Genomic DNA, 57,671 nt, shown 5'->3' on the forward strand with positions numbered 1-57,671 from the left:
CAAGACGGTGAATCAGCTGGAAGAAGCGGATATACAAGCCATGCTTACTGTAAATTATTTATCTGCATTCAGCCTGACCAAAGAAATTTATCAGGAGATGCAAGAGAAGCAGCAGGGGAATATCGTCAACGTGGCGTCTTTATCCGGTTTGCGGGGGACATATGGAAATAGTGCTTATGCTTCTTCTAAATTTGCGATGATCGGCTGGACACAGTCTATGGCTTTGGAAGCAATTGCATATAATATTCGTGTCAACGCAGTTTGTCCCGGTTTTGTTGATACAGAAATGGTACAAGGTTTATTTGAAGCAAAAGCGGAAAATACGAATCAATCCTATGAACAGGTAAGAAAAGCAGCAGAGGATTCGTTGCCTTCTCAAAAAATAACAGCTCCGGATGAGGTGGGCAATACGATTGCGTACCTGCTGACGGATGCTGCGCGAAATATTGTAGGGGAGTCGGTGAAAATTTCGGGCGGGGCTGTGATGCGTTAATGCACTAACCTTTTTCATTGGAAAAAGCTAATGGTTCAAATTGCACCATTAGCTTTTTTATACTTATTTTAAATTAAACTCTACTTCATGTCCTTTGGAAATATCTTCAGCATCCATATTTCTCATCGGGCCAATTTCAATTTCCATACTTTTATCTTTCCAAATTTTTTCATACATTTCTTTGTCTAACAGGAAAGTTTGCAGCAATTCTCCTTCTTCACCAGATGCGATACTACTACTATTGTCATAAGGATGAAACATTCCTTCACTTAAAAGATATTGAGATCCATCATTTACTGTGAGCCTTGAAGAAAGAGAGCTTAAGCCAATTTCTTCATCACCCTGGTTATCAATTTCAAATCTTATCGTAGCAACTACGATGTTATCAGGATCCTCATAACGAGCTGCTTCTTCGGCATTTGGAGTAAAATCAACAAATTGATAACCATCTAATGTAATTGTTACGTCTCCTAATTCGTCGCTCTCCCCAATGCCATCTTCTTGTTCAATCATTTCTTTATCGCCCATATTTTCAGCACTCAGTGCATCCTGATAAAAACCTTGGCTCTCTGTTTCCGCATTTTTTTCAGCACTGTCACCATCTAAAGGAAGGCTAAACTCGGTACCAGAACCAATACTGGAAGAATATTCATTATACTCTGTAGTTGGCGTAGGAACATCCAAAATAACATTTCCTTCTGCCAATATTGCTCCTAAATCTTCTGATCCAAAAGGATAAGCGTAATAGCCGGTCACTTCATCTCCAGCTTCCACTAAGTATTCATTATCGGGGTTTAGCATACTTGATAATTGCTCATCTAAAGGGAGAAGCTCCCGATAATTTGTATAGAATTTTGTTGCTCTAACAAAATCTAAATCTAATGAAGGCATGTAATGTAAATCCTGATCAGAATCATTTTCTACCGTATATTGAGCTAAAATAACGCCGCCATCTGTTTCGTCATTAAAAGGAATACTGAAATTGGTATGAAAATCTTCTAATTCTACTAATTGGTATGCATCCAGTGTTACAGTTAAGCCTTCCATTTCATGAGATTGAGACTCATCGTTCTCATAAAGAAGCGTAGCAGTACCTTCTGTTTCCTCTTCCATTGCAGTAATTAATGCATCAAAATCTGCATTAGAAGATTCTGCTTGAGCCTGTTCTTCCTCATCAGCATCTTCTTCGGCTTCTTGTTCTGCATCTGCTTCATCGGAAGAAGCATCTTCATTTTCTACTTCTTCTTCCATTTGTTCTGGTTCCTCAGCTTTTTCCTCTGAGTCTTCTTCTGTTTCGTTTTCTTCTTGATTTGTTTCTTGTTCTTCCGCTTCTGCTGCGTCATCTTCATCACTAGAGCCGCAAGCAGTTAAAGCGATTGCGAATACCGCTGCAAGAAGAACATAAAGCATTCTTTTTGACATCTAATACCTCCATATATTTAAAATATATATAATAGTAACATAATTTTAGGTGGAAAAATGTAAAAAGTCATAAAAAATTATTCTTTTTTGAAGAAAATTACCTGTTTTATTTGATTTTTTAAGAAATGATAGTTGATAATTGATGGGGATATGATAAGGGCAGTTAAAAAGTTAGTATCAATTGAAGAAAAATTTTATTGAAATTTTTTAGATAAAAGAGAAAGTTCATGAAGAAAATAAGCAAAAAAAATTTTATTACCTTATTGAATAAGAGGCATATTAATAACAAAAAAGTATTTCTAATTGTAAGGGGGGTTTAATTTGATAGAAAATAAAATAGAGTTTTATCATTCAAAAGGGAAGCTTTTTCTCGGAATCATTTTTTCATTATTACTTGTCGTTTTTGGGACCTTAATAATGTATATTGCCTATATAGAAGAAGCTATACTAATTATCGCTTTGGCATTGTTTATTATGGTTTTATTTAGTTTCTTTACCATTGCAAATATATTGAAAATATTCCGGGGTTATCCTTATATCACGATAACAGATGAATATCTGCAATTAGATTCATATACAAAAAGTGAAGTAACCATTTATTTTACGGATATCGAATACATAAAGGTATCTAAAGTCTCATCTCAAAGCATCTTCGAGATTGTTTTATATAACGAAGGTGATTATTTTGCTCAATTATCCTTTCATAATAAAGTGAGATTATGTATGAATCGAGTAACTGGTTATTCTCCATTTACGATTAACCCAAAAGCTACACGAAAACAAGATCGCTCTCGATTACTAGAGACGTTAAATCTGATTATGCAACAATAAGTAAACAACGAAACTTCAATCTTTGAAACAGCACAAAAACAAAATGAAGAAACGGACTTTGTGTGAAAATATGATCTTACCCCGCCAATCACCCAAGCTTTCATTAGAAATTGGTGAAAAAAATCTAAACAAAAAATCAATAATTTGCATGTTAAAATCCGATTAAAAGAAATTGCGGAAAGAGAGTAAATCATGTAGAGGATGTAGAAATATGAAACACAATGCATTAAAAAAAATTAAGAATTTAAAAAAAGATATCTGGCGTTTAATTGTACTATTTGTTTGGATATTAATAATTGGTACTTTTGAAATTGAACTCACTTTTTGGACTACTTTCATTGTTGTTATGTCAACTATTATAATAGGTACCATGTTAAAACGTATTGTCGATAAGTGTGGAGATAATAATGAATTATCCTAATTTGTTCCTCGATAGGGAGCAAATGATGATAAAAAAGTTTACATAGGTGGCGGTCCAAAAAGTTAAAGATTTTATTATACTTTTGAATGGCTGGATTTAATTCGATATTAGACTGGACTTCATTTGGCTAATTTTCTTTTATAATATACACCGGTAAATATATTTTTCAATTTGTCTTATTGATGTTTCATAGCTGGCTAATACTTTTATAAAAGAATTTTTGATTTAAAATTTCAAGTGAAACTAGAACATAATGGAAACCACCGTTAGAGTGGTGAGATTTCTTATATGCCTGTAAAACGAACAATACGCCGCTCCTATATTTTAAAAAATTATAACCTGCTAATAAAGCCAAATCCTTAGACATAATTGGATTTAGGCTTTATTTTATATTGCGCACTTTTGACAAATAAAATGAAGTTTTTTACTCGAAAAACCAGTTGTCTGCGAATGCTGTTCTTAATCTGGTCTGCTAACTAATATAGAATTACGGTTCAATGAATATATCAGAATATGTACCTCCAGTTTATTCATCCAGCAATGAGCGTGTACTTTCGCGTGGAATAAGGTTAGCTCCATCGATAGTCTCTCCTGGGAACTTAAGCTTTCGTTCGCTGATTGCATTTATCAACTGGGCAACTGCTCTGGATCCCATTTCATATAAAGGCATATCGACAGTAGTCAGAGAAGGGGACAGTCCTGACGCGAAGAAAACATCATGGATACCGATAACGGAAAAATCAGCTGGTACTTGAAATCCATTATCATGGATAGCCTTGATTGCGCCCATTGCTACCATTACATTTGCTGCAAATATTGCTGTTGGAGGAGAATCCAGCTCCAGCAGTTTTTCCATGGATTGATATCCGCCCTCCATGGTGTAGTCGCTTTCCTGAACATATTTTACTTCAAATGGAATGTTTTTCTCCTGGAGCATTTCCCGGTAGCCTTGAAATCTTTTTAAAGCAGTTCCTGTATATAGCGGTCCGGTAATATGGGCAATATGACGATGCCCTAGATCAATTAAATGCTTCGTTGCTAATTTTCCGCCGCGCTCATCATCCAATATGACATAATTCTCAACATCCTGAATCATTCTGTTGACAAGCACAAAAGGTTTTTTGGTCTCATTTAAGCTGAGAATATGCTTGTTATTAATGTCTGATGTAGCGATTAAAAGCCCATCAATGCGTTCCTTGAGCAATTTAGAAAAGAAATCCTTTCCCAAGCCTTTTTGTTTCATGCTGTAGACAAGCAGGTGGTAGCCTTCCATAGCAGCATGATCTTCAGCCCCATGAATAATACTGGAATAAACAGGGTTGTTAAAGTCTGGGATTGCCATTCCAATCATTCGGGATTGATTTGTTTTTAAGCTTCTCGCAGCGGAATTCGGGCTATAATTTAATTCGTTAATGGCTTCGTTAATTCTTGTTCTTGTCTCTTCTTTGATATTTAATGTATTGTCCTTATTTAACACTCTGGAAACAACTGAGGGATGTACATTTGCCAGCTTGGCAACCTCTTTTAAAGTAGTCAATGTGCAGCAACGTCCTTTCTCTGGTAACGATTCCTCTTTCTATTCATTATAACGTATTATGGATTATTTTGTTTATAATCAAGATATTTTTGTGAATTCGGGCTCTATCAGTTTAGTAAATAGTCAATAAGTATTGAAAAGTAAAAAAAGAGTTGACAAGGAACATTTTATACCTTAGGATATTTTTAAACATATAAGAAAAACGTTTTCCTTATAATAATTATAAATAATCGTTATAGATGGTTGTTTATAATAGGATTAATGGAAACACAAAAAGAAAAACGTTTTCCTTTTATGGAAGCGATTACCTTGGAGGGATAAATAATGAAATCAAGTGTTTTGGATTCCGATTTATTGCGTGGCATTTTTGTTTCAGAAGAGATGAGAGAGGTTTTTTCAGATGATAGCCTGCTTCAGAAATGGCTGGATACTTGGATTGCGTTAGCAAAAGCAGAAGCAGATGTTGGTGTTATACCGAAATTTGCGGCGGAAGAAATTGAAAAGAAAGCAGATATTAATGATTTTGATCGGGAAATTATTCGAAAAGGGATTGTGGATACGACCCATCCTTTAATTGTTCAAATACGGGAATTTACAAAATCAGTTGGAGGGAAGGCTGGCGGTTATATTCATTGGGGAGCTACGACCCAGGATATTATGGATACCGCAGTTGTATTGCAAATAAAACAAGCACAAGAGGTGTTGGTAAAGCAATTAAAGCAATTTCTTAAGAAGCTGCTGCAATTAGCAGAAGAGCATGCAGAAACCGTGATGCCTGGAAGAACACATGGGCAGCATGCGCTTCCCATTACACTAGGTTACAAGATTGCTATTTGGGCAGATGAGATAGGTAAGCACATTGAAAGATTAGAAGCAGGCAAAGAAAGATATTTACTAGGTTCCTTTGGGGGAGCAGCCGGCACATTGGCCTCGATTCATAATGACGGGCTGGCGGTACAAAAACGTTTTTGTGAATACTTAGGTTTAGTACAGCCTACGATTACCTGGCATGTACAAAGAGATGGATTTGCAGAATTTGCAAGTATTATTGCGATGATTTCAGGAACGATAGGAAAAATAGCAAATGAAATAATTAATTTGCAAAAGTCAGAGATAGGGGAAATGGAAGAAGGATTTAAGATGGGACAAGTCGGCAGCAGTACCATGCCGCATAAGCGGAATCCTATGATTTGTGAGTATGTTGTCGGTTTAACTAGAGTAGTGCAAAGAAATGCCAGTTTAAGTTTTGATGCAATGATCCAAGAGCATGAAAGAGATATGACTTTTTGGACAACGGAATGGTCCTACCTGCCGCAAATATGTATGCTGACAAGCGGCGGATTGGAGCAGATACAAGGCGTGCTGGAACGATTTATCGTGTATCCAGATAATATGGAACGCAACTTAAATCTTTTACAAGGTCTAATCGTATCTGAAAATTTAATGCTGTCCTTAGGTGAATTTGTGGGCCGGGGCGAGGCGCATGATATCGTTTATGAAGTCTCTATGAAAGCATTTGAAGAAAAGAAATCTTTGATAGATGTTGTTTTGACCGATGAACGAATTACGAATCATATCAGTGAGGAAGAAGCTAAAAAACTGCTGGAGCCGAAGAACTATATTGGGTTATGTAAAACGTTTATTTCGAGAGTAGAGGAAAAATGGGGAAATCAGGATACATCTATCAACTAGGAGGTATGTAAAATGAGCCCGGCGATAATTACATTACTTATTTTATTGTTAGCAACGATATTATTTTTAACTGGGGTAATACCAGTTGCACTGACCGCACTTCTAGCCACCATGCTGTTATACCTTACTGGAATTATAGATGCTGAAACCGTATTTTCTGGATTGACAAATAATGTTGTACTGCTTATTTCAGGGATGTTTATTATTGGTGCAGCATTATTTGAAACAGGTGTAGCGAGAAGAATGGGAAATTTAATTACGAGATTTGCTAAAACGGAAAAGCAGCTGCTATTTGCTGTGATGGTAATTGGAGCAGGTTTATCTGCTTTTCTGTCAAATACAAGTACAACGGCAGTAATGATGCCGATTGTTATTGCAATTGCTGCTTCTTCCGGCTTTTCCAGCTCTAAATTATTAATGCCCTTAGCCTATGCAACTGCTTTAGGCGGCATGATAACACTGGTTGGAACGAACGGCAACCTCGCCGTTCAGAGTGTGATGGAAAATGAAAATACACCTGTATTCGGATTCTTTGAATTTGCCTATATCGGAATTCCTCTAACGATTATTGGTATTATTTACATGATGACGATTGGTTATAAGCTTATTCCGAATCGGGAAACGGCTTTGGAAGAAGCTGATACGAAAAATGAAGAAGAAGCTACAAGCGAAGAAGCCACATGGAAACAAATGGTTGCCATTGGAGTTTTGCTGGCAGCAGTCGTTTTTATGATCTTTGAAGAGCAATTTGGAATTCCTTTGCATATTGTTTCTGTTATGGGGGCAATGGTTATTGTTTTAACACGTACGATGTCGGAGAAAAAAGCATACCGTTCCTTAGATTTCTCCACAATCATTTTAGTAGCCGCCATGATGCCGATGGCGACTGCTTTAGCAGAAACAGGCGCTGCACAGATGATTGCGGATTATGTACTGGAGATGGCAGGAAGCAACGCCGGACCGTATGTTATTACCGCTTTAATTTTCGGAGTAACCACTGTACTGACCTCTGTCATGTCCAATACAGCAGCGGCAGCACTTATGGCTCCGATTGGATTAGTTATCGCAGCAAGTATGGGAGTTGATCCAAAAGCAATTTTAATGACGGTTTGTGTAGGTGCTTCTGCAGCCTATGCCTCTCCTGTTGGCACACCGCCTAATACAATGATTTATGGTCCGGGAAATTATACATTCCTTGATTATATTAAATGCGGTTTTCCATTTTTGGTTATTCAGCTGATTGTATGCGTTGTCATTGTGCCGTTGATTTGGCCATTTTAAAGATTAATTATAATAAATAAGCAGTGAAAAATCATGCTGGATTTTTCACTGCTTATTTTAATTAATACATCGAATTTATTGTTTCTATCCTTTCCTATATACAATGTCTCCATCAACAATCGTCATTTCAATATTGGTATCTACTAATTCGTCTGCATTCTTCATTTGAAATGGGTCGGCAGAATAAACCGTCATATCTGCCAGCTTGCCGCGGGAAATGGTTCCTTTTAGCTTTTCTTCATTTGTTGTATAAGCTGCGTATTTTGTAAATAGATAAAAAGCTTCGTGCATGCTTAATTTTTGTTCTGGGTACCAGCCGCTGTGTGTTTCACCGGGAGCTTTTCTGGTAACTGCCGCATGAATCCCGAGTAAAGGATTCAACGGTTCAACAGGTGCATCTGAGCCACCGCCGCAGATAATGCCATTATCAAGTAATGTTTTCCAGGCATAGGCATAAGGCATGCGTGCTTCGCCAAGACGCTCTGTAACCCATGGATAGTCACTTGCAAGGAAGCGAGGCTGAATATCAACGATACGATCCGGCGTTGCAAGGCGCTTTACTAGGTCTGGATTAATGACCTGCGCATGTATCAGACGGTCTCTATAGGCGGATGCCGGAAATTGGTCCAGGGTATCAAGGACATTTTCCAATGCCTGGTCGCCAATTGTATGAACAGCAACAGGCATACCCATTTCCCTTGCGCGTTTTACGATAGTGTACAATGTATCCTGCGAGAGCATTGCTTCTCCAAATTGCCCGGGCTGATCGGAGTATGCTTCCTTCAATAGTGCCGTTCTTCTGCCGAAAGCACCGTCTGCAAATATTTTTACCGCTCCGATTTGCAGCATATTATTCCCATATCCGGTGTACATTCCCGCTGTATGCAGATCCTCTAAGAAAGGATAATCAATTAATAGATTTGCCCGCAGACCCATTTTTTCTTCATTTAATAATTCCTGATAGAGCTGGTAGGTTTGCTGTAAGCCGCCTAAATAAGCCGGATCATTGGAATGCACACTGGTTACACCATATCCAGAAACGGTGGAAATGGTTTTACGAAGTGCTTTTTTCCATGTTTGATAGGATTTATCAGGGATTTTTGCTTTAAATAATACCGCTGCTGATTCAAGAATTAAACCGGTGGGTTCTCCATTTGCATCCGTTACAATCTCGCCGCTCTCTGGAACAGCAAGCGTGCTGGAATAATTAATTTCCTCAAGCGCCTTCGAGTTAACAACGGCTGCATGCTCGCATATTCTTGTCAGAAAAAGCGGGTGGTGCGGGGCAGCCGCATCAAGCTCTTCTTTCGTAGGCAGACCGCCGTCAGTGAATAGATTTTCATCCCAGCCGGCGCCAAGCAGCCATTCTCCCTTGTCCAATGTATCGGCACGCTGTTTTATTTTATTTAAAAATACTTCTTTCTTTGTGACGCCGGTCACATCTAAATCAATAAACTTCATTGCCTGCATAGAAAGGTGGAGGTGTGTATCTGTTAACCCCGGCGTAGCAGCTTTTCCACCCAGATCAATTACCGCATCACTTTTTGCGCTCCAAAAAGAAAGCATTTGTTCATTGGATCCCATATCTATGAAATGTCCATCTTTAATAACAACAGCCTGTATAACTGGCTGCGAAGTTTGAAATGTATGTATGACCCCATTGGTATATATCTTTATCATGGAAACGCTCCTTATCTAAATTATCGTATGTTTTACATCGTTCAAAACGTATATTAAAAACGGACAGAATCATTTTACAGACGATTTGTAAACCCTAAATAGGAAAGTATTCTGTAAATGGCACTATGAATATATTTTATCAAAATTGTTTCATTTTGACAGCAGGCAGGATTGACATTTTCAGAAATTTTATTATATACTTGATTCAACAAAGTTGAACAGAAGGAAACTGGATTGAATTTTATTTGTAGTATATAAAGAGGGGTAATTTGCATGAGGTTATTGTAATACCTTGCAATATCTATGCTGGCTTATTTGGCGGGTCATGCACAATCGAGGTATATTTTCATAGCTTGAATTGAAAACGCATACAAAGGAGGGGTATGAATGTGTGGATTACCAAGCAATGTTTATTTAAAGGAAGTCGGACCAAGAGACGGTCTGCAGAACGAGCAGAAATGGATTTCTACAGAGGATAAGGTTGCATGGATTAATATGCTTTCCAAAACCGGCGTCTCGGAAATTGAGTATTCATCCTTTGTTCATCCAAAAATGATTCCTGCACTGAAGGATGCAAGGGAGGTAGGCAAACGGATCAACCGTGAAAAAGGGGTCGTCTATTCTGCTTTAGTACCGAATATGAAAGGGCTGGAGCACGCTTTAGAGGCTGGTATTGACGGTGCCTCCGTGTTTATGTCGGCGAGTGAGACGCATAACCTCAAAAATATTAATAAACGAATTCCAGAGACATATCCGATATTAACTGAGGTTATCAAAGAAGCTAAAAATGCCGGGAAAATAGTAACAGGCTATGTTTCTACGGTATTTGATTGTCCATACGAGGGACGGATTGCAGTAGAGGATGTGCTCAGTGTATGTGACCAATTAATTGAGAGCGGAGTGGACTATCTTTCCCTTGGTGATACCATTGGAACAGCTGTGCCGACGCAAGTGGAGAAATTGCTCAAAGGTCTTTTTCCTTATTTTCCAAAAGATAAACTGATACTACATTTTCATGATACGAGAGGAATGGCAATAGCTAATATCATGACGGCGCTTCACATGGGAATTACCCGTTTCGACAGTACCATCGGCGGCCTGGGCGGTTGTCCTTATGCACCGGGAGCTGCAGGTAATGTTGCTACCAATGATGTGCTGTATTTGTTAAACGGGCTGGGAATTGAGACAGGAATAAATGAGAAACGTATTCAGGAAGCAAGTATATATATTCAAAATAAGCTTGGAAAAACATTGCCGAGCAGATCGGTAGCTTATTTGAAAAATGCATGAAGATAAAACAAACAGCGGAAAAGTCTTGTCGAGCAAGTGATGGCAAGGCTTTTTGGTATGTTGCTAAGTATCGTTTCCCGTAAATGATATTCGAGAATAGATTGACTCTATTGGTTTGTCTGGATTATGATTAAATATACTATAAGAGGATGTTCAAGAAATATAATAGAACACGAATGACTATTTGGCAAAGGAAGGAATGAGCAGCATCGAATTACATAAAATTGGAGAGAAAATTAAGTATGCAAGACGCCGGGAAGATAAAACACAGCAAGAAATTGCGGACGCTTCCAATATCTCTAAAAGTCTGTTATCTAAAATTGAAAATGGACAGACTGCCTCCGCAATAGCGACGTTATCCCGAATTTGTGACGCTTTACATATACAGCTGTCATGGGTGCTGGATGATAAAGAAGAGCAGGATATTGTTATCCAAAAGAAGAGTAACCGCCCGCAAAAAGTAGGGGATGAAAGCATGGGGTATTCCTATGAAATTCTTGCTAACCGCTCCCAATATAGCGGGATTGAACCGACGATTGTCCATGTTACTCCAAAGTCTCTGAATTTGCGTGATGAAAAAACGTATACGCATTCACAGGACGAATTTATCTATATATTAGAAGGGGAAATTGAATTATTATATGATGGGAAAAAGCAGCTGCTCCAAACAGGCGACAGTGCTTATTTCGCAGGGTCCAAACCACATTTATTTCTCCCGGTAGATGAACAGGAGGCAAGGGTGTTGACCTGTTTTATTGACAGAGTCTGAATAAGGAAAGAAAACATAGGTCTAATTAATCAATATAACGTTTTTTATACTGGGAGGCAGAAGAATGAATTCACCTGAATGCCCTTTTTGTTATCCTTCTTTAATAAAAAATCAGCAAATCATATTGGAAAATGAAAAAGCAATGTTTTTACAATTAGAGGAAGCAAAGGAACCAGGGAGATCACTCGAAGGAGCTGGAGTGATTGTGACCAAAGCACATCGAGTCTATCCATTTGACTTAACAGATGGAGAATGGCTGGCAATAAAAGATCTTTTACAGCGAGCCAAAAATCTGATTGATGAAAAGCATGTGCCTTCCGGATATAACATTGGCTGGAACAGCGGGGAGGCAGCTGGTCAGCATATTATGCATGCGCATCTGCATGTATTGCCGCGCTATGAAGATGAACAGATGAGAGGAAAGGGCATACGTTATCTGTTTAAGCATGCATTAAATAGACGGCAGGGGAAGAAAGAAATTAATCTGGCTGCCGCCAGAAAAAGGCTGCATAATAAAAAATAGAAAGTAAACAAAAATCTCTGCTCATTTTAAAATGAACAGAGATTTTTATCTTTTGCTGCATTTGATTTCTGGTTTTATAACAATAAAGCTGTTCCTAAATACCTCTGGTTATGATTGGACATATTATTGGGCTATGGAGCAAAGTCCATTTGGCCGGTAATTAATAAGATAAATACGATTATCCAAAATATAAAGAAAGAAGAGGAAAGCATAAAAGATATAATCGGAATGATATTTTTTTCTGTTTTCTTTCCTAATCCAATAATTGATAATATGATACCTGCTGCTGTAAGAAAAAATGTGATATAATCACCAGCTAAGTTTCCTATGTTAGCTATCCTTGTAGGGGTTATGAAAACGATGAAAAAGCAGATAACACCTATGATAAGAGCAAAATAGCTAATAAGGCCATGTTTTTTCAGCCTATCAGGTTCATTATTCAAATTAACACCTCTTTATTCAAAGTAAAGCATGATACATCCGGATAGTCAGAGAAACAACTTTATTGCCGTGCCGCAACTATTGCTGCCTTACATTAGTTATCATTATTTTCTTCGCTTGTTTTCGCTGCAGCTACTTCTGATGCCGCTGGTGCAGGAGTTTCTTTCGATTGCGGTTTAGCATTGCCTTTCGATGCACCTGCCAGTAATTCCTTAATATCGATTCCAGAGGTTTCTTTTAGATTTTCCTGCAATGTACTGATTAAGTTGGTTGCATAGCTGGAAACTTTGTTTGCTCCGCCATTAGCGCCATTGCTTCCTGTATCGACTACTGTAATCTTATCAATATTGGATAATGGGCTTGCAACTTGTTTTGCATAATCTGGAAGCATTTTGATAACCATATCAAGAATAGCTGCTTCTCCATATTGTTCAAAGGCTTGAGCGACTTTTTCTTTCGCTTCTGCTTCCGCAAGACCTTTCAAGCGGATAACCTCTGCTTCTGATTCCCCTTGTGCACGTTCTGCATCTGCTTTCGCAAGACCGTCAACACGGATTTTTTCAGCTTCTGCACGAGCTGCTGTTTCAATACGATATTGGTTCGCATCTGCGGTAGCCATTTCTCTTGCTTTTTCAGCAATTGCAGATTGCTCCACGGAATATCTGTCCGCATCTGCTTTTTTCTTAACTTCTGAATCATATTGCTTCTCACGACGCAAAATTTCTTTTTCTTCCAATTCAATTTGCTTTTGACGCTCGATGATTTTAATTTGCATTTCTTGTTCCGTAACTTCCTGTTTGGAACGGGCTGTTTCAAAATCATAAGCTTGGTCCGCGCGTGCTTTTGCAGTATCCTGTTCACGACGGTATTCAGATGTTTTTAATTGATTTTCTTTTTCTGATTCTGCAATCTCGGTTGCCCGTTGCAATTCTGCACGTTTTGCATCTTTTGCTGCTTCCGCACGCTTGATTCTCGTTTCTTTCTCTGCTTCAGCTGTAGCGATATCTGCATCACGTTTTACTTGTGCAATACGGGGCTTACCAAGTGATTCTAAGTATCCATTTGTATCTCTTACATCTTTAATCGTAAAGGATACGATAACTAATCCCATCTTAGCTAAGTCGTTAGAAGCAACCCGCTGTACTTCCTGAGAAAACTTGTCACGGTTTTTATAGATTTCTTCAACCGTCATCGAACCAAGGATGGAACGTAGATGACCTTCCAGTACTTCTTTCGCTTCCAGCTCCCGGTCCTGTTTAGATTTTCCAAGGAATTGTTCTGCTGCTGTAGCAATTTCACTGATTGATCCGCCTATTTTAAAAATTGCTGTACCATCTGCTAAAACAGGAACACCTTGTTCTGTGTAAACTTCTGGAGTAGTTACCTCCAATTTACTAGATAAAAGACTAAGTGGTTCTGCTTGTTGAAAGACAGGAACGACGAATGTTCCGCCGCCGCGAATAATTTTAATTTTATTTCCGGCTTCATCTACGTGAACATTCTTTCCACCTAAATAACTTCCTGTAACAATGAGCGCTTCATCGGGACCGGCTGTACGGTATTTGGTTACAAATAGACCAAGCAGTGCCAAAAGAAGCGCGGCTGCTACAATAATAACAATCCACAATTCTGACATGATTTTCCTCCTCTAAGTTTTATTTTTCCGGCTGCCGGCCCCTGCGGGTAAGAGGGGAGCAGCCGGAAATACTTCACTAACATTCTCTCTATTTAAAAAGGAATGAAGCTTCAGTATATGTGAAAAGCTAATCTTTAATTAGCTAATCCAACGATTGATAGGGGCTGACATAGAAAACACCATCTTTAATTTCGATAATTAAAACACGCTCATCCTGAGAGATTGCTTCATTATCATAGCTGACAGCCGGTTTTGAGATAACTCCGCTTTTCCATTGCACCATTACTTCTCCATAACCATCTATCGGAATAGATACAATCGCAGTCCCTACACTGCCAATGAGAGCATCTTCTGAATATCCCCATGATTGTTCAGCTGATCGGATTGGAACAAGAACAAATAAATGCAGGAGAGTTACAAAAATGATACTTGATATAGAAGCAATAATTAGAATGACTAGACTTGACCAGTCTATGAACCATTCGAGAATATATCCCATGGCAGATAAAAAAATGAAAAAGGAAAGAACGAGCACCGGATGCAGGAAAGGGATGGATTCAAAAATGCCATCCAATAAATCTCCAAATAATAAAACAACAACGGTTAAAATTGCTGCTATAATCAGTATCCATAAATATAAATCTTGTATAGCGTAACCAAATAAAGTCAATATGTACCCTCCCTTTTTCCTTGTCTTACTTATATGTACGTTTATTGTTACAGTTTGGTTTCAATTTTTTGGAGAAAACGATGCGTTTTATATTATTATAATAAAACAGAGGCTCTTTTATGAAAAGAGCCTCTTTCCCTATTTAATAGTGTATTGGTTTTGTTTGTACGTTTTTATGTTAAGTATCTAAAAGAACTAGCTGATTCATTAACTCATCTAATTCTTGGCTGCAGTTAACGGTTTCTTTGGCTCCCAAGCCATTCTTTTGTGCTTGTTGTAACATTTCACTTCTTTTTTGAACAATTGATAGTACAATGGCCTCCCTGTTGTACTCATCAATCTTTACTTCTTCTTTCATATCCTTTACGATGCACCTTTCTTAGTAATATTTGGCTGCGATGAATAATGTAATAAAAGCTTATTATTAAAGTACCAAAAGAATTATCGCAAAAAGAGAAAAAAAATGAAATGCTTTCGACAAAACTAGTGGTTTTTCTTTCTCATTTTTTTAAAAAATGGTCTGAGAGTCTTACTCATAAAATAGTAGTTTAGTGATTTTACTGAATAATCGGGCATCATTATTTTCCTTTTCCTTTAAAATATATCAATACAGGCCATTATCTAGCTGGTTGTAGAGGAAGGTTTCTGTTTAATTAGCAGTGCACGAGTGTATTCCTCGGAAATATGCATTAATATTTGATTTTTCGATATATTTAGTAAAAATATGATGTTGTTCTAAAGAAGAGTGCGGTGCACTCTTACAAAGATAGTCTCCTTATTTCACAGCGGGGAGGGGAACCGTTTTTTGCAAGCACGGTAGCTATAAGGCTAACATGCATTTTTCTAAAGCTTGACTTGTTGATTAAGTAATGTTTTGCTTTTTAACCAATTAAATAAAGAGAGAAAAAAACTCTCTTTTTATTTAACTGTCTTTGATTTCATCAAAAACGACATCTGTCTGCGGATATTTTCAGATCTGGAAACAGTTTTAAACGTTAATGAAAAAGAAGGTATATCAAATGTCGAGATGGTATTTTTTAATTTTTTGATATAAGGTAACACGAGATACACCAAGCTGTTTAGCTGCCTTTGATTTATTGCCGTTACATAATTCCAATGCTTGTTCAATTGATATTTTCTCCAAATTTTCCTTCTCCAGCGGCAGTGTTTCCGTATGTGGCAAGGGAGGATTTGAAAAGGAGACCGGGAGAAAGCTTAATACATCCTGTCTGGTTAAGGTTGTTCCCTCATGCAGGATAATGATTCTTTCCATCAGGTTTCTGATTTCTCTTATATTCCCAGGCCAATGATATTGCTGCAGGGCTTCCATTGTTTCGTCAGGTATCTCTGGAATAGAAGTCTGATACTTCGCAGCAAATTGCTTTAAAAATGTTTTTGCCAGAATGCTGATATCTTTTTTTCTATCACGCAGAGGAGGCATGGTCAATTGAATAACATTTAATCGGTAAAATAGATCCGATCTGAATTTATTCTCTTGCATCAGCTTTTCTAAATCTTGATTTGTTGCAGCTACAAAGCGGACATCAATTTGTTTTCCGCCTGAGTCGCCGATACGGTAAATACGGTTTTCCTGCAGAACACGCAAAAGCTTTACCTGCATATCTAAGGGAAGCTCACCTACTTCATCTAAAAAGACTGTGCCGCCATCAGCCATTTCGATTTTCCCTGCTTTCCCTCCTTTTTCTGCACCGGTAAAGGAGCCGCTCTCATAGCCAAATAACTCACTTTCAAACAACGCCTGCGGGATGGCGCCGCAATTGACAGGAATAAAAGGGGCATTCTTTCTTTTGCTGGCATCATGAATCGCCCGGGCACATACCTCTTTCCCTGTACCGCTTTCTCCAAGAATCAAGGTGGTTGCATCGGTTCCGGCAGTTTTACTGGCGAGCCGGATCATTTGGTGGAGTGCCTGACTGTCTCCTTTTAATTTAGCAAAGGGAGAGCTGGAAGAGGCGGGAGTCATTTTTTGCTTTAGCTCCTGCAGCTCTTGGGAGGTGCTTTCTAAATTATCGTTCAGCTTCACGATGTGGGTAATATCCCGTTCAATCGAAATCACACCGATTAAAGTATTTTCCTGATTAAAGACAGGGGAGGAATTGACCACAACATGCTTATCTTTCCTTGGTCTGTGATAAGCATTTTTAACAGGCTCTTTTGTGTTTAAAACCTTCATCACCATCAGGTCATCATGCGAAAAAAAGTTTGTGATAGGCTGATTGATAATTTGTTCTTTATCGATTTGATAGGTTTGTTCGGCAGCATGGTTCCAATAGATTACTTTTTGTTCCGTGTTTACAATGGTAATGGCGTCATCTTCAGATTGTAATAATTCCTCAAAGAAAAAAAGTTCATTCATAAACTCACCTCGTAAGTGTAAAGTAATCTGTAAACCGTCTATACAATATGTGTAATTTTCCTTTACACTATTGTAAAGGTGATTTGCAATAAAAGGCAATAGAAAATCATAAAATAATGAAATCGCTTCCATTATTCGCAAGCTTTTATCAGGTGTTTTTATTAATAATGATAATACTGGCATGTTTTTTGCATATAGATTGATAGGAAAACAGAATTAAATTATCTACTAGGAGGTATGTTACATGGTGCAGCCATTTACACATGAACCATTTACAAATTTTAACAAAGAAGAGAATAGAAAAGAGCTGGAGGGAGCATTACGTTCTGTTCGCGCGGAGCTGGGTAAAGATTATCCGCTGGTTATCAACGGAGAAAAAGTTTACACAGAGGATAAACTGGTATCCATTAACTCAGCTAATAAGGAAGAAGTGGTTGGAAACGTATCAAAAGCAACAAAGGACCATGTTGAACAGGCTTTTCAGGCAGCAGTAGAAGCTTATGAAACCTGGAGAAAAGTACCTGTGGAAGACCGTGCGCATGTTTTATTCCGTGCGGCCGCTATTGTCCGCCGCCGTAAGCATAAATTTTCTGCTTGGCTGATTCAGGATGCCGGCAAGCCTTGGGATCAGGCGGATGGCGATATTGCAGAGGGCATTGACTTTTTAGAATATTATGGGCGCCAGATGCTGGAGCTTGATCAGGGAAAACATGTAGAAGACCGTATTACGGAAAATAATAAATATTTTTATAAAGCAATGGGTCCCGGCGTTGTTATCCCACCATGGAATTTTGCATTTGCTATTGTGTGCGGAACGGTTGCTGCTCCGATTGTTGCTGGAAATCCGGTCTTATTGAAGCCTTCTGAAAATACACCAGTGATTGCATATAAGCTTGTAGAAGTATTAGAAGAAGCTGGTCTGCCTAAGGGCGTATTAAATTTTGTGCCGGGTGATCCAAAGGAAATTGGCGATTATCTGGTAGACCACAAAGATACACATTTTATTAACTTTACCGGTTCACGAGCGACTGGTGTCCGTATTTTTGAACGTGCAGCTAAAATACAAGATGGACAGCAGCATCTGAAGCGGGTTGTTGCAGAAATGGGCGGGAAGGACACAATTATTGTTGATGAAACAGCTGATTTAGATTTGGCTGCTGAGTCAATTGTTCATTCTGCATTCGGATTCTCCGGGCAAAAATGCTCTGCATGCTCCCGTGCAATCATCCATGAGGATGTCTACGATGAAGTTATCAGGAAATCAGTTGAAATTGCCAAAACATTAACTGTCGGCAATCCATCCGAAGAAAATGTGTATATGGCTTCGGTCATTAACCAGACACAATTTGATAAAATCAAAAACTATATTGAAATTGGCAAGGAAGAAGGAGAGCTTGTTTTCGGTGGAGAAACAGATGACTCTAAAGGCTTCTTTATCTATCCAACTATTTTCAAGGATCTGAACCCTAAAGCACGTATCATGCAAGAGGAAATCTTTGGACCTGTCGTTGCGTTTGCAAAGGCAAAAGACTTTGATGAGCTGTTAGAGATTGCAAACAATACGGAATATGGGTTAACAGGAGCGGTTATTTCTACAAATCGCGCTCATTTAGAACGTGCCCGGGAGGATTTCCATGTCGGCAACCTGTATTTTAACCGCGGCTGTACAGCAGCAATTGTCGGTTACCAGCCGTTTGGCGGGTTTAAAATGTCAGGAACTGATTCAAAGGCAGGAGGTCCGGATTACCTGCAGCATTTCTTAGAGGCTAAAATTGTGTCAGAACAATTTTAATAGATAGCAGCTTGCCTGTGAACAGAAGCAGAAATCGTTTTTTCTGTTCACAGGAAGCATTTAAAATGAAGAGCTTGTTTTGAAGATGGGGGGATATTGGGTTATGGCTAATTTAGCTAGAAATTTTTTTATAGGACTTTCCAATAATGACTTTTTAAATAAAAGCGCGAGAAAATTTGGAACGCGGTTTGGAGCAGAACGTTTCGTAGCCGGAACCGTTTTCGATGCCATTGTTCCTGTGATAAGAGAGTTGAATCAAAAACAGATATCTTGTACAATGGACCACCTCGGAGAGTTTGTAACAGATAGAAATGAAGCGGTGCATGCAAAAGAGAAAATCATAGCGATGCTCCGCCAAATCAAGGAAGAGCATTTGGATTGCCATATTTCTATTAAACTGACGCAGCTGGGGCTGGATATTGAAGAATCTTTTTGTATTGAAAATGTGGAGCAGATTCTAGACGTGGCTCATGCATGTGACATTTTTGTGAACATAGATATGGAGAAGTATATCCACTATGAGAAAACCCTGGAGATTCTGAAAAGTCTTCGAAAAAGCTATACCAATGTCGGTACTGTTATACAGACATACTTGCTTGATGCAGAGAAGGATTTAAGCGGTCTTGAAGATGTGCGTCTGCGCATCGTAAAGGGCGCCTATAAGGAAGACAGTACAGTTGCGTATTCCTCTAAAGAGGACATTGATAAGAATTTCCTGATGATAGCAAAGAAAAGGTTGCTTGGAAAAGCTTTTACATCTATCGCAACGCATGATCATCGTATCATTCAGGAATTAAAGGAGTTTATCGAGGAACATCATATTTCAAAAGATCGTTTTGAATTTCAAATGCTTTATGGTTTTCGAGTCGATATGCAGCATCAACTAGTAAAAGAGGGATTTCGATTCTGCACATACATCCCCTTTGGAGAGGATTGGTTCGGATATTTTATGCGCCGTTTGGCAGAGAGACCGCAGAACCTGAATCTTCTTATGAAAGATGTTTTTTATACTGAGGAGGATAAGCTGAAAAAGCAGCCGATTATTATTGGAACTGCAGCGTTAACATTGTTGCTTTTTTTGGGGAGACGGAGGAAGAAGGAGCAGAATAACTGATAACTTAAAAAGGGTTGTTTCTAATACCGTCTTTTTCAACGCCTGTCGCTAGAGATAGGATGATGATCAAAATACAAATTACAAGTTTTACACTTGTTATTATAAATTTTATCACGGAGAAGCGTCCGTAAAACTCCCGCCTCCAAATAAAGAGTAAACACAAATTTATTTAGGCGAGAGATCAGGTGAGCTAACTCCCTGAATTACTTAGGCTAATTCAGTGGGAGAAGAACCAAAATTCCCACTGAATGAAGTTTCGTTTTATTACTTACAAAGGGAGAGGGAAGGATGTCAGAAACAACCTATCAAATTATGGCGATTGTCTTGTACTTTTTAGTGATGATTGCTATTGGTTTATATTCTTATCGTAAGACATCAAATTTAGATGACTATATGCTGGGCGGAAGAAGTTTGGGGCCTGTTACATCTGCACTGAGTGCCGGTGCTTCCGATATGTCGCAATGGCTGTTAATGGGACTTCCCGGCGCAATTTATGTATTTGGTCTGGCCGAGGGATGGATGGCCATCGGTCTGGCAGCCGGGGCTTGGGTAAACTGGCTGATTATTGCTCCGAGACTGCGGACCTATACCGAGGTATCAAATAACTCCATTACGATTCCGAGTTACTTAGACAGCCGCTTTAAAAACAATACGAAGGTATTACGCATCGCATCCGGTATTGTTATATTGCTTTATTTTACATTTTATGTCTCTTCAGGGATGGTTGCAGGAGGCGTATTTTTTCAGAGCGCTTTTGATGTAAACTATCATACTGGCTTAATGACTGTAGCAGCGGTAACAATAATTTACACGCTTGTCGGCGGTTTTCTTGCAGTCAGTTTTACCGATGTAGTGCAGGGAACGATGATGTTTCTGGCGCTGATTTTGGTACCGGCATTGACCATCGTTTCGCTTGGAGGAGTTGGCGAAACAGTAACCATCGTCCAAGACGTCAATCCCGATATATTAAGCTTTTTTGCGGCTGCATCAGCAACGGGGGTAATTTCATCCTTAGCATGGGGATTGGGTTATTTTGGACAGCCGCATATTATCGTTCGTTTTATGGCAATCAAGTCGGTAAAAGAAACCACCTCTGCCCGCCGTATCGGCATCAGCTGGATGGTCATTTCATTAGTCGGTGCTGCCGCAACAGCGATATCCGGATTTGCATTCTTTCAAGCCAATCCAGAATTGACACTTGCCGATCCGGAGGCTGTATTTATTGTTTTAGGGCAATTATTATTTCATCCATTCATAGCCGGCCTTCTGCTGGCGGCAGTACTTGCCGCAATTATGAGTACGGTGTCTTCCCAGCTGCTGGTAACTTCTTCTGCGCTGGTGGAGGATATTTTCAAGGCTGTGTTTCATGCAGATGCAAAGGATAAAACCTATGTGAATTTGGGTAGACTGGCTGTTTTAGCTGTTTCACTTATTGCTATGATATTTGCCTGGCAGCAAAACGACACCATCTTAGGGCTTGTTTCCTTTGCCTGGGCAGGCTTTGGCGCTTCTTTTGGACCGGTCGTGCTGCTGTCTCTATTTTGGAGGAAAACAACAGGATCTGGGGCGCTTTGGGGGATGATTGTCGGTGCAGTCGTTGTATTTGCATGGGGCTACTCTCCATTGTCCGGATATTTATACGAAATAGTACCCGGGTTTATCCTGAGTACAGCAGTCATTATTTTAGTCAGCCTTAAAACGTATAAGCCTAACAAAGAAATTGAAGCGGAATTTAATGAAACCATGAGCAGGCTTCAAGAGCATAAGAATAAATAAGAAATAGGGCCGGGGTGTGTAACTCCGGCTCTTTTCTTATTACTCAATTTTCGGACACTAAAAAGTAATTTCATTTCCACAGAAACAGGAGTTGATCGTTCCTTCGCTAACACCCTTGACAAAGAATAGAAGATGAAGTGTAAAGCACGGCTGTGGCGGACCGTTTGGCTTTCCGACGTACAAATGTTTTCGATGGGGTGAGCAAACGCAGGCTGGAGGATAACCGTTTTAGCAGCAAATTGAATTTTTAAAATGCTTATGTATGTAACCTTTTTGTCGAAAATGATACAATGAACAAATGAAAGAATAGTTTTTGAAGGAAGGATGCATTCAAATGAGCAAATACTTTGGTTACGCAGGAACCTACACAAGAAAGACAAGCCAGGGAGTATATCGATTCACCCTGGATGCAGAAAAAGGACAGCTGTCTGCTTCAGAGGTAGCAGCAGAGCTTGGAAATCCAACATATCTTAATTTTAATGAAAACCAGAATTATTTATATGCTGTTGCGCAGGAAGATGATATGGGAGGGGTAAATGCTTTCCGTGTTGATAAAACGAGCGGTGAACTAACTCCGTTAAATGGTCAATTGGTAGAAGGGAACCCTCCATGTCATGTAGAGGCAGCAGAAAACCTGGTTGTAACAGGAAATTACCATAAGGGCGATATTGGTCTTCATTTTACAACTGACGATGGAGAAGTAGAGCAAGGGCAATTTACCAAGCATGAAGGAAACGGACCGCATGAAAGACAGGAAAAACCGCATGTTCATTTCACTGGATTTACTCCAGATAAGAAATTTATCGTTGTTGCAGATTTAGGAACAGATCGTTTAGTGACGTACAAGGTGGAAGATTCCTCATTACAGGAAGTGAGTACTTTTCATGTAAAGCCGGGAAGCGGACCAAGACATATTACGTTCCATCCGAATAAACCAATTGCTTATTTAATTACAGAGCTTTCTACAGAGGTGATTGTTTTAGATTACAATCAGGAGACAGGCGAATTTACGGAGAAACAGACGATTCTTGCGAAACCTGCTGACTTTGAAGAAACAAATGATGCGAGTGCGATTCATATCACTTCAGATGGAAAATTCCTTTATACAGGAAACCGTGGGCATAACAGTATTGCTTCATTCAAAGTAGATGAAAATAGCGGGGAGCTGACATTTCTTGAATTCACACCATCCGGTGGTGAATGGCCAAGAGATTTTGTATTGGATCCGACTGAAAACTTCCTTCTTGCTTCTAACCAGCATAGCGGAAATGTAGTATTGTATAAAAGAGATGCAGAAACAGGGAAATTAACGCAGACAGATCAGGTAATCGATGTTCCAGAAGTGGTTTGTGTGAAGTTTCTTTCCTAATTAGCTATAAAAAAACTTCCTTTTGCGGAGGAGTACGAAAACGCTCCGCAGAAGGAAGTTTTATTTTCTTAGCGCTGTTGTAATCTAGCAATTCGTTCATCCAGCGGCGGGTGAGAAGATAAAGCATTAAGGATACTGGATTTATTGCTGATTTTCATGGTTTGAATTGCTGTATCATTTGTGTGATCGTCTGCTTCTGCACGATTGATATAAGCTTTTAACGATTGTAGCGCATGTGTCATCTTATCACGGCCTGCTAAATCTGCACCGCCCCGGTCTGCGTGATATTCCCGATGTCTGGAATAAGCACTGACGACAAAGCTTCCTAAAATAGAAAATAAGATTTGGAAAATAATGATTGCAGCAAATTGAACAATCCATTGCAGCTCGGAACGCACAAATCTGGAAACGATCATTGCAGCGATCCGGGATAAGAAGACGACGAATGTATTGACGATTCCCTGTAATAAAGTCATTGTCACCATATCGCCATTTGCAACGTGAGCCACCTCATGTGCAATGACTCCTTCTACGGCATCATCATCCATACTGTCCAGCAGCCCTTGAGAAACAGCAACTAAAGAGCGTTTTTTACTTGGACCTGTTGCAAAAGCATTTACTTCATGTGACGGGTAAATACCAACCTCTGGTGTGTGTGAAAGTCCGGCAGCACGGGACAACCGTTCTACTTTTTCATAAACGTCACGCTCTTGCTGTGTAGTAATATTATTCGGATCAACTATTTTCACCTTCATCATGGTCTTAGCCATCCAACGGGACATTGCTAAAGAAATAAATGAACCGGTAAAACCTACAACAATACTGAATATCATGAGAGAAACATAATCAATTCCGCCATCTGAACGATAGCTTGGTCCAATATCAAATATACTTGTAAGGATGGACCAGACAATGACGATTGTCGTCATAACCAAAATATTTGTTAAAAGAAACAGTGTAATTCTTTTCCCCATACATAACCTCCTGATGAATTTTCTATACTATAAATCATATCATATTTTGCGGCTAAGACTGAACTGTTATCTAGCTGGCTATGGAAAATTATTTGGAAAGAGAATAACTGCTAATAATGTAAACGTGTTCAATTGCTGATATAATAGAAAGGAAGGTTAATAGAAAGGCGGGGGTTTTCGTGGAGGCATTTCAATGGAACAGTGCGGATGAATTACGTCAGCTCTTAAATGAGCTTGTGAGCTGGAAGAGTATCAGTCTTTCAGAAGGAGAAAAGCAATTTCCCAGAAAGCTATATGCAAAGCTTCAGGATTTAACTTATTTTCATGACCATCCTGCTTACTTAAAACTGCATGAGGCAGACCAGCGCCGGAAGCTTTTAACTGTTTTATATAAACATCCGGAAGCTACGCAGACGATTTGTTTGATCAGCCATTTTGATACGGTAAATACCGAGGAATATGGTTCACTTGAGCCGCTCGCAACACAGCCGGAGGAGCTTACGAAAGTATATCTGGAACAAAAGGATACATTTTCGAGAGAGATTCGTGCAGATATAGAATCAGGTGATTTCTTATTCGGGCGCGGCACAATGGATATGAAGATGGGGCTTGTGATGCATATGAGTCTGATTGAACAGGCCAGTATAGAGGAATGGCCAATTAACCTGCTTTTATTAACTGTGCCCGACGAAGAAGTGAATTCAGCAGGCATGCGTTATGCTATCCCTGTTCTGACGGAATTACAAAAACAGCATGATTTAACCTATACGTTATTTTTAAATAGTGAGCCGACATTTCGGCATGACCCAAAGGACAATACACACTATATTTACAGCGGGACAATCGGGAAAGTTTTAGCTGGAGCTTTATTCTACGGGAAGGAAACCCATGCAGGAGAACCATTGAGCGGAATGACATCTCCATTTATCTCTTCATTTTTAACAAGGGAGATGGAATGGAATCCCATTTTTCAGGAAACGGTACTCGGTGAAACCGCTCCGCTGCCGGTTACACTGCAGCAAACAGATTTGCGGCTGCGGTATTCCACTCAGACTCCGTACCGTTCTTCCGCTTTATACAATATTTTTCTTTTAGAACGGACAGCAGAAGAGGCTTTTGCTTTATTTGAACAGGTTGCCAAGACTGCTGCCGCACAATGTAATGAACGGTATAAAAAGATATGCAAGGATAATCAAGTGCAGCCGATTGGTCATGTAAAAGTAATTACTTATAAAGAGTTATTAGAGTATGCAGGGAATAAACTGGGCAGGGAATTTGTTGAAGATGTGAAAAAGGATATTCATTTTCATGATGACCGGGAAAAATCGCTTCGTATTACGGACAGCTTAATGATTCATTGTCAGGAGCTTGCGCCAGCCATGGTGATTTTATTTGCACCTCCTTATTATCCTGCTGTAAATTCCAGCGGTAACGGTTTTGTAGAATATTGTGTTGATTTTGTTGAAAAAGAAGCGAAAAACGAATTTCAATTAGATATCAAACGGAGTCATTTTTTAAATGGAATTTGTGATTTGAGTTATGTACATTATCAAGGCAGTGATACAGGCCTGCAGGTTTACGAGGAAAATACGCCGGTATGGGGGGATTCGTATGAATTGCCGTTTTCATTGATGCGTAAATTGGATGCACCTGTATTAAATGTAGGTCCGTTCGGACATGATGCACATAAACGCACAGAAAGGCTGCATGTTACCAATGCATTTGAGCAATTTCCATATTTAATGCGTCAGCTCATTCTGCAAATTTCACAAAAAGAAGGCAAATCGTTATAATTTTATGGGTGTAACCATTAAAAAATAGATCGAAATGATTTATAATGAAATCAGAATGGAGGTGTTGTTCCATGAGTCCAGCAAACATAGGTATTCCGGGTTTGATATTGATAGTTATCATTGCCTTAATTATTTTCGGTCCCAAAAAGCTTCCGGAAATCGGGAAAGCAGCCGGACAGACCTTACGGGAATTCAAAAATTCAGCAAATAATATAATGTCTGAGGAAGACAAAAAGAAAGAAATAAAAGAAGATAATGATGAGCCTGAAAAGGACCCGTCAAAATAAGAGGAACAAGGCGCCGATGTAGTTTTCCATCATGCGCCTTGTTTTTATATTACATATAAAAAATGCTTGTAAAGAGGTTGATGCATTATCTTTACAAGCGTTCATAATCACGATCTATTTTCTTAGCCAGCCGTACGTAAAGCTAATTAATTATAGGGAAGAGGAGGAAAAGATTTGTTTATCATGGCATCACTAGAATCCCCAATAAGAAGTACCTACAATAATCAATAAGATGAACAGGACTACCAGTAGAGCAAAACCTCCGCCAAATTCATTGTAATTACTCATTTTTTACACCCCCTGTATGTTTACTATATGAAATGATTTTATGTTTGAGAGGGTATTTGACTAGAAAAAAGGATTTTAACCTATAGATATCGAATTAGAAAATTAAGAACGTAATACATCATCCGAGGTGGAATCGATGCAAAAACTAAATAACTTTTTATTAAACAAATGTCACAACAAAGGAAGTGTTTCAGGAATAAGTGTGCGCTCCGGGACAAGCGGTGCAAGCTTGTTTAATTATTATGCATCAACACGGCTGCAGCCTGCTTCCAACTTGAAAATACTTACAGCAGTAGCGGCATTAAGGAAATTAGGTCCTGAATATACATTTCAAACCGAGCTTCATTTGGGGGGGAAAGTAGTGGAGGAAACCTGTCATGGTAATGTTTATTTGGTTGGAAAGGGAGACCCGACTTTACAAGAAAAGGATTATAAACAGTTTGTGGCTTCTTTAAAAGAGCGTGGGATCAAAAATATATCCGGAGACTTTATTCTTGATGACAGCTGGTACGATGATATCCGCTGGTCTGATGATTTAATTTGGGCTGATCAGCAATACGGGTATGGTTCAGAAGTATCTGCTTTAACACTTGCTCCAGATACAGATTATGATACGAATGCTATTAAATTAATCATTACCCCGGAAAAATTGCATACAACCCCAAAGATAGAAATCCTGCCGCATACGGAAGGAATTACGGTGACCAACGATGCTGTAACGACAGAAGAAGCAGATGAAGAAGCATTGATTGTAAGGCGGAATAATTCAGCAAATCACTTTTTTATATCAGGAAAAATCGGCAGGAAAGAAGGAAAGCAGGAAGTATATATGGCTATTAAACATATTGAAAATTATATCGCAGACACAATCCGGCAAATATTAAAAAAGGAAGGTATTGCGTTAGAAGGCCGGATAAAAAAAGGAAAGCTTCAGGGAGATGCAGCGTGTATTTACCATAAACAGTCACCGCCATTAACTGGCATTATTATTCCCTTTATGAAGCTTAGCAATAATGGGATTGGTGAGATGCTCACAAAAGAATTAGGGCGTAAAACATATGATGACGGTTCATGGGAATCGGGTCTGGCAGCAGTGAAAGAAGCTCTGGCTACCTATTCAATCAATCTGGATACAATCCAGTTAAAGGATGGTTCCGGAATTTCAGCAGCTAACTTTATTCCAGCCGAAGAACTGACGCGTTTACTGTACGAAATCCAGCAGGAAAAGTGGTTCCCTGAATTTTTAGCCAGTCTGCCGGCAGCTGGAGAAGCCGATAAAATGATTGGAGGCACTTTACGTGAACGTATGAAGGGACTGGATGTTCAGGCAAAAACAGGAACCATTGAAGGTGTCAGCACTCTTTCCGGTTATGTAACCAATGGAAAGGGAGAACGGCTTATCTTTTCCATCTTATTTAATCATTTATTAGATACGGATACAGGAAAAGAATTAGAAGATGAACTGGTTGCGATAATGGCGGAGATAGAAGAATGGTGTTGACCTTTGTCATTTGTTTTTTGGGGGGGTTCATTATTTGATTTAAGCTGTTATTAAACAGAAGTTTAAGGGCGTATTGTGGAATCGTGAAGCCGGGGAAGCATATTTATAGAGCGAAGGAATAATAGCAGCAAGCTTTATTTCGATGAATTAAGCTTCATTTCATGTTTTTTTTATGACCTTACCATAGTTTTACCACATTTCCATGCTAAAGTGAAACTAAGATAGAAAAAATGGAATGAAGAAGCAGAAATGTTTTACTTTCATTTCATCATAATCACTTTGAATCTTGTAATGAATATGTCAAATAATAAGGAGAATGAATATGACAGTGCATATTTACGGAGTATCTTGCTCATCTACAAGAAAAGCGAGACAATGGTTTCGCAAAAATGGAATTGCTTATAAGGAACGAAATATTTTACATCAACCATTGACAATTGACGAACTAAAGAATATTTTACAAATGACTGTGGAAGGCACGGATGAGATACTTTCAACCCGTTCTAAAATTTTTAAAGAATTGAATTTGAATGTAGAGGATTTGTCTCTGCAAACTTTATTGAAATTAATTCACAAATACCCAAGACTGCTGAAAAGTCCAATTTTGGTGGATGAAAAAAGATTCCAAGTTGGGTACCATGAGGAAGATATTCGTCAATTCTTACCTCGTAAAACGAGACAGCTGCAATGGTTACAATGGAAAGTGGATTTAGGTTTAATAAAAGGGTAACGAACCTTAAATGAACCTTAAATTATGGAAGCATACGATGAAATGGCTGTATGCTTCCATATGTTGAATGTTGAGCAAATTAAATAATATGTAAGGAAGAATATAATTTCATCTTTACTCTAAAAAAGAGGCAGCTTTAAAATGAGCTGCCTCTTTTTTGGGGTATTGTTTTAAATTTTACTGACAACCTGCAGCGCCTGCTCAATATCTGCTATTAAATCCTCCGCATCTTCAATTCCTACAGAGAAACGAAGAAGGTCATCACCGATTCCTCTGTTATCTCTTTCTTCCTCCGGCATATCGGCATGTGTTTGTGTTGTAGGATAGGTAATAAAGCTTTCTACACCGCCCAGACTTTCGGCAAATACAATTAAGTTGAGGTTAGCTAAGAAAGAACGCACCTGGTCGGCATCTTCTAAACAAAATGAAAGCATGCCGCCTTTATTTGGATAATAAACCTGTCCAATTGACGAGTGGTCTCGCAGGTAAGCAGCAATTTCTTGTGCGTTTTCCTCGTGACGCTGCATACGCAATGCAAGTGTTTTTAACCCGCGGACAAGCAGCCAGCTGTCTGAAGCAGATAATGTTGCTCCTGACGCATTATGCATTTCAAATAATTTTTCGGAAAGGTCAGGACTTTTGGTTACGACCAGACCGGCTAAAACATCATTATGGCCGCCGATATATTTTGTCGCACTATGCACTACAATATCCGCACCAAGCGTAATTGGCTGCTGGAGATAAGGTGTTAAAAATGTATTATCAACAATAAGCAGCAGGTTATGCTTTTTAGCCAGCTCCGCATACTTTTCAATATCCACCTCCTGAAGTAACGGGTTCGTCGGTGTTTCTAAAAAGATAGCCTTTGTATTTTCGTTAATACATCGTTCTGTTTCCGTGATATTTTGACAGACATCATAGGTCACGGAAATATTATAAGCTTTTTCAAAATGATTAAAAATACGGTAAGTTCCTCCGTAGATATCTTTTGTCGCGATAAGGTGATCGCCCATACGAAACAGGGAGGAGAGAACTAATTGAATAGCTGCCATTCCTGAGCTGCAGGCGAAAGCAGCATCTCCTTCTTCCAGCTTTGCGAAACCTTCCTCTAAAACAGATCTGGTCGGATTCTTGGTACGCGTATAATCATAACCTGTGGAATGGCCAATTCCCTGGTGCTGATAAGCTGTTGACATGTAAATAGGCGGATTTATAGCCCCTGTCCGTTCGTCCGTTTTATTACCTAACTGTACTAATGCTGTTTCTATTTTTCTCATTTTCCTTCAGCCTCCTCAATCCAGAAACATGAATTCGCTTATCTTTCGCGAATATGCTGTTTTCTTATGATTTTCCCATGTGAAATCAATAAAAAACCCTTCTTATTCCAGAGATGAGATAAGAAGGGTATGATATCGTGATGATACATATCTTATCTTTAAAGGGGAGTTCCCTTCTGGAATTAGCACCTTGCTAGAAGCAGCTGGTTGCTGAGACATCGTCGGGCCAGTCCCTCCGTCTCTCTGGATAAGAATTGGAATTTTATTAAATTATAATTACGTTAACTTTACAAGAGCGAGGAAAAAAAATCAAGTCTTGATTTTTTTAAAAATGAAAAAGCCGGCAACACTGGCTTAGAGGCTGTGTATAGAAAGAAGAAGCTTGAAAAAAACGAAAAGTATTTGAAAAGGACTCCGATGACGATTACAATGGTAGTGTAGTGAACGTATTGTTGAATGGTTATAAAATGGACAATTACTCTGAATGAGTTGGATATGTCTGATAATAAAAAGGGTGAAATAATAAATATCCGAATGAAACTATTTAAAAAGGAAGAAGATATATGCGCAAAAAAAAGCTATTATGGGTAAACATTTCTATGTTAGCAGGTTGTATTATCATCATTGGCATGGGGATTTATAAGGATAACCGCTCTGTAGAATATTCAATGGAAGTGAGTACAGAAGACGGAACTGGACAAACTGGAGAAAGCGTAGAGATTTTTACAACCTCCTGGAATAATCGGTTATTAGGAGACAATGAACAAATTTATCAAACAGCTAATTTAGATTATCGCAACATACTTCAGCAGGAAGACAATGAAATAGAAGTGCAGGAAGAGCGTACTGTGACTCAAGGTACCGAAACAGAGGAAGAAACATACACAAATCCAGAAACAGAGGTGCAGGAAGAAGATTATATAGCTTCTGAGGAAGCATCATCTAATCAAATAACAAATGATGAGCCAGCTGACAGTGAACAAAGCAGTAACGCTTCAAATAAGGAAAACGCAGCTGGTGAAAATAATGAGAATACAGAAAGCCGAGAATCAGAATCGAATAATACGCAACGTTCCACAGCTTCTGTACATCAGAATCAATCTGAAAAAAATAGCCGCTTTTCTGATTCCAATAATTCTGGAGCTGAAACTGAGGCGCCCGGCACAAATGACAGGAATGAAGAGAATTCAGAGAAAGAAGATTCAAAAGATAAATCGGATCAACCGCCGAAACAGCCGGAAGAGGAAGAAAATGGCAACGATGATAATGCAAACAACAAGGAACCCGATTCTGAAGATGTAGAGAGTGAAGAGCCGGAATCAGAGGAAGGAAATCCTGAAGAAGAAGAAAATAATGGAGAGCATGAGACTGAAGAAGAGGGAGAAAACTCAGACTCAGAAACAGATAAAGGTTCTGAAGAGCACAAAGGTTCTGAGGTCGATACTGCATCCATCTATGCTGATTAAATTACGAAAGAAAGCAGCTGTTTCATAATTAAATTAATAAGGTAAAATAAAACTGCGAATTTGCTGTAGCCTGGCGAATTTGCAGTTTTTTAATATTAAAATCTCAACTTTCGCACCTATTAATAAGCATATATATCATGCGGGTTCTTTGATAAAACAAGTTTCGCTAAGTTTTCTAAAGAAATTATAATGAAAATTAGCCTAATCCCGCAAAATTTGATATTATAATAGATGCAGTGACTATTAAACGTGATAGTTCGAAATTACATTACATTTTATTTGTGGAAGATAGAAAGGATGGAAGATGAATTATGAGTAAACCAAAAGTAGTCGTTCTTGGTGCAGGCTATGCTGGATTAGTTGCAACAAGACGTTTAACTCAACAGCTGTCTCCTGAAGAAGCTGAGATTGTGTTAATCAACAAACATAATTACCATTATGAAAGTACATGGTTACATGAAGTAGCAGCGGGTACGATTACCCCGAATCAGGCACGTTTTATGCTAACAGATGTAGTTAACCCTAAGCGTGTACGTTTAATTTACGATACCGTTACGGAAGTGAAGCGTGAGGAAAAACGCGTTGTTCTTGAAAACAGCGAAGTGGCTTATGACTATCTTGTATTTGCACTTGGATTTGTATCCAACTCATTTGGCATTCCGGGTATGGAAGAGAATGCTTATGCAATCACAGATATTGATTCCAGCCGATTAATTGCAGAGCACATTGAATATCAGTTTGCTCAGTATTCTTCAAGCGAAGAAAAACGTGACGAGCAGCTTACCATCGTTGTCGGCGGCGGCGGATTCACAGGGATTGAATTTGTTGGTGAGCTTGCAGACAAAGTACCTGAGCTATGTAAAAAATACGATATCGATCGCAGCAAAGCAAAAATTATTAACGTAGAGGCAATGCCATCTATTTTACCTATGTTTGATGAAGATTTAGTTTCTTACGGAAAACAGTCCTTAGAAAATCGTGGCGTAGAATTCCGTATTGGTACTGCCATCAAAGAATGTACAGAAGACGGATTTGTTGTCGGCGAAGATAACGAATTAATCAAAGCTGGTACAGTTGTATGGACAGGCGGCGTAATGGGTAACCCGGTATTGGCTGAATCCGGATTTGAATTATTCAAAGGAAAAGTAAATGTTGGATTAGATTTACGTCCAGAAGGAGAAGAAAATATCTTTATCCTTGGAGACTGCTCATGGACAATGGATCCGGAAACTGGAAAACCATTCCCTCCAACTGGTCAGCTGGCTGTACAAGAAGGCGCGAAAGCAGCAGATAACATTGTTGCATTGATTCGTGATGAAGTGATTACTGACTTTGTTTTCTCTAACAAAGGAACAGTTGCATCTCTTGGCTTATCTGATGGTATCGGAAACGTGCTTGATGGTAAAAAACTAAGCGGTAAAGCAGCGGCAGCAATGAAAAAAGTTGTTGATGACCGTTCTCTATTCTTAGTCGGCGGTGCTAAAACATTACTTAAAAAAGGTAAATTCCGTCCATTCTAATAACCAAATAACATTCGAATTGAAGTTGTATTTGATAAATTACTCCACAGGAGGTAAGCGATATGAAGAATTTATTATGTTACGTTCTACTTGCTCTGACAGCCCTGGTAGGCTACCGTGTTGCAAGTGAATATTTAGAAGACAACAGGGACTTTAGATAAGCTTTTAAAAATTGCCGGGATAATCTCCCGGCAATTTTTTTGCTTTTTAACAAGGAATACTCTCCACCGCGTAACAGTAAATCCTAGCTTATTCACTGTATAGAAATAAAGCATCCCAAACATACTAAGTCTTAAGGGGTGTGTCATGATGCGAACGATTTTACTTTTATTGCTATTTTTATTTCTTATATTTCCTCATACAACGAATGCTGCTGTTATGGAACTTTATGATGAACAGGATGATTCTTGGCTTATCGATTTAAAGCCGTATATATTTGAAATGGATGAAGCGTTATTGGATTGGAATGAGATTCAAGGGTTAACAAAATATATGCAGGAGCAGGTCTATAAAAAACCGGAAAATGCTTATATAGATAAAAATGGAGAAATTATCAAAGAAAAACAAGGATTTACCCTGGACGTAAACCAATTTCATACTCTGATTAACGAAGCTTATTATGGCGGGGCAGGGAAAAACCGGCTACAAGTACCAAAACAAATGATTCCGGCACGCGTGAATGAAGACCTTTTAAAAGAATTAAAGGAGAAAGAGTTAAATCGTTTTACGACAAGGTTTAAAAAAGGGAATACTGAAAGAACACGCAATATTGAATTGGCTGCAGATGCAATCAATAATACAGTGATCTTTCCCGGTGAGCATTTTTCCTTTAATGAAATCGTGGGAGAGCGGACAAGAGAAAGAGGTTACCTGCCGGCTCCGGTAATCGTAAAAGGGGAGTTTAGTGAAGATATTGGCGGAGGGATTTGCCAGGTATCCTCAACATTATTTAATGCGGTGGATCTGCAAGGCATTGAAATAACCGAACGCTATGCACACAGCAGAGAGGTCCCTTATGTTCCGAAGGGCAGAGATGCTACAGTGAGCTGGTGGGGGCCGGATTTTGCGTTCCGTAATAAATATAACCGTCCGGTGCTGATTCAAGCAAGGGCTGAAGAAGGAGTGATGACGGTCGCTGTTTATACGAGTCGCGATGCTTCTCTTTTTCAGGCAAAAAACCCCTGATTTTACTGCTCAGCGTAAAATCAGGGGCTTGCTGTTTTATGATGGAAAGGCTAGTGATATTATTCAGCCTTTTGTAATTCTAATTCAAAGTTGATTTTTACTTCTTCTCCTACCAGAACTCCGCCAGTTTCGAGAGAAGCATTCCATGTTAAACCGAATTCTTTACGGTTGATGCTTGTTGAACCGCTGAAGCCTGCAACAATGCTTCCGCTCATTGGATCTTTACTTTGACCTTCAAAAACAACATCCAAAGTGACCGGTTTAGTTGTTCCTTTTAATGTTAAATCACCAGTTACTTCGTAGTTATTCCCAGATTTTTTGATATCTGTTGCAACGAAAGTGATTTTAGGGTAATTTTCTGCGTCAAAGAAATCAGCAGAACGAAGGTGGTCGTCACGGTCTTTGTTACGAGTGTTGATGCTTTCCACATCAATGTTTAATTCAATTTCTGCATCGGTTAAATCTTCTGCATCTGCAACGATTTTTGCATCAAAATTATCGAAGGTTCCTTTTGCTTTTGAAATCATCATATGCTTTACAGAAAATCCTACTTCACTATGCGCTGTGTCTAAATTCCAGTTTACTTTTGCCATTTACGATTCCTCCTAAATAATTAGTTACTTACTTTCTGTTACCAAGTGTAAAATAATAAATAAAGAAAGTCAAGTATCTTTAATTAAAAATATTTTAAATGCATATATGTATGATACCCAAGTAAATAGATAATGAAACTTCTAAAGGTTTCTGCCGTTCCTAAAACCTTGTTTTTGCAATAATAATATATAGGGTTGTATAAGGAGGGGGAGAAAGTGGACAAAGGTACTATGATTAGTATAATAGCCGTGATTATCGCAGCAACAAATCAAATTTTTGTGCTATTAGATAAGTCACCGATGCTTATCGATAGTACCCTGATAGAACAACTATTATCTGCTATATTCACCATTGCGGCGGTTTTAAATGCTTGGATAAGGCGGAAAAAAGCGGCTAAGGAGAAACAAAAAAAGAAGTCTTCTAAAAAGAAATAAGATAGCTGTTTAAAAATAGATGGGAAATAAATGCCTGTAATAGAATAAATTTTCTTTACAGGCTTTTTTTTAATGCTTTGTTTTAACAATTTCGTTATACTAAATATTAGATAATAGAATAAAAAAAGGGAGAGAAGCTGATGACTCAAAAATTACAACCAACATGGGATCTAGATGTTATTTTTCCAGGGCAAAGCGATTCTGAAGCGCTTCGTCAATTTGTAAATGAGCTAAGTGAAGAAATTGAGACTGTCACCGAAAGCGTAAATAATCTTGAAGCAAACGGATTTGGAGAAGATTGGGAGCATGTTTTAAAACAAATCGAGCTTATTACAAAAAAATTACGTGAGATGGGAGCGTTTATCAGCTGTTTAAGTGCACAGGATGTAACGGATAAACAGGCAGATATCTATGTTGCCAAAAGAGCGCAGATAGCGGCTGCGCACAGTGCGTTAACAAAAATAGTCGACCAGAAGCTGGGAGCAGTGACTGAAGCAAATTGGGACCTCTTGCTGGAAAGGGAAGCGATAAAGCCGCTTCAATTTATTTTAACAGAAAGAAGAGAGCGGGCACGTGAACAATTATCTAAAAATGAAGAAATTTTAATCGGGGATTTAGCAATAGATGGGTACCATGCATGGAACCAAATGTATGAAACAATAGTCGGCAATATGAAAATTGATATAGAAGAGGACGGAAAAGTTCAACAATACTCTGTTGGGCAGGCTGCTAATAAGCTGTCGACACCTGACCGTGAGCAGAGAGAATATGTTTACCGGCGAATAAGTGATGCCTGGAAAGCGAATGAGGACTTATTTGGGCAGACATTAAATCACCTGGCTGGATTTCGCCTGCAGACCTATAAACATTATGGATGGGACAAAGTCTTAAAAGAGCCGTTAGCAAAAAATCGAATGAAGGAAGAAACATTAAATACAATGTGGGGAGCAATTGAAAAGCATAAATCCCTATTTGCAGACTACTTACATCAAAAGGCTTCTCTGTTAAATTTGGATAAATTAAGCATTTTCGATGTGAATGCTCCGATTCAATCAAAAATGGAAAAGAAAAGTTATGATGAAGGAGCTGCTTTTATTGTAGAGCAATTCCGCGGCTTCAGTCCCCAAATGGCGGATTTCGCACAAATGGCGTTTGAAAAATGCTGGATTGAAGCGGAAGATCGTGCAGGAAAACGTCCGGGGGGCTTCTGTACAAGCTTTCCGCTCAGTGAACAAACTCGTATTTTTATGACGTACTCTGGAACACCTTCTAATATAGCTACCCTGGCTCATGAGTTGGGACATGGCTATCACCAGTATGTGATGAACGATATGAACGGTTTGAATCAAGGCTATGCAATGAATGTTGCGGAAACTGCTTCGACCTTTGCAGAAATGATTGTAGCGGATGCATCGGTGAAAATGGCGGCGACAGATGAAGAAAAATTAACGTTGTTAGAGGATAAAGTATCGCGCAGTGTGGCTTTCTTCATGAACATCCATGCACGCTTTTTATTCGAGAAACAATTCTATGAAGAACGGAAGCAAGGTATGGTCAGTACGGAACGGTTAAATGAACTTATGGTGGAAGCACAGAAGGAAGCTTACTGCGGAAGTCTGTCCGAATATGATCCGCATTTCTGGGCTTCCAAGCTGCATTTTCATATTACTGGTGTGCCATTTTATAACTTCCCGTATACATTTGGTTATTTATTCAGCCAGGGAATTTATGCTTATGCAAAGGATTATGAAGGAGATTTTGAAGCAAAATATACTGCTTTATTAAGGGATACCGGCAGAATGACCGTAGAAGAGCTTGCTGAAAAGCATTTGCAAGTAGATTTGTCCAAGCCTGAGTTTTGGGAAAATGCCATCGAAATATGTAAACAGGATGTGCAGGAATTTTTGGAATTAGCGAAGAAAGTTGAAAAATAACAGGGGCTATTGCGGTTTTTTAGAAAGTGATTTATACTAAGCCTATACAAAAAAGTGAATATAAAAAGCCTGCAAGGGGAGCCTTTGGCTGAGAGTGGACATTTTCTATGTTCTGACCCTTTGAACCTGTCAGTTAGCGCTGGCGTAGGGATTGTGGACTTTTTGATGGATATAAAAGCAATGTGTGAGTGGAGTTTAAGGTATTCTCTTAAAATGTATTTTTTAAAGAATACCGCCATCAAGAAGACTCCCTTGGCATTGCTTTTTTGTTGTCTAAAAAAAGATTGTTCGATGTAAATGGGGGAGAGACGATTGAAGAATAAAACATTATTTTTAGTAGAAGTAGCTATTTTTACGGCACTTGCATTACTGCTGGACATTTTACCGTTAGGATTTAAGCTTTGGCCGCAAGGAGGCTCCGTTTCTTTTGCAATGATTCCTGTCTTCATTGTAGCCTTTCGCTGGGGTCTGAAAGGAGGTTTGTTGTCCGGTTTCCTTTGGGGAATATTACAGGTGGCAACTGGTACAGCTTATATCCTGCATCCCGTACAGGGAATCATTGAGTATGGATTAGCTTTTACGGTAGTAGGGCTTGCCGGAGTGTTTTCGAAGCAGGTTATCGAAAGCATGAAAAACAAGCGGGTAAAGAAATCCTTTGTCTATATATCCGTAGGTGTATTTCTGGGATCAGCTGCTCGTTTTATTTGTCATTATATTGCCGGAATGGTTTTCTTTGGTTCAGCCGTCGAAGGACAGCCGGCGTGGCTTTATTCATTAATATATAATTCATCCTATATGGTTCCATCCTTTATTTTAAGTCTTGTTATTGTGTTCCTCCTGTTTTATAAACAGCCGAGAACATTAGTTGGAAAAGTATAACAAAAGAAAACTCCCTCACACAAAAACCTGTAGCACATCTTGCTTCAGGTTTTTCTTAAACCATTATTTTTATTTGGATAGTTTTGTTAAGTTTTATTAACATTTACTTATGGAATAGGCGTTGAACGTGAATAATGGTAGAATAAAGAAAATAAAATATATAAAGATACATTCTCACATCTTCATTTAACAAAAAAAGGGAGCTTTAAAAGAAGGAATTTTTGTCTAAGAGAACGTATATATGAATAAGGGGGATTTTCTAAGTGGGAAAACAGATTCTAATTGTGGATGACGAGCAATCGATTGTTACTTTATTAAAATATAATATGGAAAATGCCGGATTCACAACAGAGGTAGCATACGATGGAGAAGAAGCCTATCAAAAAGCTGCTGCAGATAACTATGAGTTAATTATCTTAGATGTAATGCTTCCAAAACTGGATGGAATAGAAGTATGCCGGAAGTTAAGAAAGAATGATATTGATACACCGATATTAATGCTCACCGCAAAAGATGAAGAAATAGACAAAATCCTCGGTCTGGAGCTTGGCGCAGATGACTATCTGACAAAGCCGTTCAGCCCGAAAGAAGTCATTGCCCGTGTGAAAGCAATTATCAGAAGAACACAGCGTCCGCTCGAGAATCATTATCAAGCGCTACGGATAAAGGATTTAACGATTTACCCGGAACGTTATGAAGCAGAAATGAAAGAAGAATTGATTACTTTCACACGAAAAGAGTTTGAACTGTTGTACTATTTGGCTAAACATAAGGGAAAGGTCATCTCCAGAGATCAATTACTCAGCAGTGTGTGGGATTATGATTTTGTTGGAGATACGAGAATTGTAGATGTTCATGTGAGTCATCTGCGGGACAAAATTGAACCTGATTCCAAAAAGCCTGTTTATATTAAAACAGTCCGCGGATTAGGTTATAAATTGGAGGAGCCGGTTTAAATGCAAATATTATTTTCGAAACCCTTGTTTCCTAATATACTAGGTATCACGATTGTCCTGGTTTTATCGGGCTGGTTAATGGTACAAGCTCAAGGAAACTGGATATTTATCGCAGCAATTATTTTAGTGGAATTTTTAGTGATTTCCATTATATTTATGCAATTCTACAATAAATACACAAGACCGCTTAATAAAGCTTCAAAAACAGTAAATGAAATGATTAAAGGAAATTATTCTGCCCGTTTTAATAACAGTAATAGTGAAGAAATGGAGCAGTTAAGCAAAAATATCAATAAATTAGCACGAAATATGAATGAAATTACGATTCAGGAACAAATGCATGCCGAGCAATTAACTTCTATTATTGATAATATGAAAAACGGGCTGGCGCTGATTGATGAAAAAGGATACGTTCATCTGGTGAATCGAGGGTTTACGGAAATGTTTCAAGGAAAAGAGAAACAATACCGCGGTCATCTATATTATGAAGTATTTGAAAACGAGGCAATGCACGACGTTGTCCAAAAAACATTTCTGTATGAAGAGCCTGTCAAAGAACAATTTAAAAATAAGCGCGGTCTGACTAAAAACTATATGGAAGTGATTGCAGCTCCTATTTTTAATGAGCATAATATGATTAAGGGTGCTGTCCTGGTTATATATGATATTACGGAATTAAAGCGTTTAGAAAAAATGCGCAAAGATTTTGTTGCCAATGTTTCTCACGAGCTGCGTACACCAATAACTTCTATCCGGGGATTTGCGGAAACGCTAAAGGAAAAACAGCATGATGAAAAAGCAGCAGAAGAATTTATTGATATTATTTTTAAGGAAAGCCATCGATTACAGTTGCTTATAGAGGATCTGCTCGAGCTTTCCCGTTTAGAAAGAGAAGATTTTCAACTTCAAAAAGCAGATTTTAATGTCAAACAGATGATTGATGCGGTTTTGCCGTCTTTAGAACAAAAAGCAGAGAAAAAAGAGTTGCATTTTACGACATCTATTCCAGCTGATATTCATATGTATGCAGATGCAGAAAAATTGAAACAGGTTATTATCAACCTTGCAGACAATGCAATTAATTATACGTCATCAGACGGAAGCGTTAGTCTAAACGTCTCTGAAAAGAATAATCGAGTGTTGTTTTCAATCGAAGATACAGGAATCGGGATTGAAAAAAAGGCTATCCCAAGAGTATTTGAACGATTTTACAGAATGGATAAGGACAGAAGCCGGAATACTGGAGGAACAGGACTTGGACTTGCAATTGTGAAGCATATTGTAGAGGTTCATCAAGGGGAGATTGTTGTAGAAAGCGAAGTGAATAAAGGAACTGCTATTCACGTTTATATTCCGAAAGATTAAGTCATCACTAGCGTTATAGTGATGGCTTTTTTTCTGCGGGGGGCTTCCCTCCGTGCTTTCCCACGATGGACAGGGCGTCCTAGGGTCGGCCGTTGGCCACAGGACGTGACCGTTCTTAGCCGGCCAGGAGTTTCCATGATTCTCCTTCGCTGATTAGTCTTATTGCTATCTACTTGTATTAAATATAATTTTTATAAAATTCATTAACCTGACCACATTGCTGCTCTTTATCTTCCCACCGAAGACCATTGCGCTTTTGGTTCTGAAAGATATCGATGTCATATAGAGACGAGTTTAACTGGTTATGCGATGTGTACAGATTGGAAAAACTATGTAATAAGAACGTGTGCATTATGAAGTTTTCCCCAAACATGATAAAATGAAGTTACTTAAACAGTTGATAGATAAAGGAGACGGAATTATGACCAAAAAGCTAATTCTAATGGATGGCAACAGTATTATTTATCGTGCTTTTTTTGCTCTGCCATTATTGAATAACGAAAAAGGCGTCTATACGAATGCCGTTTACGGATTTACTACGATGCTGCTCCGTATTTTAGAGGAAGAGAAGCCAACGCATATGCTCGTGGCCTTCGATGCAGGGAAAACAACATTTCGCCATCAAACCTATAAAGAGTATAAAGGAGGACGCCAAAAAACACCTTCAGAGCTTTCTGAACAATTTCCAGTCTTAAAAGAGCTGCTGGATGCTTTTGACATCAGGCATTACCAGTTAGATCAGTATGAAGCAGATGATATCATTGGCACATTATCAAAACAGGCAGATGATAAAGACTGGGAAGTAACCGTTATTTCTGGCGACAAGGATTTACTGCAGCTTGTTTCGGATCACGTGACGGTCAGTGTAACCAAAAAAGGAATCAGTGAAATTGAAAAATATACACCGTCTTATCTTCTTGAGAAAATGCAGGTAACGCCTGAACAGATTACTGATTTAAAAGGACTGATGGGAGACAGTTCAGACAATATCCCGGGAGTGCCGGGTGTCGGTGAAAAAACAGCAACGAAGCTGTTAACACAATTTCATACGTTAGAGAAGGTTTACGAGAATCTGGACGATGTAAGCGGGAAAAAGCTTAAAGAAAATTTAACAAACCACCAAGATGATGCGCTAATGAGTAAAGATTTAGCAACAATCAATCGGGACTCGCCCATCGAGGTTAGTCTGGATGATGTTATTTATGAAGGTTACTCTGCCGCTTCCGTCCGTCAAATGTTTATGGATTTAGGCTTCCAATCTCTGTTGACGCGTCTTGCCGGCTCCGACGAAACGGAAGAAGAGGCGATAGAGCATAAAGAGATTCAATATGACATAGTGGAAGAAATAACGGAAGATCTATTTTCAGAGGAAGATGTACTCGTAATAGAGATGTTGGGTGAAAATTATCATACAGCTCAAATAGAAGGTATTGGCATTGTCAACGCCGATAAAAAAAGCTTCATACCTACTTCGGTTGCGATGGACTCGCCTATTTTCAAAAAATGGGCAGAGGACCCTCAGAAAAAGAAAATTGTATTTGATGCTAAGCGGACAAAAGTTGCCTTATTACGGAACGATATACAAATAGAAGGCATAGTGTTTGATGCGCTGCTTGCTTCTTATTTAATCAATCCTGCTGAAAACAGTCATGATATACCTGCTATTGCAAGCAGAAAAGGAAAATATGACGTATCCTTTGATGAAGAGGTTTATGGAAAAGGCGCAAAACAAAAGGTTCCGGAAGAAGCAATTCTCAGTGAGCATGTGATCCGGAAAACCAATGTACTGCTTGAATTATATCCGGCGATGGAGAAGGAATTAGAGGATAATGAACAGGCGAAATTATTAAAGGAATTAGAAATGCCGCTTGCTTTGATTCTTGCTGAGATGGAGCATCAGGGTGTTTTAGTAGATGTGGACCGGCTGAAAGAAATGGGAGACGATTTAAAAGAAAGGCTCAGCAATTTAGAAAAAGAAGTATATGAATTAGCTGGCAAGGAATTTAATCTGAACTCACCGAAGCAGCTCGGGCCGGTGTTATTTGAAGATTTAGGGCTTCCTGTAATCAAGAAGACGAAGACTGGTTACTCTACGGCAGCAGATGTTTTGGAACAGCTGGCAGATCAGCACGAAATAATTCCTAAATTACTTTTGTACCGTCAGTTAGGGAAGCTGCAATCAACCTATATTGAAGGCTTGCAAAAGGTGGTCCGTAAAGATACGCATAAGATTCATACACGCTTTAATCAGGCTTTAACACAGACAGGCAGATTGAGCTCAGTTGATCCCAATTTGCAAAATATCCCTATCCGTCTGGAGGAAGGCAGAAAGATACGGCAGGCGTTCGTCCCATCTCGAGAAGGCTGGAAAATGTTTGCTGCTGATTATTCGCAAATCGAATTACGGGTACTTGCCCATATTGCAGGGGATGAGAAATTGATTGCTGCCTTTAAAAATGATTTAGATATTCATACACAGACAGCAATGGATGTATTTCATGTCGAGAGAGACGAAGTCACCTCGGGTATGCGCCGGCAGGCAAAGGCTGTCAACTTTGGGATTGTATATGGAATCAGTGATTATGGACTATCCCAGAACTTAGGGATTACTCGGAAAGAAGCGAAACAATTCATCGAACGGTATTTTAAGAGCTATCCAAGCGTTAAAGAATATATGGATGACATTGTTGTTGAAGCAAAGCAAAAAGGCTATGTATCCACACTGATGAACCGTCGCCGTTACTTGCCTGATATTACGAGCAGGAACTTTAATGTACGCAGTTTTGCGGAAAGAACAGCGATGAATACACCTATTCAGGGAAGTGCAGCGGATGTAATCAAAAAAGCAATGATTGATTTAGACCATCGAATGAAACAAGAAAAACTGCAGGCCAAGCTTTTATTACAGGTCCATGATGAATTGATATTAGAAGCACCGGAAGACGAGATTGAAATCTTAAAGGAAATCGTTCCAGAAATGATGGAAAAAACGGTTGACATTTCTGTTCCGCTCAAGGTCGATTATTCTTATGGAGAAAGCTGGTTTGACGCGAAGTAAGGGGAAGGGAAAATGCCGGAATTACCAGAAGTAGAAACCATTAAAGAGACGTTAAAATTGCTTGTTCAAGGAAAGACGATTGAAAAAGCAGATGTTCTTTGGGCAAATATAATAAAACAGCCGGATGATGCGGAGATATTCAAGCATCTGCTGGAAGGACAAACCTTTCAACAAATAAAAAGAAAAGGGAAGTTTCTGCTTTTTTATCTAGATGAATATGTGCTTGTATCCCATTTACGAATGGAAGGAAAATATCGGTTGCATCAGCCGGGAGAAGAGATAGAAAAGCATACGCATGTTGTCTTCCATTTAAAGAATGGAGAGACATTGCGTTATAACGATGTTCGTAAGTTTGGAACCATGCATTTATTGGCCAAAGGGAGTGAATTCACGCAGGCTCCTTTAGCTGCGCTTGGCCCCGAGCCGTTTGAAGAAGCATTTACGACGGATTATTTTTACGAAAAGCTGAAAAAATCCTCCCGGTTTATTAAAACGGCGCTTTTGGACCAAAATCTGGTCACGGGGCTTGGAAATATTTATGTTGACGAGACGTTATTCCGTTCCGGGATCCACCCGTTAACAAAATGCAATGAACTGACAAAAAAAGAAGCGTCTGCTATTCGTTCTGCAGCCATTGAAACTCTTCAAGAAGCTGTGAAAGCTGGTGGTACGACCATCCGAAGCTACGTAGACAGCCAAGGGAATATGGGAATGTTTCAACAGGTTTTATATGTTTACGGTCAAGATAAGAAGCCATGTAAAACCTGTGGGGAAGAAATTATAAAAATGAAGGTTGGCGGACGGGGAACGCACCTATGTCTTCATTGCCAGCCGCAAAAAAAGGTGAATGTTTTATGAGTTTAGTGATTGGATTGACCGGAGGCATTGCCAGTGGGAAAAGCACGGTAGCGAAAATGTTTACAGCATTAGATATCCCGGTAATCGATGCGGATGTGATAGCGAGAGAAGTCGTGGAGCCTGGAGAAGCATCTTATAAAAAGATTATCGAGGTATTTGGCAAAGACATAGTAGGCGCAGATGGGTCGATTGATCGCCCGAAGCTGGGATCTATTATTTTTTCAAATGAAGAAAAAAGAGAACAATTAAACCAAATTGTTCACCCGGCTGTCCGCCAACGGATGCTGGCGAAAAAAGAAACGTACACAGAGCAGGGAGAAAAATGCATTGTGCTGGATATCCCGCTGCTGTTTGAAGGCAAGCTGGCTTCTTTAGCGGATAAAACAGTCGTCGTGTTTGTAGATGAAGCAACACAGTTAGAGCGTTTAATGGAAAGAAATCAGCTTCGTGAACAGGAAGCAATGGACCGGATTAAATCACAGATGCCATTAGCAGAAAAGGCAAAGCTTGCTGATGAAGTAATTGATAATAATCATTCCGTGGAAGAAAGCAAGAAGCAATTATTTGATTTGCTGAAAAAATGGGAAGTAATGGAATAGGTGAGTGAAAAGACACTATCTGAACGGTAATTTACACCGTTCAGATAGTGTTTTTTTATATCAGAAAAAGAAATGCTGAAAATGGTTCTGGAAAAAAGAAGAAAAAAATCTTTGTCATGGTCAAAATATGTATCCCCCTGTTTAAATGGACATCCATCTGTTCCTTACAAAGGATATTCAAAAAATGTGTGAAACATTTTAATATTTAATGACACACTTTCTCTTATATGTGTTATACTAATTACAACAAAAGATAAAAAGTATAACATTTTCGGGAGGAAGATAGTGCTTATGGAAAAAACGCGTATTGCAATTACAGGTTTTGGTCGAATTGGTAGAATGGTTTTTCGTCAAGCAATGGAAGAGGAGCATTTAGAAGTTGTTGCCATTAATGCGAGCTATCCTTCAGAAACGCTTGCTCACTTAATTAAATATGATAGTGTCCATGGTCCTTTTAATGGAGAAGTGCAAGCGCTGCCGAATAAATTGATTGTTAACCGGAAGGAAGTTCTTTTGGTGAATTTCAGAGAACCGGAAAAATTACCATGGGAAGACCTTGAAATTGACGTTGTTATCGAAGCAACTGGCAAATTTAACACAAAAGAGGCAGCTGGGCGTCATCTGCAGGCTGGAGCAAAAAAAGTAGTCATCACCGCTCCTGGAAAAGAAGTGGATAAGACAATTGTTATTGGTGTAAATGAAAATGATTACAATCCAGAATTAGATGATGTTATCTCGAATGCATCTTGTACAACCAATTGTTTAGCTCCTGTGGTTAAAGTAATTGATGACCACTTTACGATAAAGAACGGATTAATGACGACTGTTCATGCATATACAAATGATCAAAAGAATATTGATAATCCGCATAAAGATTTACGCCGGGCAAGAAGCTGCACGCAGTCTATCATTCCGACAACGACCGGGGCTGCTAAAGCGCTTGCAGAAGTGCTGCCTCAGACGAAAGGTAAATTACATGGAATGGCATTGCGTGTACCAACACCTAATGTATCATTGGTAGATTTAGTAATTGATATTGAAGAAGATGTTACGATAGAAGAAGTGAATGCTTTATTCAAACAAGCATCAGAAGGAAGTATGCGTGGGATTATTCAATATTCGGATGAACCTCTGGTTTCTATTGACTATACTACAAGCACTTATTCTGCAACCATTGATGGGCTCTCCACGATGGTGATGGATAATAATAAATTAAAGATTATTGCTTGGTATGATAATGAATGGGGCTACTCTAAGCGTGTTGTCGATTTAGTCAGCTATGTAGGTTATAGACTGGAACAGAAAGTGCGTTTAACATCATAGAACGATAAAAAAGGGAAGTAGGCTTCTATATCAGCTTCCTTTTTCCCGAAAAGAGATTCTTATAACAGCAGAAAAACATCCGCTTGAGCGTTCATGCGGATGTTTTTCTGTCTTATACTTTAAATTTCTGTGTCTCCTCCTGCAATCCTTGAGCAGTTTCACTTAAGGAGGTGGCAACATGGGCAACTTCATTCATCGTTGCAGATTGTTCTTCCATTGAAGCGGCAATCGTGTCAATATTGCCAGACATGACCTGTGATCCGGTTGAAATTTCTGTAACGGAGGCAGAAACTTGTTCTGCGCTTGCTGAAAGCTCCTGTGAGGTTGCTGAAACCTCCTGGATTTCGTGTGTCATTCCTTGGACAGCAGTCACAATCGCTTCAAAAGATGTTCCGGCCTCAGTAATAACCTCTACTCCTTTTTGAACAGCAGGTAAAGCAGTTTGCATGGCTTTCTCCACATTTTCTGTATCATTTTTGATTTCTGTGGTTAACAGACTAATAGAGCTGGCTGATTTTTTGGATTGCTCAGCTAGCTTGCGTACTTCATCTGCTACAACTGAAAATCCTTTTCCTTGTTCACCTGCACGGGCTGCCTCAATCGCTGCATTTAATGCTAATAGATTGGTTTGATCTGTGATATCAGTAATGACCTTCGTAATATTTTCAATTTCTTCGGTTTGTTTTGCCAGTTTCAGCACAAGATCATTGACAGAAGAAGCAGATTCATTTATGTGATTCATTTGCTGCTGAGCGTCCCCGATAACCAATGTTCCATTTTGTGCGGCTTCACTTGTTTCGCTGGAAGAAGCATGAAGTGACTGCGCAGCTTCAGCAATTCGCTGAACACCCTGAGCGTTTCTCCCATTGCAATGGAGCTTTCATTTGCGGCGTGTGCTGCAGTTTGAGAAGTTTCCGCAGTCTCCGCAGCCTGCTTCGTCACTTCTTCCGTTGTTGCAGATGCTTCTTCAGCGCTTGCTGAAAGCTCTTCGGATGATGCACCCAGCTGTTCCGCATTGTGTTGAATACGCATAATTAAGTCCCGGATATTATTTTTAGAAGCATTGAAAATTGCAGCCAGCTGACCTAGTTCATCTTTAGATTTAATAGCTATATCCTCTGCAGATAGATCACCATCACCAAATTTCCTTGCAACATCCATGACACTTACTAATGGGGCTGTGATAGAACGGCGAACATAGAACATTAAACCAATACCAATGAGTATACTTGCACCCAGAACAACGAATGAAATAACCTGGGCAGTAACAATGGCAGAGCTTATTTCGCTATCGATATTATCCATTTGTCCAGTTTGATAGATTTCCATTTCTTCAGCTGCATCAAGCATAGCAGTGTTGATATCCTGTACAGTTGTATTGACGATTTCTGTCGCCTCTTCGATATTCCCATTTTCCACATCAGCTATAATATCTGGCATTGCCTCATTGAAATCATTATTCGGGGCATTAGCCTGATCCCAATATGATCTCATTTCCTCAGATGCTAAATAGCCTTGTAATTCATCTAAATTGCCGTCAAGGTCTGCAGCGACAGCTATAAGATTCTCTCTATGGATATCTTCCTCCGGTTCTAAAATCATTGAACGGGTATGGAGCGCCTGCATCGCAACATCATAGCGGATATTTTCAATTAACATAAGCTGCTTCAGGCGTGAATCCATTGCCTCCCCTACATCATTTTCAATGTTTTTCAAATTCATGATGCTGCTTCCAACAGAAACAGCCAATAAAACAATTAATACAGTAAAAGATAAATTCAATTTCTTTCCTACACTCATTAAAACATACTCCTTCTTTTTTAAAATGACATCTTTATGGATAATGGCTTTCTTAATTACTTTATCGGTTGTTGTTGAACAATATGTAAAAAGTCTTTATGACTATTTCATGAGAATAATACCAAGAAATTTAAACGGGTTTATGTTCTATAAATGTCTTTTTAATGTGCTTATATTAAATCCGCAGTTTACTCTATTTTGGGAAAGTAGTTTAAATGTACAAATCATGTTAAAATAATATATACGTATATGTATTTATATGTTTAAAAGAATTGGAAGATACGGTAGAATAAATACGCTGCAATGCTGTTTACAGAGAACAGAGATGCTTGTAGAATAGTTTTTTATAGCGATAAATATAGGATGTGTATGTTTATGTCAATAGGGTATAAAATGAAACGTTTTTTTAGTAATCATGCAGAAACAAGTGATCATCATATAGATGCAAGCTTAAAAACCAGATATTATAAAGCGAGTAAGAATACTGTTATTCAGGAACTAGAGACGTATTTTAATGGAAGCTCTGACTTTTCGATTCATGCCAGCTCGGAGCAGCATGGGGAGATTAGTGCTGTCAGTAAACGAGGTAAAAAAGTTTTCATTATTGCTACAGTCATTATGGTCCGGCCGTATTATACAGCGCTTGACTTTTCAGTGACTACAGAAACACCTCTCCAGATAGATTTTGGTTACAGTAATAAAATCATAAAAAGAATGTATCAGCATGTGAATGAACAATTACCATTAATAGAAGGGTAAATGAAGAAGGAGTGAACGAAATGCGTTGTTCTAACTGCAATAATAAAAATACGAAAGTGTTAGATTCTCGTCCAATTGAAGAGGGAGCAGCTATACGCAGACGCCGGGAATGTGAGAAGTGCGGATTTCGTTTTACCACTTTTGAACGGATTGAAGAAGTACCACTCATTGTTGTGAAAAAAGATGGCATGCGTCAGGAGTTTTCAAGGGAAAAACTTACCAGAGGGATTATCAGAGCTTGTGAGAAACGCCCTGTGGCGATAGATACGATAGAAAATATTGCTTTAGATGTAGAAAAGAAATTACGGAATGAAGGGAACTCAGAGGTTTCCAGTCATAATGTAGGCGAAATGGTGATGGAAAGACTTGCTGAGGTGGATGAAGTATCTTATGTCAGGTTTGCTTCTGTCTATCGTCAATTTAAGGATATAACTGTTTTCTTGGATGAGTTGAAAGAAATTATCAAGACAGATAAACAAACACAGGAAGAATAAAATAAAGGATGGGTTGAAATGAATGTAATCGGAAAAATCCTTCCTATTGATGGGTACCATGTTGTTATGGATGAACAGCCTTTCATTGATTTTAATGCATCATTGACGCATTTTTATCAGCCGTTGATTGGGGTTCAGGCAATTTCGTTATACTATACATTATTTTATGAGGTAGATTATGCGCAAAAAGCGCAGACACATCATACATTAATGACATATTTGAATTTAACGCTGGATAATATTTACCGTGCACGTATAAAATTGGAAGCTATCGGGTTATTAAAGACCTATAAACGAAGAGAGGACAACAGAGATTATTATACTTATAGTGTGCAGCGTCCTTATTCCCCCAATCAATTTTTTGGAGAACCTATGCTGTCCCAGCTATTATTACATCATATAGGAGAACAGAAATATAATGAGCTTTATGCTCGTTATGTAAAGGACAGCATCGCTTATGGGGAAGAGGTAACAGCTGATTTTAATGAAGTGTTTGATACGATTACACCTTCTTCGTCTGCTGTTCTGAATATGGAAAATGAAAAAGAAAATAGAGAAACGGATTTAATGGATTTTTCATGGATAGAACAGTCGCTTCGTCAGCGGTTTATTCCGGCTGAAAAAGTTTTACATTCTGTAAATAAAAAACTCATTTATCAGATGAAGGTATTATATGATGCAGAAAGTATAGAAATAGAAAAAGCACTTTTATGGGCACTTGATGAAGATAACCAATTGAATCAGGAAGAATTTAAATCTGCTTGCCATGATATGTTTATCTCCCGTAATAATGGACAGGCTATCCGTTTAAACGAAAAAATGGCAGCTGTTGATACACAAGTTTCTATGAAGCAGCCTGCGACAAAAGAAGAGCAGCTGATTCACGAGCTGGAGAACATATCACCAAAGCAGTTATTGGAGGATTTATCTGACGGAAACCATGCTTCGGAGCAGGATATTAAAGTAGTCCGGGAAGTGATGACTAAACAGGGGCTGCCAGCTCCTGTCATGAATGTACTGATTCATTATGTTCTGCTGCAATCCAATATGAAGCTGTCTAAAGCGTATATGGAAACCATTGCGGGCCATTGGTCAAGAGTTGGATTGAAAACAGCAAAAGATGCCATGAACTTTGCTAAACAAGAACAGGAAAAATATAAATCATCCAAAAGTAAACCAAGGAAAAGTAATAATTATAATTATAATAACAACTATAAAAAAGAAGTTGTTCCGGACTGGTTTAATAACCGGAAAAAGACACCATCAAAAAATACAACAGACAGCAATATAAGCGAACAAGAGCAGCAGGAAATTGAAGCTAAGCTGCAAAAATATTTAAATGAAAGCTGAGATGAAAAGGAGGGATAATAGGTGAAACCGATACAATCCGAATTAAAAGCATGGATGGACAAAAATGAGAACTTCAAAACCAATTACACTAGAATAAAAAATGAAATTCTAAGTGATCCCTCTGTTAAAGCATTTTTGCGTGACCATCCGGAACTGACTGACCACGATATTGAAAAGAATTTAATGCGGCTCTATGAATATAAATCACAATCGAAACAATGTGACCGTTGTGCATCTTTCGGAGAGTGCCAGAATTTGATGCAGGGTTACTCTCCAGTATTAAGTATGGATAAAAATGAAATTAGACTGAGCTATGAAAAATGTCATTCACGTATTCAGGTTGAGGAACAGGAAGCACAACAGAAGCTTTTTCAGAGCCTTTATATGCCGAAGGAGATTTTAGAAGCAAAAATGTCAGAAGTGATCCAAGATAAGTCAAGAATTTCAGCTATTGGTGAGATTATCAGCTTTTTAGAAGAAGCAAAAAGCGGGCTGCCGAAAAAAGGATTGTATCTTCATGGATCATTTGGAATTGGAAAAACCTATTTGCTCGGCGCGATAGCAAATGAGCTGAAAAAGAGAAATTACTCTACTACCTTGATTTACATGCCAGAGTTTGTCCGGGAAATAAAAGGTTCCTTTAAAGATGATTCATTTAACGAAAAGATAGATTTCTTTAAGAAAGCGGATGTGTTAATGTTAGATGATATTGGAGCGGAATTGCAATCTGCCTGGTTTCGGGATGAAGTGTTGAGCTCCGTACTGCAATACCGGATGATGGAAGGATTGCCTGTCTTTTTCTCCTCCAATTTTGATTTGAATGAACTGGAGAAAGAATTGGCAAGCACCAGAAACGGTGTGGAAGAAGTGAAAGCCGGCCGGATTATTGAACGGATTAAGCAGGTTAGCAGTGTGGTAAAAATGTCCGGTAAAAATAGAAGAGACGAATAACGATTTGAACACACATGATTCACAATCTGCCTTCATAAAAAAGATTTCCGCTCAGATACGGAAATCTTTTTTTATGAACAGGAAACGTAGGTAAAAAGCTAGAGGGTTTCATGGGGGAGTAAACCTAACAATATTGTCAGGTTAATGAATTTTATTAAATTTGATATAGATAGTAATAAAACCTGTCTAGCGGAGGAAAAACACGTAGACTCCTATGGGAAAGCGTAGTGTTTTTCCGTAGCGGCCGCACTAACCTGACAACATTGGTAATCCTGAACCCCAGAAATATACACCGTTTTCCGCAGCCCCCAAGCTCATTTCCTTTAAAGAAAACTTGCTGACTGGCAGGGTTATCAAACATGGTTTGGTTTCAACTTTTCTTATACTACATGACTTTCATTTGCTAGTCTGACTAGTTTACGCATTTTTATATAACCTTGTCCATATAATTGTAACAGTTTGTAAGTGGATGAGGGTGATATGTATTGTTGGAACTGTATTTTGAATCGGATAAAGAAGTAACGGTTTTTCGTAATCAGTTGACTCCATATAAAAAGCAGATCAGAGTACATCAACAAACAAATGCCTGGAGCAGCAGATTAAGGCTGGAAGGTGATTTAGCAGAGAAGGAGTTCATCCATGTGATAAGCTCCGTGATGGCAGAGTTTTTTATAGAAGAGCATCTTTCTGACATCATTATTGGTAAGATTACCGATAATTATTATTTTTCAGATCCGGATGAAATCAACCGTATTTATGATTTTTCTATGTGGATTTTGTTTGAAACAGATTCAGACAATCAGTATTTGCGAGAACATGTGAATACTATAAAGCTTTTGCAGGATATTTTTTTTCGTCATTTAAAAGAACATAAAAGCATTCATTTTAGTGCAATATTGCATTTTCGGCTTGCTTCCTTTTTAGAATTTGTCCACGAATGTGTCGGGAAAGCAATTGAAGAATTTAAACGGGAAGAGGATCATCAGGCATTTATAGATATGCTCCGTCATTATATCGAGAAAAAAGATCCCTGTGTTGATTTGGTTTATATCGAACAGGGAGAGAATTTTATTTTTTATAATGATAAAGGAGAAGTAATTTCTAAAGATATGCTGCGTATGTGGATGTTTCAAGCACCGTTATATGCATTGGGCCTGCATGAAAATGAATTTAATTTAAGTCCGCTTATTGCCATGTCGCCAGCAAAAATAAAAGTGTATGGAAATGATCCGGACGATCCGAAAATCATGACAATAACAAATATCTTTCAAGAAAGGGTGGAATTTGAAACGGAAGGAACTTCTATCCTGTCTCGCGGAGAATAATCCATTGGACTTGCTTTTCAAACCTGAAAGGAATATAATACGAATAGAGTTTGAAAATAAGCTGCTGAGATGAGGACAACATTATTTCCTGATTACGTACTCAGAGAGGGAAGTCATTTGGCTGCAAGCTTCCTTTCGTGAAGAAATAATTACCGCCTCGGAGCATTGCTGCTGAAACGATTGAAAGTAGGCAGTAACGTCCTATCTGCGTTAAAGATCAATGAAGCTGAGGATAAGAGGATTCGTTTATCTTCAGGAATTTGGGTGGAACCACGGCATAAAACGCTCGTCCCTTTGCATAGCGCAAAGAGATAGAGCGTTTTTTTACATTTGATAAAGGAGTTCGATGAACATGGCTGATTTAACAATTATTTTTCCAGATGGAGCTGAAAAAGCCTTTCCGGAGGGAACAACAGGAGAAGATATTGCTGCTTCTATTTCTTCAGGTTTAAAAAAGCAGGCACTTGCAGTTAAATTGGATGGAGAGCCTGTAGATTTACGCCGTCCTCTTCCAAAGGGCGGAAAAATTGAAATTATTACGTATCGTGACCAAGAAGGCTTGGAAATAGCACGTCACTCTACAGCCCATTTATTAGCGCAAGCTGTAAAACGCTTGTACCCTAATGTGCAATTAGGTGTCGGTCCAGTGATTGAGGAAGGCTTCTACTATGATATTGATATGGAGCATACCTTAACTCCGGAAGACCTTCCGAAAATAGAAAAAGAAATGAAACGGATCGTGGACGAGAACTTAGAAATAACTCGTGTAGAAGTATCTCGTGATGAAGCAAAAGCCCGCTTTGCAGAAATTGGTGATGACTTAAAATTAGAATTGCTGGATGCAATCCCTGAAGATGAAACAGTAACCATATACGAACAAGGGGAGTTCTTTGATTTATGCAGAGGAGTGCATGTTCCTTCTACCAGTAAAATCAAAGCATTTAAATTATTAAGTATTTCTGGCGCTTATTGGCGTGGAGACAGTAATAATAAACAGCTGCAACGTATTTATGGAACCGAATTTGAGAAAAAATCACAATTAGAGGAATATCTGCAAATTTTGGAAGAGCGTAAAGAAAGAGATCATCGGAAGCTTGGGAAAGAGCTTGGTATTTTCACCGTGTCGCAAAAAGTAGGACAGGGTCTGCCATTATGGCTGCCAAAAGGAGCAACTATTCGTCGTAACGTGGAGCGTTATATCGTTGATTTAGAAGAACGCTTAGGTTATGACCATGTGTATACACCTGTTCTTGGTAATGTAGAGTTGTATAAAACAAGCGGACATTGGGACCATTATCAGGAGGATATGTTCCCGACTATGGAAATGGATAATGAAGAGCTTGTATTGCGTCCAATGAACTGTCCGCATCATATGATGGTTTTCAAAAATCAACTATGGAGCTACCGTAACCTGCCTGTCCGTATAGCAGAGTTAGGAACCATGCATCGTCATGAGATGAGCGGGGCGCTTGCCGGTCTGCAGCGTGTCCGTGCAATGACATTAAATGATGCGCATATTTTTGCTCGCCCGGATCAGTTAAAAGAAGAATTTATCCGCGTGGTAGAACTGGTTCAGCGTGTTTACAAAGACTTTGGAATCGATGACTATTATTTCCGTCTTTCCTATCGTGACCCAGAAGATAAGGAAAAATATGTAGATAATGATGCCATGTGGGATAAAGCGCAGGCAATGCTGAAGGAAACCATGGAAGATATGAACTTGGAATATGTAGAAGCAGAAGGAGAAGCTGCTTTCTATGGTCCGAAGCTGGATGTGCAGGTGAAAACAGCATTAGGAAAAGATGAAACATTATCTACAGTGCAATTGGACTTTCACTTGCCAGAACGTTTTGACTTAACGTATATCGGAGAAGACGGAAAAGAACATCGTCCCGTTGTTATTCACCGTGGTGTTGTTTCTACGATGGAACGCTTTGTTGCATTTCTTATTGAAGAGTACAAAGGGGCTTTTCCTACTTGGCTTGCTCCCGTACAAGCAAAAATCATTCCGGTATCTTTGCAGGCGCATCTTGATTTCGCTAAAGAGGTGGAGGATAAATTACGCCAGGAAGGTGTCCGTGTTGAATTAGACAGCCGTGATGAGAAGCTGGGCTATAAAATACGTGAAGCACAGACACAAAAAGTTCCATTTGCCCTTGTTCTGGGAGATAAGGAATTGGAAGCAAACAGTGTGAACTATCGCCGTTACGGTGAACAAGACACAGAAACACTTCCGTTTGATCAATTTGTTGATTTTATCAAGGAAGAAATTAATCAGAAGAAATAAGCAGTAATCATGATTTTTAAAAGGGAAAAGCTATTTTCATATTTAATATGAAAATAGCTTTTTTGTGGAATAAGAAAGTATAAGCGGAGATCGCTTCGGCGAGGACAACGATGTTTTAAAGACCAAGCGGTATTCTTGGTTTTTCTTGTGAGAGAGCATTTCCACGTTAACCGTCTTACTTCTATTTTGCTAAAAACATTGACACTTCAAAATAACCGTGCTATGATTCAATAGTTGTTTAAAACAAAAGGATACAGTCCTTGACAAAAAAACGATAAAATGCTATATTATAAAAGTTAATGATATGATCTAACGACAAGCAGAAGCACCCGCTTCTCACCTGTTTGACGTCCCTGGAGGATAGTTGACTGGTTCATCACGATTCATGTTTACGAATGAGGAGATGTGTGGGTGCAAGTATGTACCGACACTTTTTTTATGTATTGAAATGACTTGTCCAGATAGATCAGTAACAAAATTTCGGAGGTGGCTGGCTATTAGCAAGGATATGAATGTTAACGAAAAAATTCGTGCAAGAGAAGTTCGTCTCATTGATTCAAATGGGGATCAGCTTGGAGTAAAATCTCGTAACGAAGCATTAGATATTGCTCAGAAACGAAACCTTGATCTAGTATTAGTTGCTCCAAACGCAAAACCACCGGTATGTCGTATTATGGATTTCGGGAAGTATCGTTTTGAGCAGCAGAAGAAAGAGAAGGAAGCTCGCAAGAAGCAAAAGGTTATTAATGTGAAGGAAGTGCGTTTTACTCCTGGAATTGGTGACCATGACTTTGAAACGAAGCTTAAAAATGCACGTAAGTTCTTGGAAAAAGGGGATAAAGTTAAAGCTGCGGTTCGTTTCCGCGGTCGTGCGATTACCCATAAAGAACTAGGGAAAGAAGTACTGGACCGTTTCGCTGAAGAAGTGAAGGATCTCGGAACAGTAGAAACAAAACCGAAAATGGAAGGCCGTAATATGTTTATGATGGTCGCTCCATTGAATGAAAAAAAATAAGCTTTTTATTGCAATGACTGGAGGAAAAAATCATGCCTAAAATGAAAACTCATAAAGGTTCAGCAAAACGTTTCAAAAAAACTGGATCTGGAAAAGTAAAAAGATCTCATGCATACACTAGCCATATGTTTGCACACAAATCTCAGAAGCAAAAACGTAAATTACGTAAGAGTACTTTAGTTTCTTCTGGGGACTATCAACGCATTAAACAAATGCTGCCAAAATAATAAATTTAGATATGTAATTGAATACAGGAGGGATTTCTTATGCCACGTGTTAAAGGTGGAACAGTTACGCGTCGTCGTCGTAAACGCGTCTTAAAATTAGCAAAAGGTTATTACGGTTCGAAACGAACTCTATTTAAAACAGCAAAACAACAGGTTATCAAATCAGGTCAATATGCTTATCGTGACCGCAGACAGAAAAAACGTGATTTCCGTAAACTTTGGATTTCTCGTATTAACGCTGCTGCTCGTTTAAACGATATGAGCTACAGCAAATTAATGCACGGTTTGAAGCTTGCTGGTATCGATATTAATCGTAAAATGCTATCTGATTTAGCTATTAATGACGAACAAGCATTTTCTCAATTAGTATCTCAAGCAAAAGAAGCTTTAAAATAATAGGAAGAATGAGAGATCGCATCCAAATTGGATAGCGATCTTTTTTTATCTTTCGAACCAAGGCGCTCAGTGTTGCAGGAAACAGAGACTTTCTTTATGATGAAAAGGTATCATTCATGAAAACAGGAGGAAGAAATGGAAAACATATCATCATGGCTTCTATATATACTTATTGCGAATACGATTGGGTTTTATTTGATGTTTAAAGATAAACAAAAGGCAAAGCAGCGAGCATATCGAATTCCTGAACGGACCTTTTGGCTGCTGGCTATTTTAGGAGGAAGTGCCGGTGTATATATTGGCATGCAGACTTTCCGGCATAAAACAAAGCATAAGAGCTTTACTATTGGTATTCCGGTATTAATCGCGATTAATATAATCAGCTTTATTAGCCTGACTGTCTATTTCTAGGGGGGGGGAGTGTTTCATTTTAATGGAGCATTTTTTTAATAGAAAAACCAGCGTAATTCTTTTATCATACACAGCTCGTCTTGAAACATATATATAAATAGAAATTAAACCAGCTTCCTCAGAGGAGGGGTAGCCATGGAATACGTTGGGAATTATTTGCTGGTGATTGTTGAGATGGGAGGCGTGCTTTCTCCGCTGCTGTTTATTATTCTTCATCTCATTCGGCCCATGTTATTCTTACCAGTTGTGTTTATTTGTATTTCTGGCGGTATCTTATTTGGTCCAATTGCAGGAAGTGTTTATTCTATTATCGGGATAACAATGGCGAGTTTGCTTTTTTATATCATGGCAGGCTGGATGCCGAAATCTATTGATAAACTCATTATTTTGAAGCAGCGGTTACTTGGCAAGCATACAGAAATGACAACCGCTCAGATTACGCTGTTACGCCTTGTTCCATTTATTCATTTTCACTTATTATCTTTATGCTTGATTGAAACGAATCAAACCTTTAAAGGATA

General features: G+C 38.8%; 53 protein-coding genes, 2 riboswitches and 1 other annotated feature (2 of these 56 only partly in view). Of the genes, 39 read left to right on the plus strand and 14 right to left on the minus strand.

Going from position 1 to position 57,671, the window contains the following annotated elements:
* Window positions 1-493, plus strand: the 3' portion of a protein-coding gene (locus ACZSMY_RS03070) for an SDR family NAD(P)-dependent oxidoreductase (protein WP_042534580.1). The gene continues 308 nt to the left of window position 1, outside the view; 493 of the gene's 801 nt are visible here — the last part of the coding sequence; its start codon lies beyond the left edge, outside the window; the stop codon is at window positions 491-493.
* A 63-nt stretch (window positions 494-556) separates the two neighbouring features.
* Here ACZSMY_RS03070 and ACZSMY_RS03075 read toward each other — a convergent pair whose 3' ends face one another.
* A complete protein-coding gene (locus ACZSMY_RS03075) occupies window positions 557-1,915 on the minus strand; it encodes a DUF5068 domain-containing protein (RefSeq protein ID WP_465147447.1) in 1,359 nt (452 codons plus the stop codon).
* Between the two features lie 321 nt (window positions 1,916-2,236).
* On the opposite strand from ACZSMY_RS03075, the gene ACZSMY_RS03080 reads away from it, so the two are divergent.
* Complete coding sequence (locus ACZSMY_RS03080) at window positions 2,237-2,746, plus strand: STM3941 family protein (protein ID WP_042534576.1); 510 nt, start codon at window positions 2,237-2,239, stop codon at window positions 2,744-2,746.
* Window positions 2,747-2,957: 211 nt separating this feature from the next.
* A complete protein-coding gene (locus ACZSMY_RS03085; RefSeq protein ID WP_042534574.1) occupies window positions 2,958-3,167 on the plus strand; it encodes a hypothetical protein in 210 nt (69 codons plus the stop codon).
* Between the two features lie 526 nt (window positions 3,168-3,693).
* Here ACZSMY_RS03085 and ACZSMY_RS03090 read toward each other — a convergent pair.
* Window positions 3,694-4,704, minus strand: a complete 1,011-nt coding sequence (locus ACZSMY_RS03090; RefSeq protein ID WP_042534572.1) for a LacI family DNA-binding transcriptional regulator — start codon at window positions 4,702-4,704, stop codon at window positions 3,694-3,696.
* Between the two features lie 324 nt (window positions 4,705-5,028).
* On the opposite strand from ACZSMY_RS03090, the gene purB reads away from it, so the two are divergent.
* Entirely contained in the window at window positions 5,029-6,396 is a 1,368-nt protein-coding gene (purB, locus tag ACZSMY_RS03095; RefSeq protein WP_042534569.1) for an adenylosuccinate lyase, read from the plus strand.
* 12 nt (window positions 6,397-6,408) lie between these two features.
* A complete protein-coding gene (locus ACZSMY_RS03100; protein WP_042534567.1) occupies window positions 6,409-7,677 on the plus strand; it encodes an SLC13 family permease in 1,269 nt (422 codons plus the stop codon).
* An 84-nt stretch (window positions 7,678-7,761) separates the two neighbouring features.
* On the opposite strand, the gene ACZSMY_RS03105 is transcribed toward ACZSMY_RS03100, so the two are convergent.
* Complete coding sequence (locus ACZSMY_RS03105) at window positions 7,762-9,357, minus strand: amidohydrolase (protein WP_193064834.1); 1,596 nt, start codon at window positions 9,355-9,357, stop codon at window positions 7,762-7,764.
* Window positions 9,358-9,744: 387 nt separating this feature from the next.
* On the opposite strand from ACZSMY_RS03105, the gene ACZSMY_RS03110 reads away from it, so the two are divergent.
* The 3 genes from ACZSMY_RS03110 to ACZSMY_RS03120 all read left to right on the plus strand — a co-directional run bounded on the left by ACZSMY_RS03110 (window position 9,745) and on the right by ACZSMY_RS03120 (window position 11,939).
* Window positions 9,745-10,647: a hydroxymethylglutaryl-CoA lyase gene (locus ACZSMY_RS03110; protein WP_256704779.1), complete on the plus strand. Its 903-nt coding sequence runs from the start codon at window positions 9,745-9,747 to the stop codon at window positions 10,645-10,647.
* A gap of 199 nt (window positions 10,648-10,846) precedes the next feature.
* Entirely contained in the window at window positions 10,847-11,416 is a 570-nt protein-coding gene (locus ACZSMY_RS03115; RefSeq protein WP_042536301.1) for a helix-turn-helix domain-containing protein, read from the plus strand.
* Between the two features lie 64 nt (window positions 11,417-11,480).
* Window positions 11,481-11,939: an HIT family protein gene (locus ACZSMY_RS03120; RefSeq protein ID WP_042534561.1), complete on the plus strand. Its 459-nt coding sequence runs from the start codon at window positions 11,481-11,483 to the stop codon at window positions 11,937-11,939.
* A gap of 131 nt (window positions 11,940-12,070) precedes the next feature.
* On the opposite strand, the gene ACZSMY_RS03125 is transcribed toward ACZSMY_RS03120, so the two are convergent.
* The 5 genes from ACZSMY_RS03125 to ACZSMY_RS03145 all read right to left on the minus strand — a co-directional run bounded on the left by ACZSMY_RS03125 (window position 12,071) and on the right by ACZSMY_RS03145 (window position 17,063).
* The gene (locus ACZSMY_RS03125) at window positions 12,071-12,382 is read right to left on the minus strand and encodes a hypothetical protein (protein ID WP_465147448.1); all 312 of its coding nucleotides are present in this window, start codon (window positions 12,380-12,382) and stop codon (window positions 12,071-12,073) included.
* 92 nt (window positions 12,383-12,474) lie between these two features.
* On the minus strand, window positions 12,475-14,016 hold the full coding sequence (locus ACZSMY_RS03130; RefSeq protein ID WP_042534557.1) for a flotillin family protein: 1,542 nt from the start codon (window positions 14,014-14,016) through the stop codon (window positions 12,475-12,477).
* Window positions 14,017-14,158: 142 nt separating this feature from the next.
* Complete coding sequence (locus ACZSMY_RS03135; RefSeq protein ID WP_193064831.1) at window positions 14,159-14,686, minus strand: NfeD family membrane protein; 528 nt, start codon at window positions 14,684-14,686, stop codon at window positions 14,159-14,161.
* Window positions 14,687-14,864: 178 nt separating this feature from the next.
* Window positions 14,865-15,044: an aspartyl-phosphate phosphatase Spo0E family protein gene (locus ACZSMY_RS03140; RefSeq protein ID WP_042534554.1), complete on the minus strand. Its 180-nt coding sequence runs from the start codon at window positions 15,042-15,044 to the stop codon at window positions 14,865-14,867.
* Between the two features lie 657 nt (window positions 15,045-15,701).
* A complete protein-coding gene (locus ACZSMY_RS03145) occupies window positions 15,702-17,063 on the minus strand; it encodes a sigma-54 interaction domain-containing protein (RefSeq protein ID WP_193064830.1) in 1,362 nt (453 codons plus the stop codon).
* A 244-nt stretch (window positions 17,064-17,307) separates the two neighbouring features.
* On the opposite strand from ACZSMY_RS03145, the gene pruA reads away from it, so the two are divergent.
* The 4 genes from pruA (at window position 17,308) to ACZSMY_RS03165 (ending at window position 23,114) form a co-directional block, all read left to right on the plus strand.
* Window positions 17,308-18,855: an L-glutamate gamma-semialdehyde dehydrogenase gene (gene pruA / locus ACZSMY_RS03150; RefSeq protein ID WP_193064829.1), complete on the plus strand. Its 1,548-nt coding sequence runs from the start codon at window positions 17,308-17,310 to the stop codon at window positions 18,853-18,855.
* Between the two features lie 103 nt (window positions 18,856-18,958).
* Window positions 18,959-19,969 carry a proline dehydrogenase family protein gene (locus ACZSMY_RS03155; RefSeq protein WP_042534548.1) on the plus strand — a complete coding sequence of 337 codons (1,011 nt, stop codon included), beginning with the start codon at window positions 18,959-18,961 and terminating at the stop codon, window positions 19,967-19,969.
* 288 nt (window positions 19,970-20,257) lie between these two features.
* Window positions 20,258-21,745 carry a sodium/proline symporter PutP gene (gene putP, locus ACZSMY_RS03160; RefSeq protein WP_042534547.1) on the plus strand — a complete coding sequence of 496 codons (1,488 nt, stop codon included), beginning with the start codon at window positions 20,258-20,260 and terminating at the stop codon, window positions 21,743-21,745.
* A gap of 334 nt (window positions 21,746-22,079) precedes the next feature.
* Complete coding sequence (locus ACZSMY_RS03165) at window positions 22,080-23,114, plus strand: lactonase family protein (protein WP_193064828.1); 1,035 nt, start codon at window positions 22,080-22,082, stop codon at window positions 23,112-23,114.
* A 68-nt stretch (window positions 23,115-23,182) separates the two neighbouring features.
* Here ACZSMY_RS03165 and htpX read toward each other — a convergent pair whose 3' ends face one another.
* Complete coding sequence (htpX, locus tag ACZSMY_RS03170) at window positions 23,183-24,088, minus strand: protease HtpX (protein WP_042534543.1); 906 nt, start codon at window positions 24,086-24,088, stop codon at window positions 23,183-23,185.
* A gap of 179 nt (window positions 24,089-24,267) precedes the next feature.
* Here htpX and ACZSMY_RS03175 point away from each other — a divergent pair, with 179 nt between their 5' ends.
* Window positions 24,268-25,881: a M20/M25/M40 family metallo-hydrolase gene (locus tag ACZSMY_RS03175; RefSeq protein WP_465147449.1), complete on the plus strand. Its 1,614-nt coding sequence runs from the start codon at window positions 24,268-24,270 to the stop codon at window positions 25,879-25,881.
* 71 nt (window positions 25,882-25,952) lie between these two features.
* A complete protein-coding gene (gene tatA, locus ACZSMY_RS03180; RefSeq protein WP_042534539.1) occupies window positions 25,953-26,168 on the plus strand; it encodes a twin-arginine translocase TatA/TatE family subunit in 216 nt (71 codons plus the stop codon).
* 192 nt (window positions 26,169-26,360) lie between these two features.
* Here the strand turns inward: tatA and ACZSMY_RS03185 are convergent, their stop codons facing one another.
* On the minus strand, window positions 26,361-26,456 hold the full coding sequence (locus ACZSMY_RS03185; RefSeq protein WP_084612984.1) for a YjcZ family sporulation protein: 96 nt from the start codon (window positions 26,454-26,456) through the stop codon (window positions 26,361-26,363).
* Window positions 26,457-26,592: 136 nt separating this feature from the next.
* Between ACZSMY_RS03185 and dacB the strand changes: the two genes are divergently transcribed.
* Together dacB and spx are read left to right on the plus strand one after the other, a co-directional pair.
* Window positions 26,593-27,957: a D-alanyl-D-alanine carboxypeptidase/D-alanyl-D-alanine endopeptidase gene (gene dacB, locus ACZSMY_RS03190; protein WP_289584826.1), complete on the plus strand. Its 1,365-nt coding sequence runs from the start codon at window positions 26,593-26,595 to the stop codon at window positions 27,955-27,957.
* 322 nt (window positions 27,958-28,279) lie between these two features.
* Window positions 28,280-28,687 carry a transcriptional regulator Spx gene (gene spx / locus ACZSMY_RS03195; protein WP_042534537.1) on the plus strand — a complete coding sequence of 136 codons (408 nt, stop codon included), beginning with the start codon at window positions 28,280-28,282 and terminating at the stop codon, window positions 28,685-28,687.
* A gap of 170 nt (window positions 28,688-28,857) precedes the next feature.
* Here spx and ACZSMY_RS03200 read toward each other — a convergent pair whose 3' ends face one another.
* Window positions 28,858-29,964 carry a methionine biosynthesis PLP-dependent protein gene (locus ACZSMY_RS03200; RefSeq protein WP_465147450.1) on the minus strand — a complete coding sequence of 369 codons (1,107 nt, stop codon included), beginning with the start codon at window positions 29,962-29,964 and terminating at the stop codon, window positions 28,858-28,860.
* Window positions 29,965-30,113: 149 nt separating this feature from the next.
* A riboswitch (SAM riboswitch) is annotated at window positions 30,114-30,218 on the minus strand.
* A 309-nt stretch (window positions 30,219-30,527) separates the two neighbouring features.
* Here ACZSMY_RS03200 and ACZSMY_RS03205 point away from each other — a divergent pair.
* The 3 genes from ACZSMY_RS03205 (at window position 30,528) to ACZSMY_RS03215 (ending at window position 34,135) form a co-directional block, all read left to right on the plus strand.
* Window positions 30,528-31,430, plus strand: a complete 903-nt coding sequence (locus tag ACZSMY_RS03205; RefSeq protein ID WP_193064825.1) for a hypothetical protein — start codon at window positions 30,528-30,530, stop codon at window positions 31,428-31,430.
* A 311-nt stretch (window positions 31,431-31,741) separates the two neighbouring features.
* The gene (locus ACZSMY_RS03210) at window positions 31,742-32,950 is read left to right on the plus strand and encodes an NAD(P)/FAD-dependent oxidoreductase (RefSeq protein ID WP_042534532.1); all 1,209 of its coding nucleotides are present in this window, start codon (window positions 31,742-31,744) and stop codon (window positions 32,948-32,950) included.
* A gap of 306 nt (window positions 32,951-33,256) precedes the next feature.
* The gene (locus ACZSMY_RS03215) at window positions 33,257-34,135 is read left to right on the plus strand and encodes a VanW family protein (protein WP_465147451.1); all 879 of its coding nucleotides are present in this window, start codon (window positions 33,257-33,259) and stop codon (window positions 34,133-34,135) included.
* 59 nt (window positions 34,136-34,194) lie between these two features.
* Here ACZSMY_RS03215 and ACZSMY_RS03220 read toward each other — a convergent pair whose 3' ends face one another.
* Window positions 34,195-34,728: a YceI family protein gene (locus ACZSMY_RS03220; protein ID WP_042534528.1), complete on the minus strand. Its 534-nt coding sequence runs from the start codon at window positions 34,726-34,728 to the stop codon at window positions 34,195-34,197.
* Between the two features lie 216 nt (window positions 34,729-34,944).
* Between ACZSMY_RS03220 and ACZSMY_RS03225 the strand changes: the two genes are divergently transcribed.
* The 9 genes from ACZSMY_RS03225 (at window position 34,945) to ACZSMY_RS03265 (ending at window position 46,135) form a co-directional block, all read left to right on the plus strand.
* Complete coding sequence (locus ACZSMY_RS03225) at window positions 34,945-35,163, plus strand: phage holin (protein WP_042534526.1); 219 nt, start codon at window positions 34,945-34,947, stop codon at window positions 35,161-35,163.
* A gap of 140 nt (window positions 35,164-35,303) precedes the next feature.
* Complete coding sequence (locus ACZSMY_RS03230; RefSeq protein ID WP_465147452.1) at window positions 35,304-37,097, plus strand: M3 family oligoendopeptidase; 1,794 nt, start codon at window positions 35,304-35,306, stop codon at window positions 37,095-37,097.
* Between the two features lie 64 nt (window positions 37,098-37,161).
* A riboswitch (TPP riboswitch) is annotated at window positions 37,162-37,266 on the plus strand.
* A gap of 143 nt (window positions 37,267-37,409) precedes the next feature.
* Window positions 37,410-37,976, plus strand: a complete 567-nt coding sequence (thiT, locus tag ACZSMY_RS03235) for an energy-coupled thiamine transporter ThiT (RefSeq protein WP_374705718.1) — start codon at window positions 37,410-37,412, stop codon at window positions 37,974-37,976.
* 263 nt (window positions 37,977-38,239) lie between these two features.
* Window positions 38,240-38,932, plus strand: a complete 693-nt coding sequence (locus ACZSMY_RS03240; RefSeq protein WP_042534520.1) for a response regulator transcription factor — start codon at window positions 38,240-38,242, stop codon at window positions 38,930-38,932.
* Window positions 38,933-40,297: a two-component system histidine kinase PnpS gene (gene pnpS / locus ACZSMY_RS03245; RefSeq protein ID WP_042534518.1), complete on the plus strand. Its 1,365-nt coding sequence runs from the start codon at window positions 38,933-38,935 to the stop codon at window positions 40,295-40,297.
* Between the two features lie 421 nt (window positions 40,298-40,718).
* Window positions 40,719-43,355 carry a DNA polymerase I gene (gene polA / locus ACZSMY_RS03250; RefSeq protein WP_042534516.1) on the plus strand — a complete coding sequence of 879 codons (2,637 nt, stop codon included), beginning with the start codon at window positions 40,719-40,721 and terminating at the stop codon, window positions 43,353-43,355.
* 12 nt (window positions 43,356-43,367) lie between these two features.
* Entirely contained in the window at window positions 43,368-44,213 is an 846-nt protein-coding gene (mutM, locus tag ACZSMY_RS03255) for a DNA-formamidopyrimidine glycosylase (RefSeq protein WP_465147453.1), read from the plus strand.
* Window positions 44,210-44,812, plus strand: coding sequence for a dephospho-CoA kinase (gene coaE / locus ACZSMY_RS03260; RefSeq protein ID WP_042534512.1), 603 nt, complete (start codon window positions 44,210-44,212; stop codon window positions 44,810-44,812). The genes mutM and coaE overlap by 4 nt, the downstream gene beginning before the upstream one ends.
* Before the next feature lie 291 nt (window positions 44,813-45,103).
* Complete coding sequence (locus ACZSMY_RS03265) at window positions 45,104-46,135, plus strand: glyceraldehyde-3-phosphate dehydrogenase (protein ID WP_193064821.1); 1,032 nt, start codon at window positions 45,104-45,106, stop codon at window positions 46,133-46,135.
* Between the two features lie 112 nt (window positions 46,136-46,247).
* Here ACZSMY_RS03265 and ACZSMY_RS03270 read toward each other — a convergent pair whose 3' ends face one another.
* Both ACZSMY_RS03270 and ACZSMY_RS03275 read right to left on the minus strand, forming a co-directional pair.
* Entirely contained in the window at window positions 46,248-46,904 is a 657-nt protein-coding gene (locus ACZSMY_RS03270) for a methyl-accepting chemotaxis protein (protein WP_465147454.1), read from the minus strand.
* A complete protein-coding gene (locus tag ACZSMY_RS03275; RefSeq protein ID WP_465147455.1) occupies window positions 46,874-47,935 on the minus strand; it encodes a HAMP domain-containing protein in 1,062 nt (353 codons plus the stop codon). Before ACZSMY_RS03275 ends, ACZSMY_RS03270 begins: the two co-directional genes overlap by 31 nt.
* A gap of 375 nt (window positions 47,936-48,310) precedes the next feature.
* On the opposite strand from ACZSMY_RS03275, the gene ACZSMY_RS03280 reads away from it, so the two are divergent.
* The 11 genes from ACZSMY_RS03280 to ACZSMY_RS03330 form a co-directional block, all read left to right on the plus strand.
* Window positions 48,311-48,694, plus strand: coding sequence for a hypothetical protein (locus tag ACZSMY_RS03280; protein WP_042534508.1), 384 nt, complete (start codon window positions 48,311-48,313; stop codon window positions 48,692-48,694).
* 20 nt (window positions 48,695-48,714) lie between these two features.
* Window positions 48,715-49,188: a transcriptional regulator NrdR gene (gene nrdR / locus ACZSMY_RS03285; RefSeq protein WP_042534507.1), complete on the plus strand. Its 474-nt coding sequence runs from the start codon at window positions 48,715-48,717 to the stop codon at window positions 49,186-49,188.
* 18 nt (window positions 49,189-49,206) lie between these two features.
* Complete coding sequence (locus tag ACZSMY_RS03290; RefSeq protein ID WP_042534505.1) at window positions 49,207-50,538, plus strand: replication initiation and membrane attachment family protein; 1,332 nt, start codon at window positions 49,207-49,209, stop codon at window positions 50,536-50,538.
* Window positions 50,539-50,559: 21 nt separating this feature from the next.
* On the plus strand, window positions 50,560-51,489 hold the full coding sequence (gene dnaI / locus ACZSMY_RS03295; protein ID WP_465147456.1) for a primosomal protein DnaI: 930 nt from the start codon (window positions 50,560-50,562) through the stop codon (window positions 51,487-51,489).
* Window positions 51,490-51,974: 485 nt separating this feature from the next.
* On the plus strand, window positions 51,975-52,814 hold the full coding sequence (gene ytxC / locus ACZSMY_RS03300; protein WP_465147457.1) for a sporulation protein YtxC: 840 nt from the start codon (window positions 51,975-51,977) through the stop codon (window positions 52,812-52,814).
* Between the two features lie 352 nt (window positions 52,815-53,166).
* A complete protein-coding gene (gene thrS / locus ACZSMY_RS03305) occupies window positions 53,167-55,101 on the plus strand; it encodes a threonine--tRNA ligase (protein ID WP_042534500.1) in 1,935 nt (644 codons plus the stop codon).
* Window positions 55,102-55,412: 311 nt separating this feature from the next.
* Window positions 55,413-55,544, plus strand: a sequence feature (ribosomal protein L20 leader region).
* Window positions 55,545-55,609: 65 nt separating this feature from the next.
* Window positions 55,610-56,116 (plus strand): translation initiation factor IF-3, encoded by a 507-nt coding sequence (gene infC, locus ACZSMY_RS03310; protein WP_042534499.1) that lies wholly within the window; start codon window positions 55,610-55,612, stop codon window positions 56,114-56,116.
* Between the two features lie 32 nt (window positions 56,117-56,148).
* Complete coding sequence (gene rpmI, locus ACZSMY_RS03315; protein WP_042534497.1) at window positions 56,149-56,343, plus strand: 50S ribosomal protein L35; 195 nt, start codon at window positions 56,149-56,151, stop codon at window positions 56,341-56,343.
* Window positions 56,344-56,382: 39 nt separating this feature from the next.
* Window positions 56,383-56,739: a 50S ribosomal protein L20 gene (rplT, locus tag ACZSMY_RS03320; protein WP_042534495.1), complete on the plus strand. Its 357-nt coding sequence runs from the start codon at window positions 56,383-56,385 to the stop codon at window positions 56,737-56,739.
* Window positions 56,740-56,874: 135 nt separating this feature from the next.
* Window positions 56,875-57,150 carry a DUF1294 domain-containing protein gene (locus ACZSMY_RS03325; RefSeq protein WP_042534493.1) on the plus strand — a complete coding sequence of 92 codons (276 nt, stop codon included), beginning with the start codon at window positions 56,875-56,877 and terminating at the stop codon, window positions 57,148-57,150.
* Between the two features lie 135 nt (window positions 57,151-57,285).
* A protein-coding gene (locus ACZSMY_RS03330) for a TVP38/TMEM64 family protein (RefSeq protein WP_042534491.1) crosses the window boundary here: on the plus strand, window positions 57,286-57,671 show its 5' portion. Its footprint extends 253 nt past the window's final position; 386 of the gene's 639 nt are visible here — the first part of the coding sequence; its start codon is at window positions 57,286-57,288; its stop codon lies beyond the right edge, outside the window.

It is taken from the genome of Oceanobacillus sp. B139/18 (assembly GCF_055524595.1).

Excerpts from the sequence above, each read along its gene's own strand:
- ACZSMY_RS03075 (WP_465147447.1), bottom strand. The coding sequence starts at position 1,915 with ATGTCAAAAAGAATGCTTTATGTTCTTCTTGCAGCGGTATTCGCAATC.
- ACZSMY_RS03085 (WP_042534574.1), top strand. The coding sequence starts at position 2,958 with ATGAAACACAATGCATTAAAAAAAATTAAGAATTTAAAAAAAGATATC.
- purB (WP_042534569.1), top strand. The coding sequence starts at position 5,029 with ATGAAATCAAGTGTTTTGGATTCCGATTTATTGCGTGGCATTTTTGTT.
- ACZSMY_RS03100 (WP_042534567.1), top strand. The coding sequence starts at position 6,409 with ATGAGCCCGGCGATAATTACATTACTTATTTTATTGTTAGCAACGATA.
- ACZSMY_RS03105 (WP_193064834.1), bottom strand. The coding sequence starts at position 9,357 with ATGATAAAGATATATACCAATGGGGTCATACATACATTTCAAACTTCG.
- ACZSMY_RS03110 (WP_256704779.1), top strand. The coding sequence starts at position 9,745 with ATGTGTGGATTACCAAGCAATGTTTATTTAAAGGAAGTCGGACCAAGA.
- ACZSMY_RS03115 (WP_042536301.1), top strand. The coding sequence starts at position 10,847 with ATGAGCAGCATCGAATTACATAAAATTGGAGAGAAAATTAAGTATGCA.
- ACZSMY_RS03120 (WP_042534561.1), top strand. The coding sequence starts at position 11,481 with ATGAATTCACCTGAATGCCCTTTTTGTTATCCTTCTTTAATAAAAAAT.
- ACZSMY_RS03130 (WP_042534557.1), bottom strand. The coding sequence starts at position 14,016 with ATGTCAGAATTGTGGATTGTTATTATTGTAGCAGCCGCGCTTCTTTTG.
- ACZSMY_RS03140 (WP_042534554.1), bottom strand. The coding sequence starts at position 15,044 with ATGAAAGAAGAAGTAAAGATTGATGAGTACAACAGGGAGGCCATTGTA.
- ACZSMY_RS03145 (WP_193064830.1), bottom strand. The coding sequence starts at position 17,063 with ATGAATGAACTTTTTTTCTTTGAGGAATTATTACAATCTGAAGATGAC.
- pruA (WP_193064829.1), top strand. The coding sequence starts at position 17,308 with ATGGTGCAGCCATTTACACATGAACCATTTACAAATTTTAACAAAGAA.
- ACZSMY_RS03155 (WP_042534548.1), top strand. The coding sequence starts at position 18,959 with ATGGCTAATTTAGCTAGAAATTTTTTTATAGGACTTTCCAATAATGAC.
- putP (WP_042534547.1), top strand. The coding sequence starts at position 20,258 with ATGTCAGAAACAACCTATCAAATTATGGCGATTGTCTTGTACTTTTTA.
- ACZSMY_RS03165 (WP_193064828.1), top strand. The coding sequence starts at position 22,080 with ATGAGCAAATACTTTGGTTACGCAGGAACCTACACAAGAAAGACAAGC.
- htpX (WP_042534543.1), bottom strand. The coding sequence starts at position 24,088 with ATGGGGAAAAGAATTACACTGTTTCTTTTAACAAATATTTTGGTTATG.
- tatA (WP_042534539.1), top strand. The coding sequence starts at position 25,953 with ATGAGTCCAGCAAACATAGGTATTCCGGGTTTGATATTGATAGTTATC.
- ACZSMY_RS03185 (WP_084612984.1), bottom strand. The coding sequence starts at position 26,456 with ATGAGTAATTACAATGAATTTGGCGGAGGTTTTGCTCTACTGGTAGTC.
- dacB (WP_289584826.1), top strand. The coding sequence starts at position 26,593 with ATGCAAAAACTAAATAACTTTTTATTAAACAAATGTCACAACAAAGGA.
- spx (WP_042534537.1), top strand. The coding sequence starts at position 28,280 with ATGACAGTGCATATTTACGGAGTATCTTGCTCATCTACAAGAAAAGCG.
- ACZSMY_RS03200 (WP_465147450.1), bottom strand. The coding sequence starts at position 29,964 with ATGAGAAAAATAGAAACAGCATTAGTACAGTTAGGTAATAAAACGGAC.
- ACZSMY_RS03205 (WP_193064825.1), top strand. The coding sequence starts at position 30,528 with ATGCGCAAAAAAAAGCTATTATGGGTAAACATTTCTATGTTAGCAGGT.
- ACZSMY_RS03210 (WP_042534532.1), top strand. The coding sequence starts at position 31,742 with ATGAGTAAACCAAAAGTAGTCGTTCTTGGTGCAGGCTATGCTGGATTA.
- ACZSMY_RS03215 (WP_465147451.1), top strand. The coding sequence starts at position 33,257 with ATGATGCGAACGATTTTACTTTTATTGCTATTTTTATTTCTTATATTT.
- ACZSMY_RS03220 (WP_042534528.1), bottom strand. The coding sequence starts at position 34,728 with ATGGCAAAAGTAAACTGGAATTTAGACACAGCGCATAGTGAAGTAGGA.
- ACZSMY_RS03230 (WP_465147452.1), top strand. The coding sequence starts at position 35,304 with ATGACTCAAAAATTACAACCAACATGGGATCTAGATGTTATTTTTCCA.
- pnpS (WP_042534518.1), top strand. The coding sequence starts at position 38,933 with ATGCAAATATTATTTTCGAAACCCTTGTTTCCTAATATACTAGGTATC.
- polA (WP_042534516.1), top strand. The coding sequence starts at position 40,719 with ATGACCAAAAAGCTAATTCTAATGGATGGCAACAGTATTATTTATCGT.
- mutM (WP_465147453.1), top strand. The coding sequence starts at position 43,368 with ATGCCGGAATTACCAGAAGTAGAAACCATTAAAGAGACGTTAAAATTG.
- coaE (WP_042534512.1), top strand. The coding sequence starts at position 44,210 with ATGAGTTTAGTGATTGGATTGACCGGAGGCATTGCCAGTGGGAAAAGC.
- ACZSMY_RS03265 (WP_193064821.1), top strand. The coding sequence starts at position 45,104 with ATGGAAAAAACGCGTATTGCAATTACAGGTTTTGGTCGAATTGGTAGA.
- ACZSMY_RS03275 (WP_465147455.1), bottom strand. The coding sequence starts at position 47,935 with ATGAGTGTAGGAAAGAAATTGAATTTATCTTTTACTGTATTAATTGTT.
- ACZSMY_RS03280 (WP_042534508.1), top strand. The coding sequence starts at position 48,311 with ATGTCAATAGGGTATAAAATGAAACGTTTTTTTAGTAATCATGCAGAA.
- nrdR (WP_042534507.1), top strand. The coding sequence starts at position 48,715 with ATGCGTTGTTCTAACTGCAATAATAAAAATACGAAAGTGTTAGATTCT.
- ACZSMY_RS03290 (WP_042534505.1), top strand. The coding sequence starts at position 49,207 with ATGAATGTAATCGGAAAAATCCTTCCTATTGATGGGTACCATGTTGTT.
- thrS (WP_042534500.1), top strand. The coding sequence starts at position 53,167 with ATGGCTGATTTAACAATTATTTTTCCAGATGGAGCTGAAAAAGCCTTT.
- infC (WP_042534499.1), top strand. The coding sequence starts at position 55,610 with ATGAATGTTAACGAAAAAATTCGTGCAAGAGAAGTTCGTCTCATTGAT.
- rpmI (WP_042534497.1), top strand. The coding sequence starts at position 56,149 with ATGCCTAAAATGAAAACTCATAAAGGTTCAGCAAAACGTTTCAAAAAA.
- rplT (WP_042534495.1), top strand. The coding sequence starts at position 56,383 with ATGCCACGTGTTAAAGGTGGAACAGTTACGCGTCGTCGTCGTAAACGC.
- ACZSMY_RS03325 (WP_042534493.1), top strand. The coding sequence starts at position 56,875 with ATGGAAAACATATCATCATGGCTTCTATATATACTTATTGCGAATACG.